The sequence below is a fragment of the Shewanella sp. T24-MNA-CIBAN-0130 genome, assembly GCF_040310185.1.
In the GTDB taxonomy this organism is placed as follows: Bacteria; Pseudomonadota; Gammaproteobacteria; order Enterobacterales; family Shewanellaceae; genus Shewanella; species Shewanella psychromarinicola.
In genome coordinates, this window is sequence record NZ_JBEOPP010000011.1 from 57,672 (window position 1) to 110,899 (window position 53,228).

At 42.0% G+C, this 53,228-nt stretch carries 51 protein-coding genes and 2 tRNA genes (1 of these 53 only partly in view); 35 read left to right on the forward strand and 18 right to left on the reverse strand.

Features of this window, described 5'->3' with window-relative positions; all coding sequences use genetic code 11:
• Nucleotides 1–1,293, reverse strand: the 5' portion of a protein-coding gene (locus tag AAEZ02_RS06785) for a M20/M25/M40 family metallo-hydrolase (protein WP_101034565.1). Its footprint begins 153 nt before the window's first position; the window shows 1,293 of its 1,446 coding nt (coding positions 1–1,293); the start codon lies at nt 1,291–1,293; its stop codon lies off the left edge, out of view.
• A gap of 132 nt (nt 1,294–1,425) precedes the next feature.
• Between AAEZ02_RS06785 and AAEZ02_RS06790 the strand changes: the two genes are divergently transcribed.
• Nucleotides 1,426–1,722, forward strand: a complete 297-nt coding sequence (locus tag AAEZ02_RS06790; RefSeq protein WP_101034566.1) for an ArsR/SmtB family transcription factor — start codon at nt 1,426–1,428, stop codon at nt 1,720–1,722.
• Nucleotides 1,723–2,028: 306 nt separating this feature from the next.
• Here the strand turns inward: AAEZ02_RS06790 and AAEZ02_RS06795 are convergent, their stop codons facing one another.
• Nucleotides 2,029–2,544 carry a hypothetical protein gene (locus AAEZ02_RS06795; protein ID WP_351122365.1) on the reverse strand — a complete coding sequence of 172 codons (516 nt, stop codon included), beginning with the start codon at nt 2,542–2,544 and terminating at the stop codon, nt 2,029–2,031.
• 106 nt (nt 2,545–2,650) lie between these two features.
• A complete protein-coding gene (rpsT, locus tag AAEZ02_RS06800) occupies nt 2,651–2,917 on the reverse strand; it encodes a 30S ribosomal protein S20 (protein ID WP_101034567.1) in 267 nt (88 codons plus the stop codon).
• Nucleotides 2,918–3,175: 258 nt separating this feature from the next.
• Here rpsT and murJ point away from each other — a divergent pair, with 258 nt between their 5' ends.
• The 12 genes from murJ to AAEZ02_RS06860 all read left to right on the forward strand — a co-directional run bounded on the left by murJ (nt 3,176) and on the right by AAEZ02_RS06860 (nt 17,136).
• Nucleotides 3,176–4,735 (forward strand): murein biosynthesis integral membrane protein MurJ, encoded by a 1,560-nt coding sequence (gene murJ / locus AAEZ02_RS06805; protein ID WP_351122368.1) that lies wholly within the window; start codon nt 3,176–3,178, stop codon nt 4,733–4,735.
• Between the two features lie 133 nt (nt 4,736–4,868).
• On the forward strand, nt 4,869–5,804 hold the full coding sequence (ribF, locus tag AAEZ02_RS06810) for a bifunctional riboflavin kinase/FAD synthetase (RefSeq protein ID WP_351075914.1): 936 nt from the start codon (nt 4,869–4,871) through the stop codon (nt 5,802–5,804).
• 32 nt (nt 5,805–5,836) lie between these two features.
• Nucleotides 5,837–8,659 carry an isoleucine--tRNA ligase gene (gene ileS / locus AAEZ02_RS06815; protein ID WP_351122371.1) on the forward strand — a complete coding sequence of 941 codons (2,823 nt, stop codon included), beginning with the start codon at nt 5,837–5,839 and terminating at the stop codon, nt 8,657–8,659.
• Between the two features lie 12 nt (nt 8,660–8,671).
• Nucleotides 8,672–9,184, forward strand: a complete 513-nt coding sequence (lspA, locus tag AAEZ02_RS06820) for a signal peptidase II (protein WP_124012214.1) — start codon at nt 8,672–8,674, stop codon at nt 9,182–9,184.
• A 2-nt stretch (nt 9,185–9,186) separates the two neighbouring features.
• Complete coding sequence (gene fkpB, locus AAEZ02_RS06825; RefSeq protein WP_124012213.1) at nt 9,187–9,630, forward strand: FKBP-type peptidyl-prolyl cis-trans isomerase; 444 nt, start codon at nt 9,187–9,189, stop codon at nt 9,628–9,630.
• A gap of 12 nt (nt 9,631–9,642) precedes the next feature.
• Nucleotides 9,643–10,602, forward strand: coding sequence for a 4-hydroxy-3-methylbut-2-enyl diphosphate reductase (gene ispH, locus AAEZ02_RS06830; RefSeq protein ID WP_124012212.1), 960 nt, complete (start codon nt 9,643–9,645; stop codon nt 10,600–10,602).
• A 308-nt stretch (nt 10,603–10,910) separates the two neighbouring features.
• Nucleotides 10,911–11,468 carry a type IV pilus modification protein PilV gene (gene pilV / locus AAEZ02_RS06835; RefSeq protein WP_124012211.1) on the forward strand — a complete coding sequence of 186 codons (558 nt, stop codon included), beginning with the start codon at nt 10,911–10,913 and terminating at the stop codon, nt 11,466–11,468.
• Nucleotides 11,465–12,430: a PilW family protein gene (locus tag AAEZ02_RS06840; protein ID WP_351122376.1), complete on the forward strand. Its 966-nt coding sequence runs from the start codon at nt 11,465–11,467 to the stop codon at nt 12,428–12,430. The genes pilV and AAEZ02_RS06840 overlap by 4 nt, the downstream gene beginning before the upstream one ends.
• 64 nt (nt 12,431–12,494) lie before the next feature.
• Nucleotides 12,495–12,914: a pilus assembly PilX family protein gene (locus AAEZ02_RS06845; protein WP_124012661.1), complete on the forward strand. Its 420-nt coding sequence runs from the start codon at nt 12,495–12,497 to the stop codon at nt 12,912–12,914.
• 11 nt (nt 12,915–12,925) lie between these two features.
• On the forward strand, nt 12,926–16,420 hold the full coding sequence (locus AAEZ02_RS06850) for a pilus assembly protein (protein ID WP_351122379.1): 3,495 nt from the start codon (nt 12,926–12,928) through the stop codon (nt 16,418–16,420).
• Between the two features lie 15 nt (nt 16,421–16,435).
• The gene (locus tag AAEZ02_RS06855) at nt 16,436–16,831 is read left to right on the forward strand and encodes a type IV pilin protein (RefSeq protein ID WP_124012208.1); all 396 of its coding nucleotides are present in this window, start codon (nt 16,436–16,438) and stop codon (nt 16,829–16,831) included.
• Complete coding sequence (locus tag AAEZ02_RS06860) at nt 16,828–17,136, forward strand: TapY2 family type IVa secretion system protein (RefSeq protein ID WP_124012207.1); 309 nt, start codon at nt 16,828–16,830, stop codon at nt 17,134–17,136. The genes AAEZ02_RS06855 and AAEZ02_RS06860 overlap by 4 nt, the downstream gene beginning before the upstream one ends.
• Before the next feature lie 259 nt (nt 17,137–17,395).
• On the opposite strand, the gene AAEZ02_RS06865 is transcribed toward AAEZ02_RS06860, so the two are convergent.
• Nucleotides 17,396–17,920, reverse strand: a complete 525-nt coding sequence (locus AAEZ02_RS06865; protein ID WP_124012206.1) for a GspH/FimT family pseudopilin — start codon at nt 17,918–17,920, stop codon at nt 17,396–17,398.
• 144 nt (nt 17,921–18,064) lie between these two features.
• Entirely contained in the window at nt 18,065–18,586 is a 522-nt protein-coding gene (locus AAEZ02_RS06870; RefSeq protein WP_124012205.1) for a GspH/FimT family pseudopilin, read from the reverse strand.
• Nucleotides 18,587–18,812: 226 nt separating this feature from the next.
• Between AAEZ02_RS06870 and glnB the strand changes: the two genes are divergently transcribed.
• From glnB to AAEZ02_RS06885, 3 genes are all read left to right on the forward strand, one after another.
• Complete coding sequence (gene glnB, locus AAEZ02_RS06875) at nt 18,813–19,151, forward strand: nitrogen regulatory protein P-II (protein ID WP_351122385.1); 339 nt, start codon at nt 18,813–18,815, stop codon at nt 19,149–19,151.
• A gap of 273 nt (nt 19,152–19,424) precedes the next feature.
• Nucleotides 19,425–20,711: an NAD(P)/FAD-dependent oxidoreductase gene (locus AAEZ02_RS06880; protein WP_124012203.1), complete on the forward strand. Its 1,287-nt coding sequence runs from the start codon at nt 19,425–19,427 to the stop codon at nt 20,709–20,711.
• Nucleotides 20,712–20,948: 237 nt separating this feature from the next.
• A complete protein-coding gene (locus tag AAEZ02_RS06885) occupies nt 20,949–21,650 on the forward strand; it encodes a SapC family protein (RefSeq protein ID WP_101034582.1) in 702 nt (233 codons plus the stop codon).
• A 141-nt stretch (nt 21,651–21,791) separates the two neighbouring features.
• Here the strand turns inward: AAEZ02_RS06885 and AAEZ02_RS06890 are convergent.
• Nucleotides 21,792–21,867: transfer RNA gene (locus AAEZ02_RS06890), tRNA-Thr, on the reverse strand.
• Nucleotides 21,868–21,874: 7 nt separating this feature from the next.
• Nucleotides 21,875–21,950: transfer RNA gene (locus AAEZ02_RS06895), tRNA-Phe, on the reverse strand.
• Between the two features lie 1,057 nt (nt 21,951–23,007).
• Here AAEZ02_RS06895 and AAEZ02_RS06900 point away from each other — a divergent pair.
• Both AAEZ02_RS06900 and AAEZ02_RS06905 read left to right on the forward strand, forming a co-directional pair.
• Nucleotides 23,008–23,562: a cytochrome b gene (locus AAEZ02_RS06900; RefSeq protein WP_351075882.1), complete on the forward strand. Its 555-nt coding sequence runs from the start codon at nt 23,008–23,010 to the stop codon at nt 23,560–23,562.
• A gap of 124 nt (nt 23,563–23,686) precedes the next feature.
• Complete coding sequence (locus AAEZ02_RS06905; RefSeq protein ID WP_351075879.1) at nt 23,687–24,262, forward strand: YceI family protein; 576 nt, start codon at nt 23,687–23,689, stop codon at nt 24,260–24,262.
• Nucleotides 24,263–24,426: 164 nt separating this feature from the next.
• On the opposite strand, the gene AAEZ02_RS06910 is transcribed toward AAEZ02_RS06905, so the two are convergent.
• Both AAEZ02_RS06910 and mutY read right to left on the reverse strand, forming a co-directional pair.
• The gene (locus AAEZ02_RS06910) at nt 24,427–24,705 is read right to left on the reverse strand and encodes an oxidative damage protection protein (protein ID WP_351122388.1); all 279 of its coding nucleotides are present in this window, start codon (nt 24,703–24,705) and stop codon (nt 24,427–24,429) included.
• Nucleotides 24,706–24,739: 34 nt separating this feature from the next.
• Nucleotides 24,740–25,813 carry an A/G-specific adenine glycosylase gene (gene mutY, locus AAEZ02_RS06915; RefSeq protein WP_124012199.1) on the reverse strand — a complete coding sequence of 358 codons (1,074 nt, stop codon included), beginning with the start codon at nt 25,811–25,813 and terminating at the stop codon, nt 24,740–24,742.
• A 250-nt stretch (nt 25,814–26,063) separates the two neighbouring features.
• On the opposite strand from mutY, the gene trmB reads away from it, so the two are divergent.
• The 5 genes from trmB to AAEZ02_RS06940 all read left to right on the forward strand — a co-directional run bounded on the left by trmB (nt 26,064) and on the right by AAEZ02_RS06940 (nt 30,461).
• Complete coding sequence (gene trmB / locus AAEZ02_RS06920) at nt 26,064–26,780, forward strand: tRNA (guanosine(46)-N7)-methyltransferase TrmB (protein ID WP_101034587.1); 717 nt, start codon at nt 26,064–26,066, stop codon at nt 26,778–26,780.
• Between the two features lie 36 nt (nt 26,781–26,816).
• Complete coding sequence (locus AAEZ02_RS06925) at nt 26,817–27,143, forward strand: YggL family protein (protein ID WP_124012198.1); 327 nt, start codon at nt 26,817–26,819, stop codon at nt 27,141–27,143.
• A gap of 6 nt (nt 27,144–27,149) precedes the next feature.
• Complete coding sequence (gene glsB / locus AAEZ02_RS06930) at nt 27,150–28,064, forward strand: glutaminase B (protein ID WP_101034589.1); 915 nt, start codon at nt 27,150–27,152, stop codon at nt 28,062–28,064.
• Between the two features lie 238 nt (nt 28,065–28,302).
• On the forward strand, nt 28,303–29,115 hold the full coding sequence (locus AAEZ02_RS06935) for a YggN family protein (protein ID WP_124012197.1): 813 nt from the start codon (nt 28,303–28,305) through the stop codon (nt 29,113–29,115).
• A gap of 404 nt (nt 29,116–29,519) precedes the next feature.
• Nucleotides 29,520–30,461, forward strand: coding sequence for a LysR family transcriptional regulator (locus AAEZ02_RS06940; protein WP_101034591.1), 942 nt, complete (start codon nt 29,520–29,522; stop codon nt 30,459–30,461).
• Nucleotides 30,462–31,173: 712 nt separating this feature from the next.
• Here the strand turns inward: AAEZ02_RS06940 and AAEZ02_RS06945 are convergent.
• From AAEZ02_RS06945 to AAEZ02_RS06980, 8 genes are all read right to left on the reverse strand, one after another.
• On the reverse strand, nt 31,174–33,030 hold the full coding sequence (locus tag AAEZ02_RS06945) for a DUF885 domain-containing protein (RefSeq protein WP_124012196.1): 1,857 nt from the start codon (nt 33,028–33,030) through the stop codon (nt 31,174–31,176).
• Between the two features lie 228 nt (nt 33,031–33,258).
• On the reverse strand, nt 33,259–34,398 hold the full coding sequence (hemW, locus tag AAEZ02_RS06950) for a radical SAM family heme chaperone HemW (protein WP_124012195.1): 1,140 nt from the start codon (nt 34,396–34,398) through the stop codon (nt 33,259–33,261).
• Nucleotides 34,399–35,076, reverse strand: coding sequence for an RdgB/HAM1 family non-canonical purine NTP pyrophosphatase (gene rdgB, locus AAEZ02_RS06955; RefSeq protein ID WP_124012194.1), 678 nt, complete (start codon nt 35,074–35,076; stop codon nt 34,399–34,401).
• Between the two features lie 390 nt (nt 35,077–35,466).
• On the reverse strand, nt 35,467–35,928 hold the full coding sequence (locus tag AAEZ02_RS06960) for a DUF4426 domain-containing protein (protein ID WP_124012193.1): 462 nt from the start codon (nt 35,926–35,928) through the stop codon (nt 35,467–35,469).
• Nucleotides 35,929–35,977: 49 nt separating this feature from the next.
• Nucleotides 35,978–36,277: a DUF167 family protein YggU gene (yggU, locus tag AAEZ02_RS06965; protein WP_124012192.1), complete on the reverse strand. Its 300-nt coding sequence runs from the start codon at nt 36,275–36,277 to the stop codon at nt 35,978–35,980.
• Between the two features lie 99 nt (nt 36,278–36,376).
• Nucleotides 36,377–36,925: a YggT family protein gene (locus AAEZ02_RS06970; RefSeq protein ID WP_101034842.1), complete on the reverse strand. Its 549-nt coding sequence runs from the start codon at nt 36,923–36,925 to the stop codon at nt 36,377–36,379.
• Between the two features lie 226 nt (nt 36,926–37,151).
• Entirely contained in the window at nt 37,152–37,970 is an 819-nt protein-coding gene (gene proC, locus AAEZ02_RS06975; protein ID WP_124012191.1) for a pyrroline-5-carboxylate reductase, read from the reverse strand.
• A 417-nt stretch (nt 37,971–38,387) separates the two neighbouring features.
• Entirely contained in the window at nt 38,388–39,083 is a 696-nt protein-coding gene (locus AAEZ02_RS06980; RefSeq protein WP_124012190.1) for a YggS family pyridoxal phosphate-dependent enzyme, read from the reverse strand.
• A gap of 27 nt (nt 39,084–39,110) precedes the next feature.
• On the opposite strand from AAEZ02_RS06980, the gene AAEZ02_RS06985 reads away from it, so the two are divergent.
• The 10 genes from AAEZ02_RS06985 (at nt 39,111) to AAEZ02_RS07030 (ending at nt 49,505) form a co-directional block, all read left to right on the forward strand.
• Complete coding sequence (locus AAEZ02_RS06985) at nt 39,111–40,148, forward strand: type IV pilus twitching motility protein PilT (protein WP_101034598.1); 1,038 nt, start codon at nt 39,111–39,113, stop codon at nt 40,146–40,148.
• Between the two features lie 11 nt (nt 40,149–40,159).
• On the forward strand, nt 40,160–41,272 hold the full coding sequence (locus AAEZ02_RS06990) for a PilT/PilU family type 4a pilus ATPase (RefSeq protein WP_101034599.1): 1,113 nt from the start codon (nt 40,160–40,162) through the stop codon (nt 41,270–41,272).
• Between the two features lie 227 nt (nt 41,273–41,499).
• Entirely contained in the window at nt 41,500–42,603 is a 1,104-nt protein-coding gene (locus tag AAEZ02_RS06995; RefSeq protein ID WP_101034600.1) for a hypothetical protein, read from the forward strand.
• 112 nt (nt 42,604–42,715) lie between these two features.
• A complete protein-coding gene (locus AAEZ02_RS07000) occupies nt 42,716–43,249 on the forward strand; it encodes a glutathione peroxidase (RefSeq protein ID WP_124012189.1) in 534 nt (177 codons plus the stop codon).
• A 236-nt stretch (nt 43,250–43,485) separates the two neighbouring features.
• Entirely contained in the window at nt 43,486–44,499 is a 1,014-nt protein-coding gene (gene hemH / locus AAEZ02_RS07005) for a ferrochelatase (protein WP_101034602.1), read from the forward strand.
• Nucleotides 44,500–44,764: 265 nt separating this feature from the next.
• Nucleotides 44,765–45,094: a stress response translation initiation inhibitor YciH gene (gene yciH, locus AAEZ02_RS07010; protein WP_351122395.1), complete on the forward strand. Its 330-nt coding sequence runs from the start codon at nt 44,765–44,767 to the stop codon at nt 45,092–45,094.
• Between the two features lie 33 nt (nt 45,095–45,127).
• Nucleotides 45,128–45,688, forward strand: a complete 561-nt coding sequence (locus tag AAEZ02_RS07015) for a YqgE/AlgH family protein (protein WP_351075852.1) — start codon at nt 45,128–45,130, stop codon at nt 45,686–45,688.
• Between the two features lie 385 nt (nt 45,689–46,073).
• Nucleotides 46,074–46,493, forward strand: a complete 420-nt coding sequence (gene ruvX, locus AAEZ02_RS07020) for a Holliday junction resolvase RuvX (protein WP_059744132.1) — start codon at nt 46,074–46,076, stop codon at nt 46,491–46,493.
• 929 nt (nt 46,494–47,422) lie between these two features.
• Nucleotides 47,423–48,283, forward strand: coding sequence for an HAD-IIB family hydrolase (locus tag AAEZ02_RS07025; protein ID WP_351122398.1), 861 nt, complete (start codon nt 47,423–47,425; stop codon nt 48,281–48,283).
• Nucleotide 48,284: 1 nt separating this feature from the next.
• Nucleotides 48,285–49,505 carry a glycosyltransferase family protein gene (locus AAEZ02_RS07030; RefSeq protein WP_124012184.1) on the forward strand — a complete coding sequence of 407 codons (1,221 nt, stop codon included), beginning with the start codon at nt 48,285–48,287 and terminating at the stop codon, nt 49,503–49,505.
• 12 nt (nt 49,506–49,517) lie between these two features.
• On the opposite strand, the gene AAEZ02_RS07035 is transcribed toward AAEZ02_RS07030, so the two are convergent.
• Nucleotides 49,518–49,697: a hypothetical protein gene (locus tag AAEZ02_RS07035; RefSeq protein WP_351122401.1), complete on the reverse strand. Its 180-nt coding sequence runs from the start codon at nt 49,695–49,697 to the stop codon at nt 49,518–49,520.
• A gap of 150 nt (nt 49,698–49,847) precedes the next feature.
• Here AAEZ02_RS07035 and AAEZ02_RS07040 point away from each other — a divergent pair, with 150 nt between their 5' ends.
• Nucleotides 49,848–51,584, forward strand: coding sequence for a sugar phosphorylase (locus tag AAEZ02_RS07040; protein WP_351122404.1), 1,737 nt, complete (start codon nt 49,848–49,850; stop codon nt 51,582–51,584).
• 529 nt (nt 51,585–52,113) lie between these two features.
• Nucleotides 52,114–52,671, forward strand: coding sequence for a DUF4136 domain-containing protein (locus AAEZ02_RS07045; RefSeq protein WP_124012181.1), 558 nt, complete (start codon nt 52,114–52,116; stop codon nt 52,669–52,671).
• Nucleotides 52,672–53,228: the final 557 nt, after the last annotated feature.

The following is a 53,228-nucleotide window of genomic DNA, read 5'->3' on the forward strand; positions in this document are numbered from 1 at the left end:
GTAATCAGTACCATCTTGATTTAACGACGCGACCGGAACGCCTAATGCTGGCAGCATAGACACATCTGGTCCGCCTGAGGCTTGGTTATTACCGAGTTCAACCCCGTTTAGCGTTATGGCTGAGTGTTGTTGTTTCACCTGTTCAAATGTGGCGGGGTTAACATTAAAATCAATTTTATAGACAGGTCCTGCGCCAAAATCAGATTCTGCAGCAATATAATGCTTGTCTAACTCATCAGCATGCTGCGCTGCATAGGCTTTACCACCGACCATACCGACTTCTTCTGCAGCGTATAATACCACTCGAATTGTGCGTGCTGGCTTTTGTGGTAAGTCTTGGATAAGTTTAGCTGCGGTGGTAACAATCGCGACACCTGCACCATCATCAATCGCACCTGTACCTTCATCCCATGAATCAAGATGAGCGCCAAGAAGGACTATTTCGTCTGGTTTACTGCTACCAGTGACTTCTGCGATAACATTATAAGAAGTGGCAATTCCTAAGTTTTCTGAGGTCATGTTCAAGGATAGCGTGATGTTAGGATCTCGCTTTAACATCGCATTAATTAAATCGGCATCGGGATTCGACATCGCCGCGGCGGGTATTTTAGGCGTCCCTTCTTCATAACGCATCATGCCAGTATGGGCCATTCTGTCATGATCGGTCCCAATAGAACGGATCACGATTGCCACTGCACCTTTTTGTGCGGCAACGATAGCACCACGGGAACGACCACCAACGGCTTCACCATAACCTTTCCCAGTAATATGGCGTTCAGTTTTGTGGTCGATAAACACAATCTTGCCTTCGATGCGCCCAGGCGAGGCATTGGTTAACTCTTCTAAGCTATCAAAACGTACTATGGAAGCTTTAAGACCGTTAATGGGCGTTGCGACACTGCCACCTAAGGCTGTGATCACCAACGGCTGTTCATAAGGAGATACTATGCTTGCGCGGGCGGTCCCTCTAGACCAAGCAGGCACTTGGACTGATTCTTTATAAACTCTATCAAATCCGAGTAACCACAGTTTTTCCATGGCCCAATCGACAGCGATAATATCTTTATCTGTTCCAGTCAATCGTGGACCCACTTCGACCGTCAGCGATTCAACAATGTCATAGCTCAAACTCGATGATAAGGCTTGTTTGGCTAACAGCAGACTGATTTGGGCATCATCTGACTGATTAATGATCAGATTATCGCCCACCGTTTTTGATGGTGAGGTTGCTTGGCAGCCAACAATAGCGACAAATACCGCTCCGACGAGAGTGGCTCTGTGATAGTTTTTCATGAGTTTCCTTTGATTATTATAGCTAAGTCTCATTTTTCACAACAATCTAGCAAAAAGTGTGCTTCATGTCCCGACTCTATTTGTAAGGGAACGCTATATTAGAGTGGGGATCGATGAGGAGAAGAGCGCGTGATGAATATAGAAAAAATGCAACATCAAGCAGATCATGCAGTCGTGTTGCTAAAAGCTTTAGCAAATGAACGTAGATTATTTATTTTGTGTCACCTTCTTAATGAAGGTGAAATGTGTGTTGGCGAAATGAATAAGAAGTTGGGCTTAAGCCAATCGGCTTTATCTCAACATTTGGCATGGCTTCGTAAAGACAATTTAGTCTGTACTAGGAAAGAAGCTCAAACTGTTTTCTATTCATTAAAAAGTGATGAGGTAAAAGAGTTAATTCAAGTATTGAACAATATGTACTGTTACTAAATTAACTCCGCAAACGTCTTAACTGATACATCTCATTAATGGTGTCTTAAGTTAAGGCGTTTAGTTTTATTAACGCTGTTATTAACCTTAATAATGTTGTGCGCGTTAATACCCAATAAATTCCAATACGTTTATACCTCATACTACCAATGTGTCAGTATGATAAATACTGTCAACGATCATCTCAAGCGCTTCATTTCAAATAGACATTGGCGAAAGTTTCCATTCTGTCTGCCGCCCACTCTGTACCCTTGCTTCTCTTGTTAAGTCGTTAGATCCTATAAAATCTTAGCCGCGAAGCTGTTCCTATCTCTGAGATGATAAGCGGTAGGGAACGATGACAAGCGATAACAAGCGATGGCAAGCGATGACAAGCGATGACAAGCGATGACAAGCGATGACAAGCGATGACAAGCGATGACAAGCGATAGCAAGCGATACAAGCGATAGCAAGCGATACAAGCGTTGGCAAGCGTTGGCAAGCGTTGGCAAGCGTTGGCAAGCGTTGGCAAGCGTTGGCAAGCGGTGATAAGCGATGGCAAGCGATGGCAAGCGATGACAAGCGATGACAAGCGATGGCAAGCGGTGACAAGCGATGACAAGCGGTGACAAGCGATGGCAAGCGATGGCAAGCGATGACAAGCGATGACAAGCGATGGCAAGCGGTGGTAAGCGATGGTAAGCGATGATAAGCGATGATAAGCGATGATAAGCGATGATAAGCGATGATAAGCGATGATAAGCGATGATAAGCGATGATAAGCGGTGATAAGCGATGGTAAGCGATGACAAACGATAGCAAGCGGTGGCAAGCGGTGGCAAGGACAAGATCCTAGCAGTGTAGCGACCTAGATCTTATAGAGAGGGTAAAACTTAGATATAAAAAAACCGGCCGAGGCCGGTTTTTTGGATCTTAATCTACAAAAAACTAAGCTGCAATAGCTTTGATTTTTGCGTTTAAGCGAGCCTTCTGACGAGCGGCTTTATTCTTGTGAATAATGCCTTTAGTCGCCATACGGTCAACAATTGGTTGTGCAGTAGCAAACGCTTCTGTAGCCGCTTTATGATCACCGCTTTTGATAGCAGCGATGACTCTTTTAACGTATGTACGTAACATAGAGCGACGACTAGCGTTATGCTGGCGACGCTTTTCAGACTGAAGCGCGCGCTTCTTTGCAGACTTGCTATTAGCCAAGGTGCAACTCCTAAAAACTGGATTTGATACTTTTAAGGCCGAGGAATATGCCTGCTTTTTGTCGTCTTGTCAACGACTATAGTTGAATAATAATCATAAAGATAAATTAATCCAACCTAGCATGCCAAACTTCAACCCAACTCGTGTAATATGTGGCGTAATTCTACCAGCTCTTCGGTCTGTGTGACAGCGTTAGAATAGAATATTTATTATAAATCCCATTAATTTCTTAGAAGTGACCGAGTGTCTGGGGGCTGTTTGAGCAAAAAATTATTTAAATCAGGTCTGATTGTCAGTGTTATGACGCTGATTTCCCGAGTATTAGGCTTAGTTCGCGATGTGGTAATTGCAAATTTAATGGGGGCGGGTAGTAGTGCGGATGTATTCTTTTTTGCCAATAAGATACCTAACTTTTTAAGACGTTTATTTGCTGAAGGGGCTTTTGCGCAAGCATTTGTGCCAGTACTGACTGAGTATCAGGAGAACATGACCCCAGAAGATACTCGTGAGTTAATCAGTAAGGTTGCTGGTACCTTAGGCGTACTAGTGACGATTGTGACTTTGTTTGGGGTCGTTTTTTCACCCGTATTAGCGGCCCTTTTTGGTGGAGGGTGGTTCGTCGATTGGCTCAATGACGGGCCTAATGCCGAAAAGTTCGAACTTGCTTCGGTTATGTTAAAAATTACTTTTCCCTATTTGTGGTTTATCACCTTTACGGCCTTAGCGGGCTCGATACTCAACACCCGTGGACGGTTTGCTGTATCAGCCTTTACGCCTGTATTTTTGAATGTTGCAATTATTGCGGTAGCTTTATGGTATGCGCACACCTTAGAAAATCCTGAAATTGGTTTAGCTTGGGGAGTCTTTTTTGGTGGTCTTATTCAGTTTTTGTTCCAAATCCCCTTTTTAATTCGTGAGAACGTGCTCGTAAAGCCAACGTGGGGATGGAATCATCCTGGTGTGGTAAAAATTAGAACCTTGATGATCCCAGCCTTATTTGGTGTGTCTGTTTCACAAATTAATTTATTGTTCGACACTTTTATAGCCAGTTTCCTGATGACGGGATCGATAAGTTGGTTATATTACGCTGACCGATTATTGGAGTTCCCTTTAGGATTATTTGGGATTGCCATCGCCACAGTTATCTTGCCTGCGTTATCGCAAAAACATGTTAATGCCCAAGGCAGTGGGTTTAATCAAACCATGGACTGGGGCGTTAAAGCCATTTTGCTATTAGGCACTCCGGCGATGTTAGGGTTAATTATTCTGGCCAAACCTATGCTGATGGTGCTGTTTATGCGCGGAGCCTTTAGTCTTAATGACGTTGAAATGGCGTCCTATAGCTTGGTTGCATACGGTTGTGGCTTATTGAGTTTTATGATGATTAAAGTGTTAGCGCCGGGATACTACTCGCGTCAAGACACTAAAACACCGGTTAAATATGGCATTATTGCCATGGTCAGCAATATGGTGTTTAACCTTATTTTTGCTATTCCATTTGGCTACGTGGGCTTAGCCATTGCGACATCAATGTCTGCACTATTAAATGCGAGTTTGTTATATCGCGGTTTACACAAAGCGGGCGTTTATCAAATGAGTCGACAAACGTTATTTTTCTCATTAAAAGTGATCATTTCTACAGCCTTAATGACCATTGCCATTATTTATTTTATGCCACAACAAAGCGTATGGCTTGAATGGCAAACCTTTGAACGTATGTTTATGTTGATTGAGCTTATTGTAGGCGGTGCAGTTATTTATTTGTTGAGTTTACTGGCATTGGGCGTTCGGCCTTGGAAAATTAAACGTCAGGGATAATTTCCAAGGTTAACGCCGACCGAGGATCGGCTGGTTATCCTAAATCCTGTGTAATAATCTGAGCCTGAAACTCGCATCTAACATTGGTTTGGGTATATAATCTGCCGATTTGCTATAGGCAGCATTGAGCGTAATGGAATTAATCCGCGGTATACACAATATTTTACCTTCTCATCATGGTTGCGTTTTGACCATAGGGAATTTTGATGGTGTCCATCGTGGTCATGCGCAGGTGATCAGCTGCTTGGTTAGTAAAGCGCATCATTTTCAACTACCTGCAACAGTAATGACCTTTGAGCCTCAGCCACAAGAACGCTTTCGTGGTGCAGATGCTCCCGCTCGTCTCAGTCTTCTGCGCGATAAAATTAGATTACTCGATGAGCTTAAAATTGACCAGCTACTCTGTATCAATTTTACTGCCGCTTTTGCTAATCAACCTGCTGAAGCGTTTATTGAAGAGTTATTAGTCAAAAAACTCGGGGTTAAATATCTCGTCGTGGGTGATGACTTTTGCTTTGGTAAAGGCCGCGAAGGTACTTTTGACATGCTCGTTGCTGCAGGTAAGCAATTTGGCTTTACGGTTGTCAGTACACAAAGCTTTGTGGTTGGGTCGTCGCGAGTAAGTTCTACGGCTGTAAGAGAACAACTGGCGTTAGGAAATTTAGAACAAGCAAGACGTTTATTGGGACATCCGTTCATTTTAAGTGGTAGGGTTGCTCACGGACAAAAATTAGGCCGTACAATCGGTTTTCCAACGGCAAATATAGCATTAAAGCGTAACGTTGTGCCTGTTCGAGGGGTATTTGCTGTGCGTTTGTATTGGGATGGCAGCGATATTTATGACGGTGTGGCTAATGTAGGGTTCAGGCCCACTGTAAATGGCCAAACCTGCAGATTAGAAGTCCATTTGTTTGATTTTAGCGGTGATTTATACGGCAAACGAGTGGAAGTAGAATTAATAGCAAAAATCCGTGATGAGCAACCCTTTGAGTCATTGGATGCGCTAAAAAAACAAATTTTAAATGATGCAAATGAAGCTCGCGCTTTATTTAGCAACGATGCTAGCTGAAATGAATCAGCTTTAATAATGGTATGGGATCAATGAGCGACTATAAATTTACTTTGAATTTGCCGGAAACAGAGTTTCCGATGCGCGGTAATTTGGCAAATCGCGAGCCAGAAATGTTAACTCGCTGGACGCAAGATGGACTGTATCAACAGATCCGTGAAAGCCGAATTGGCCGTAAACCTTTCATACTGCATGATGGCCCTCCATACGCTAATGGCAGCATTCATATTGGTCACTCTGTTAATAAAATTCTTAAAGACATTATTATTAAGTCAAAAACCATGTCTGGTTTTGACGCACCCTATATCCCTGGTTGGGACTGTCATGGATTACCGATTGAGCTGAAAGTTGAGCAAAAAGTCGGTAAGCCAGGTGTCAAGATTTCTGCAGCGGAATTCCGTGAAGAATGTCGTAAATATGCAGCTATCCAAGTTGACGGTCAACGTGATGACTTCATTCGTTTAGGGGTATTAGGCGATTGGCAAAATCCGTATTTAACCATGGATTTTTCAACTGAAGCGAATATTGTTCGTTCACTGGCAAAAGTGATTGATAGCGGTCATTTGCACAAAGGTGTTAAGCCAGTGCATTGGTGTACCGACTGTGGTTCGGCACTCGCTGAAGCGGAAGTGGAATACGAAGATAGAACATCTCCGGCTATTGATGTCGCTTTTGTGGCGGTTGATAGTCAAGCTGTTGCCGCTAAATTTGGCGTTGAAAATTATACTAAACCAGTAGCGATGGCAATTTGGACTACTACGCCGTGGACCATCCCTGCTAACCGTGCATTGTCGTTAAATGCCGAGTTAGATTACAGCTTGATTGAGTTTGTTAAAAACGGTGAAACCACAACATTGATTTTGGCTCAAGTGCTTGTTGAGTCATGTCTTGAACGTTACGGCGTTGAAAGCCATCAATTATTAGGCGAAGTTAAAGGGGCTGAGCTCGAGTTAATGCGCTTTAACCACCCATTCTATGCCTTTGATGTACCAGCTATTTTAGGTGACCATGTCACCACAGATGCGGGTACTGGTATTGTACATACCGCCCCAGGTCACGGTCAGGACGATTTTATTGTTGGCCTGAAATACGGTTTGGAAGTGGCCAACCCTGTTGGCGATAACGGTGTTTATAAAGCCGATACTGAGTTTTTTGCCGGTCAGCATGTCTTTAAAGCTAACGCCAATGTGGTTGAGCTGTTAAAAGAGAAAGGTGCGTTATTACTTCATGTTGCTTACCTTCACAGCTATCCACATTGCTGGCGCCATAAAACACCGATTATTTTCCGTGCGACACCACAGTGGTTTATCTCTATGGATAACCACGATCTGCGTTCGCAAGCATTACAAGAAATAAAGCAAACCAAATGGATCCCTGATTGGGGTCAAAGCCGTATTGAAAAAATGGTAGAAAACCGCCCAGACTGGTGTATTTCACGTCAGCGAACTTGGGGCGTACCGATCACATTATTTGTTCACCGCGAAACGGATGAGCTGCATCCCGACAGCGTGTCATTAATGGAACGAGTTGCGCATCGCATTGAACAGCAAGGTATTCAAGCTTGGTGGGATTTAGATGCAAGTGAATTGTTAGGTGATGAAGCAGATCAGTACCGTAAAGTCACTGATACATTGGACGTATGGTTTGACTCAGGCTCATCATTCTCTTCAGTTGTTGCTGCGCGTCCAGAGTTTCAAGGACATGAAATTGATTTGTATTTAGAAGGTAGCGATCAGCACCGCGGTTGGTTTATGTCATCATTAATGATTTCAACGGCGATGAATGGTAAAGCACCTTATAAGCAAGTATTGACTCATGGTTTTACCGTTGATGGTAAAGGCCGCAAGATGTCAAAATCTGTCGGTAATGTGATAGCCCCATTACAAGTGATCAATAAGCTCGGCGCTGACATTTTACGCTTATGGGTTGCTGCAACCGATTACAGTGGCGAAATGACAGTCTCTGACGAGATTTTAAATCGCAGCGCTGATGCGTACCGTCGTATTCGTAATACTGCCCGTTTCTTGTTAGCTAACTTAAATGGCTTTAACCCAGAAACTGACATGATCCCGTCTGAAGACATGGTCGCGTTAGACCGTTGGGTCGTGCGTCGTGCCGCTGCACTGCAACAAGAAATAATTGAAGCGTATGATCAATACAACTTCCATTTAGTGACTCAAAAGCTGATGCAGTTCTGTTCAGTAGAGTTAGGCAGTTTTTATCTTGATATTATTAAAGACCGCCAATACACAGCTAAGCAAGAAGGTCATGCTCGTCGGAGTTGCCAGTCAGCGCTTTATCATATTGCAGAAGCAATGGTACGTTGGATGACACCCATTTTAAGCTTTACTGCTGATGAACTATGGCAGTTGCTACCAGGTAAGCGTGAAAAGTATGTGTTTACCCAAGAATGGTACCAAGGTTTAGAAGCGGTGACACTTGACAGTGATTTAAGTGATGATTACTGGGAGAAACTATTAGCTGTCCGTAACGAAGTTAACAAAGTGCTTGAACAAGCTCGTCGTGATAAACGTATTGGTGGTTCATTAGAAGCGGAAGTGACATTGTTTGCTGATGCTGATTTAGCCGCTGAGTTAGCTAAAGTAGGTGATGAGTTACGTTTTGTACTGATCACCTCTAAAGCTGCTGTTGCCGATATGTCACAAGCGGGTAGTGACGCCATCGAAACTGAATTAAGCTCGCTTAAGTTAGTGGTTGCTAAAAGTGCGGCACACAAGTGCGAGCGTTGCTGGCACTATCGCGAAGAAGTTGGCACCATTGAAGATCACCCAACATTGTGTCAACGCTGTGTGACCAATATTGAAGGTGAAGGCGAACACCGCGACTTTGCTTAAGGAAGCATATACATGAGTTCTGTACCATTAACGTGGAAAGACAGTGGCTTGCGTTGGTATTGGGTAGCTGCATTGGTGTTTTTAGCCGATCAGCTCTCTAAACAATGGGTGCTTGCCAATTTTGATTTGTATGAGTCTATACAGCTTTTACCCTTTTTTAATTTCACTTATGTGCGAAACTACGGAGCGGCTTTCAGTTTTTTAAGTGACGCAGGGGGCTGGCAGCGGTGGTTGTTTACCGTTATTGCTCTCGGTTTTAGTACCTTGTTAACGATCTGGTTACGTAAGCAGTCTTATTCGCTATGGCGCAGCAACCTCGCTTTTACGTTAGTTATTGGCGGTGCATTAGGTAATTTGATTGATCGTTTAATGCATGGTTTCGTGGTTGATTTTATCGATTTTTACTGGAATACCAGTCATTATCCAGCGTTTAATATAGCCGATGCGGGGATCTTTATGGGTGCCGCATTGATCATTTGGGACTCATTTAGACCCGAGACAAAGCCATTGAAGGAGCAAGAGTAACTATGACAGATTTAACTAAACAAGATAGTCGTTCATTGTTGTGTCATATGAATATTGTACTGGAAGATGGATCTACAGCTGAAAGTACAAAATCATCAGGTAAACCTTCACGCTTAAACATTGGTGATGGTAGCTTAAGTCCGGCTTTTGAAGACCAGCTTAAAGACTTAAATGAAGGTGATAAGCACCAATTTACCTTAGCGGCAAAAGATGCATTTGGTGAATCCAATCCAGATGCGGTTCATTATATGGACAGAAGCCGCTTTCCTGCAGATATGGAGCTTGAAGAAGGCGTTATTGTCAGTTTTGGCGGTCCTGGTGGGAGTGAAATACCGGGTATTATTCGTGATACTGCTGGCGATTCAATTACCGTCGACTTAAACCATCCACTAGCAGGACGCACGATAACGTTTGAACTTGAAGTTGTCAGTGTCATCACTGAGTAAAAAAGGTATCACATGCTAAAAGTTGATCCAACGTCTCCTGAGCTTAATATTCTACTCGCCAACCCTCGCGGATTTTGCGCAGGGGTAGACCGCGCCATCAGTATTGTAGAACGTGCTTTAGAGTTATTTGAACCGCCAATTTATGTACGCCATGAAGTCGTACATAATCGTTATGTGGTCGAAAACCTAAAACAGCGAGGTGCTATTTTCGTTGATGAACTTGAGCAAGTACCAGACAATAGCATTGTTATTTTTAGCGCTCATGGTGTATCACAGACAGTAAGAAAAGAAGCAAAACACCGTGGTTTAAAAGTGTTTGATGCGACATGTCCTCTAGTGACCAAAGTACATTTACAAGTGACCCGTGCAAGTCGCAAGGGTGTTGAGTGCATTTTAATTGGTCATGAGGGACATCCAGAAGTTGAAGGCACCATGGGGCAATATGATAACCCTAACGGTGGTGTTTATCTTATTGAATCTCCTGAGGATGTGAATAATCTTCAGGTCAATAACCCAGATAACCTCTGTTTTGTCACTCAAACTACGCTTTCTGTCGATGACACCTTAGATATCATTACTGCACTAAAACAGCGTTTTCCTTCCATTGAAGGACCTCGTAAGGATGATATTTGCTACGCGACACAAAATCGCCAAGATGCGGTAAGAAGTATGTCTGCTGAAGTCGATTTATTGATTGTTGTCGGTTCCAAAAATAGTTCTAATTCAAATCGTTTACGTGAACTGGCTGAAAAGACCGGTACTCAATCTTATTTAGTTGATACCGCCGCCGATGTTGAAGCAATCTGGTTTAACGGGGTGAAGAAAGTGGCAGTAACAGCCGGGGCATCAGCGCCCGAAGTGCTAGTGCAACAAGTTGTTAACGCGATAGCGACACTTGCACCGAGTGTGATAACTGAAGTTGAAGGTCGTAAAGAAGACACTGTGTTTGCAGTTCCGGCGGAATTACGTTAATTAACGCCAATAAATGCTGTAAAACTTACCCGCATGCTATTCTAGTTTGCGGGTTTTTTGTACTAAAAAATAAACCGAGTATAGTGCTGATAAATCGATTAATCTATAAACTATAGTTAATATACAATATTGATACTATCTGATTACATTTAAGTCAGCTATGATAAGTTTGTTTTATAAAAGTTTGACTCATCTATGTTAAGTTTGTTTTATATAAATTTGTCTTGTAGTGTCAATCTAAATAAGAATAATAAAGATTTTAAAGGTAAAGATAGTTTGATTTTTATCTTTCGGGAGGTTTGAAGCTCATGTCGCCAAAAAGGAATGGATTTTCCTTAATCGAAGTTATGGTCTCACTGGTTATTCTAGTGATAGGCCTTATAGGTATTTTTAATCTTCATTTAGTTGCCAAGAAGGGCAGTTTCGAATCTTTTCAGCAAACTCAAGCGTCATATTATGTTAATGATATTATTAATCGTATGCGCATCAATAGCGGTCAACTTGCGACTTATGCTGGTACCTACACAGGTACAACGATTACATCAGCTACGTCTTGCGATGTTGCAGTTGGTGGTAATGTCAATTGTACTAATATTGAAACCAGAAACTGGGACCTGTACCAATGGGAACGGGCATTTTTAGGTGAAAATGAAAAATCCTCTGACAATAAAAATGTAGGTGGTTTAGATTCGCCTACGGCCTGTATTGATATCGACGCTAGCAATAATGTCACCGTAGTTATGACTTGGAAAGGCGTTAGATCTTCATCAGATGGTACTGCAGACAAAAGTGCTTTTATTAAAGGGTGTGGTTCTAGTAGCGATAGACGACGAGCATTGGTTGTCAATACGGCGATTATAATATGATAAAAGCATTTCATAGTCAGCGAGGCATGTCGCTAGTAGAGTTAATGGTCGCTATGTTAATCAGCTTATTTTTAACGGCTGGTCTTTTTACTATGTTTAATATGTCTTCCAGTAATGTAACAACAACTAGCCAATTTAATCAATTACAAGAAAATGGCCGAATCGCATTAGCGATTATGGAACGCGACTTAAGCCAGCTTGGTTTTATGGGTGACATTACGGGGACTGATTTTATTGTTGGCAGTAATACAACGTTATCTGGCACCGCAGTAACGGCTGATTGTGTGGGTGCAGGGTTAAATAATGCCAGTTTTCCTAATACACAACTTTCTCATTTCAGACGCTTGTGGGGATACGAGCAAGGCGTAAGTGCAGAATCATTAGCGTGTGTTTCACCTAATAACGCCACGGATGTCATCCAAATTAAACGCTTAATAGGGCCACCAGCAACAGTTCTCACCGCAACACGCTATTACGCAGCATCTGAGAAAAATGAAATCATATTTTTCAATGGCAGTGCCGCTGCCCCTGGGTTAGCGAATAGCCGCATTTGGGAATACCAGCATCATGTCTACTTTGTTCGTAATGACGGCACCACTCCCGTTTTAAGGCGTCGGACGTTATCAATAAATAACGGCATGAATAACGAAGAACAGCTCGTAGAAGGCATAGAAAATATGCGTATTTTATATGGTTTTGATATTAATGGTGATGGCACAGCAGACAGTTATATGCCTGCGCAAAACGTAACAACGTTAATGTGGGATAATGAACAGTTTCAGCGTTTAGTTGCCTTAAGGGTATTTTTATTGGTTCGTTCAAGCGAAGAAGACAGAAGTTATACAAATGATAATACTTATAAGCTAGGTGACAAGACCATTGGACCACTTAATGATAACTTTCGTCGAAAAATAGTTTCAAGCACTATTGTTTTAGAAAATCCAATTTTAATCAACCAATAATATCACAGCTCATTTCGTAATTTTTTTGAGTGGATGCAGGAAAGGTAGGTAAATGATCACATCAATAAAGACGCAGCAGGGAATTGTGTTGTTTTTTTCGTTAATCGTCCTAGTGTTAATGACCTTGATTGGTGTGGCATTGGCAGTCAATTCGACCCAGTCATTGAGAATGGCTGGTGCGGGTTCAGAAAGAATTGAAGCGATGGCTTCAGCTAAAGGCGGACAAGATAAAGTTATTTTGGCAAATACAGGCAACACTTTCACAAGTATGACAGCTATTTCTCAAATAGTTGATAATGACTTAGGTGTTACAAATACCATAACACCATTGATTGTAGGAGATGTAGGTTGTCAACGAAATGTAAAAGGCAATTCAGTTGCTATACTTTGTCGTCGATTTGAAATTTCGAGCGCTTCAACATTTGGCCGCAATAATATGGGGCTAGTGACAGTGGTTGTTGGTATTGAACAAGAAGTTAACTGAAGGAGTTGGTCATGTTTTTTAAACAATTATTTTATACATTGCTATTTGCAATTTTGGCTTACTCATCCATCAGCTTCGCCGATGATACTGAGTTGTATGTGCTTGAGTCTACCGCTCGTACGGGTTCTAAACCGCAAGTACTGATTATTTTTGATACCTCCGGTAGTATGGATACAAGCTTTAATACAGATGATCCTTACGAACGCGGAAATGAAAATGTCAATAGTAATGGGCGTTTAAGGACGAATACTAAATTATTTTTTACGCGTAATACTAGTAGCATACCATTGGCATCCAGTAATCAATATTTTTTAAATAGTAAAAATGGCTGTAATGTCGGAGAAGGTTACTTAGAAAAATATGGTTTGTTTACTGGGTATATACGTGAACATAAATATATAGGTGAAAATGGTGAATGGTCTGAATTACCTTTAACTGATGGAACGAGTATTCAATATACCGATTGTTATGAAGATATTGCGGAAAGAGATTATATTAATCGTTCAGTAACTAATGGTTTTCCAGTTGATGGATTAGGTACATCAACATCTCCCCAAAGACATACACCTATTAATGGTTCTTCCTCTACTGCGCAAGTTGATGCTGCAATAACTACAGCAAAACTAACCAATTTTGGTATTGGTCAGCCCATTACTCTGTTTACCGAAAAATATGTGAATTGGCATCACAGTACAAAATCCAAACATGATTATTCGCGATCACAAGTAGCGAAACGCGTTATAGAAGATACTATTGTCACAACTCCCAGTGTTGATTTTGGTTTGTCAGTATTTAACTTCGATGAAGGCGGCCGTATCGTTTATGGTATTACGCCCAATAATGAGACAAATAAACCCAGTTTACTTTCAACAATTAGTTCACTTCCCGCAAACACTTGGACACCATTATGTGAAAGTCTTTATGAGGCTTATCATTATTTTGCAGGTAAAAGTGTTTTATATGGCAATGTAGACCCCTCTAGAACGCCTCATAGAGATACTACAATAGAATCTAGTGGAAGTTATATATCTCCATTTGTGGGTAAGCAATGCCAAGACAAAGCTTATGTTATTTATATTACTGATGGTGCGCCCACTAGAGACAGTGGCGCTGATGATTTAGTTAAAGATCTTTCTGGTATTTCTGATTCAGATAAATACTCTGGTAGTTTCTTGCCTGCTCTTGCTGGTTGGTTAAATAAAAATGATGTCAATACCAGCCTTGATGGCACTCAAACTGTTTCAACTTACACCATCGGTTTTGGTTCTGATGCAAATTCAGTCGCGGCTATTTTAAAAGAAACGGCATCACGTGGTGGTGGAGCAACTTACACAGCAGCTAATGCTCAAAAGTTACAAGAAGCATTACAATCGATTTTCTCTAATATTTTAGAAACTAACTCTAGTTTTACTTCGCCATCGATTGCCAGTAATAATTTTGATAGAACCCAAACATTAGACTCGGTTTACTACGCAATGTTTTTACCTAATGAAGGTCCTCGTTGGGTGGGTAACTTGAAAAAGTTCAAAGTGACTGGGTCGGGTGATATTGTAGATAAAAATGGTAATGACGCCATTGGTGATGATGGTAATTTGGCCTCGTCTGCATGTTCTTATTGGACATCGGATGCTGTCTGCAGTGCCACAAGCGGCGGCGGTGATGGTAATAATGTTGAAATCGGTGGTGCATTAACTAAGCTTCAATCAACGCCGAGTCGCACTTTATACGGGAACTTTGGTACAGGTGGCGCTATTGAAGCTTTCACTAAGTCAAAAGCTGCAATCAGTCTTGGCAGTGAAACAGCGTTAGCAACCTTTATGGGTGTCGATAAAACTGAACTCACCAAATTATTTGATTGGACGATTGGCATCGATGTTGATGATGAAGATAAAGATGGTTCAACAACAGATAAGCGCTCAGATATTATGGGTGATCCACTGCACTCTAAACCGTTAGCAATTAACTATGGTACTGCGGGCTCACCCGATATACGTATTTTGCTTGGTACTAATGCAGGCTTTTTACACATGTTTAAAGACAATGGTGCGAGTGTTGAAGAGTCATGGGCATTTATGCCGCAAGAACTATTACCTAACCTTCGTGAGTTAAGGGCAAACGTACCAACAGGAGTTCATTCTGTTTACGGTATGGATAGCCCACCTGTTGCATATGTAAAAAGAAATGCATCAGGTGCAATTGATAAAGCTTGGCTATTTGTTGGTATGCGCCGCGGGGGAAAATCGTATTATGCCCTTAACATCACCAACCCTGATTCTCCACAATTTATGTGGAAAGTTGATCCGAGCTCAACAGGGATGAGTGATATGGGTCAGTCTTGGGCAGAACCTGTGGTCACGTTTATCCCTGGCGTACCTGCAGGCAATACCTCCGCAGATACTGCCTCTCCAGTGGTTATTATTGGCGGTGGATATAACCCTTCAACTAAAGATGGTGCAGGGGTTGGTACTGATGACACTACCGGCCGCAGTGTTTATATTTTAAATGCTGAAACTGGAGCCCTAGTGTATCGATTTGGTACAGGCTCTAGTGGCACACAGTTACCTGGTATTGTTGATAGCATCCCAAATAGTATTGCAATATTAGACAGTAACGGTGATAGATTGACTGACAGATTATATGCAACTGACACAGGGGCTAATATTTGGCGTATGGATTTACCCAGTGCTTCACCGACGAGTTCTACTAGTCCGTGGACTGCATTTAAGTTTGCGAGTTTAGGCGGATCTACACAAGCAACCGATAAACGCTTTTTTGCCGAACCTGCAGTGGCGCAAACGATATTTAATAATATTTCTCAAGTGTCGGTTACTGACTCGTCTAATAATACAACCACGAGCTTAACGTATCAAAATATCCCTTATGATGCCGTTACGGTGGGCAGTGGTCATAGACCGCACCCTTTAGATACTACGCGTTCAGATAAGTTTTTTGTGTTACAAGACCGTAATGTAGTGACTAAATCGTTTACTGGCGCTACAGGTAAAGAGATCCCGGCTGTGTTAGCGTTAGTAAATCTTTATGATGTGTCTTCTACACCTCCTACAACCGAAGCGCAGAATATAGAATTTGGTCAAAAACGAGGTTGGTATTATAACTTTGCTGCGAAAGGGGAAAAAAGTTTATCGGCCTCTACAATCATTAATGGAAGAGTGTTCTTTACCTCTTATGTTCCAGGAGATAATACATCTGCGAACCAATGTTTAGCCATTGGTCAAGGGAGATTGTATGGCTTTGATTTACATAAAGGTACCCGTTCGTATACTCAAGAATATTTAGAAATGGGCGCACGAGTACCTGATACGCCTCAGTTAGTCATACCACCAAATGGTACATCAGATAGTTATATGTATTTAATTGGTATTGGCTCTGCTGGTGATGATATGGATAAAGTGGATGATGATGATGATGGCTGTGCTGCTGGTGATAATAAATGTATCCGTGGTGGGCCAGGCGTGAATAAAATTTATTATCATATTGATGAGTAGAAAAGAGTATAAATAATGAAGCAGTTACAGTCCGGATTTACATTAATTGAAGTGATGATCACTGTCGTGATAGTGGGCATTTTAGCTTCAATTGCTTATCCAAGTTATACTCAATTTGTCGCTAAAGGAGCTCGAGGTGATGGCTTGGCAGGTGTTATGCGTGTTGCTAATTTACAGGAACAATTTTATTTAGATCGTCGTAGCTTCACTACTGATATGACAGAACTTGGTTTGTCTGTAGATCCTTGGGTTGTTGAAAATACTTATTATAACGTCGATACAACCTTGAGTGGAGATGATTACACAGTGACAGCCACTGCCGTTGGTGTACAAGCGACTCGTGATAGTGCTTGTGCGACAATATCGTTAACCTCAACGGGTGCTAAGTCACCTACGGAGTGTTGGAAATGAGAACAGTAATACCTTTTGTTCTATTATCAATATTTATATCTGCTAATGCTTCATCTGCGGATGATGCAGTAACGACATTAACACCTTATAAGTGCCATATAGAAACGGCTAATGGTGCTAACATAGCATTGTTTGAGTGGGATAAAGCGCTCGTTATACAAGAACAGAGCGCTTTGCTTGCAGAGTATGTTCCAACTATCTCAGATGAGCGGCTTATGGTTAAAAGAGTGGTTGAGTGCATAGCGGAAGATAAAGTTTTTAAAGATGTATTAGTGCGTGAGCTTGATGCACAAAGAACGTATTAGTATCCTATTGAGAAGATAGTGCAAAAAGGCTTACTTATTTACATAAGTATGCCTTTTTTGTTAGCTAACTTGAACTTGGGAGAAGGGATGCATATGCTATTAAAAATCAATATGTTAAGCAGAATCCACTTTCAAGTTTGTTATTTTTTATACTAACAAGGCGAATTGACGCGTCAATAGTTAGTCTATTGTAAGTCGGTTCAACGCAGTTAGTAGGGCAAAGGGCTGCTTGAAAGGCGTTTATTATCCTTAACTCAGGTTAGCTACACGCCACTGTTGTAGTTACTTTTGAAATTCGCCCTGAGGAATTGATATTTAATGCTTCAGAAGAACTGCTCGTTACTTTGCCAGGGCAATATCTAAATACGCTACTGCCGCCATTAGTGCCCATACCATCAGGGTTAAAGCTATATCTTGAAAGATCTGATTTAATAAAGTCATTACTATTAAACGCATCCACTTTACGTAGAACCACATCAGCAATACCATTGGTTGTATCCATTGAGCCAAGAGTACCATTATCAATAAATACACTAAATCCTTTTGTCCAGTCACTCCCACACGACGTTGTTGTCATAGGACAGATAGAAACTCTGCTTCCGTAACTAACGGCTTGACTACGGGCAAATACAAACGAGGATTCAATGGTGCTGATAACACTTCTTGCTCTTATACCTTCATAAAGGCTGGTTAACGACGGCACGCCAATAGCTAACAGTATTGCAGCAACGGTAATGGTCACCATCAATTCTATTAGAGTAAAACCAGATTGTATTTTTTTCATGCGCAATTCCTCTGCTATATAAAACAGAGTATAACCAAGCGCAACATGAATGACAGTGTTTAATTGACTATTTGCAGACATCACTGCTAATCAATTCTTTATCAATAATCTTTATTATTTTATATTTTGTCATTTTACATTTTGTTAAAATTTACATTCTATATTTTTCTTGTTTGATACTCTTACCCTACCAGCTTGATTAACAATTACCGCTTTTGAATAAGGACTGTCAACAGAGCCTGGGCAATACGTTAATGTTCCATTAGTGCCTGAAGCTAATCCATCGGGTTGAAATCTAATCGCGGGACGATTGTAGTCAATGTAATCATTTTCATGAAAAGGAGATGTTTGTTGGAGTAAGCTATCACTGGCATCAAGTTGGTTTTTTTGCCCACGGTCAATAAATACACTTAACCCAATACTCCAATCCGATGAACACAAGTTGTCGACTAAAGGGCAAATTGTTACCCTCGAGCCATAACTGATTGCCATATTTCGGCCTAATTGAATGGTCTGTTGGATCACTTTAATATTACTACTTGCCCTGACTTGTTCAATTAATGCAGTAAATGAGGGAATTGCGATGAGTGAAATTAGTGTGGCAATCAGCATAGTTACTATTAACTCAATCAGACTAAAGCCTTTTATGTGATTAAAATGAGGCATACTGGTTCATCCTTAAACGTTGTCGGCTGCGTCCTGCAGTAAAACTTAATCTAGTATAGAAAATGAACAGCAAGTTTGCTGCGAAATATCTTTTCATAAATACGTAAAATAGCCGCGACAATTGGCTGCGCTTTCAAGTAAGATATTTGAATGATATTAGTAAGCATATAAACTGTAATCAGGACAAATGCTTAATCAACAACTTAGCCGATGACAGGAGTATTTAATGAAAAAAGTCGAAGCGATTATTAAGCCATTTAAACTTGATGATGTGCGTGAGTCACTTGCTGAAATTGGCATTACGGGTATGACAGTGTCTGAAGTCAAAGGTTTTGGCCGTCAAAAAGGTCATACCGAGCTTTATCGTGGCGCAGAATACATGGTGGATTTTTTACCAAAAGTAAAAATCGAACTGGTGATCCAAGATGACCTTCTTGAGCGAGCGATTGATGCTATTGTTGATATCGCCAGAACAGGAAAGATTGGTGATGGAAAAATATTTGTAACCGACGTTGAACGAGTCATTCGAATTCGTACCGGTGAAGAAAACGAAGAAGCAGTATAAGGCCTACAGGGCCTTTTTTTTCAATTGTACATTTTGTTTAGTTAACCTCAACTCTGGATAAGAGATGGGATAAATTGTTAAAAACGGCTTTATTTCAAGTCTACAACATCAAAATCGCCATGCGTTTGCTAGTAAGGCGTATTGACGTGTCAATAGCGGGCCCATTTTAAGTAGGTGCAACTTTGGCCGCGCAGCAAAGGGCTGTTTGATAACCGTTTATTATCCACAGTTAGGTTACATAGTCGCTGGCATAAGGTATCTCTGAGGTAATGTATGGTTCAACGAATTGTTATTGTGGGTGGCGGAGCTGCAGGGTTAGCATTGGCCTCCAAATTGGGACGGAAGTTTGGTAAAAGTCCGTTAATCGATATTAGTCTGATTGATAAAAATACCATCCATATTTGGAAACCCAAGTTACATGAAGTTGCCGTTGGTGTGATTGATCAATCAATTGAAGGCCTGCAATATCGAGATCACGGATTAAAGAATGGCTATCGATATATTCGAGGTGCCATTGAACAATGCGACCCAAGCACTAAGCAAATTCAACTTGCTCCAGTGTATAACGATGAAGGCGAGATGATCATTGCCGCGCGCAGTATTGAATACGATACTCTTGTGCTTGCATTAGGCGGGGTTTCAAATAGCTTTAATACACCGGGTGCTGAAAAACATTGTATTTTCTTAGACAGTTTAGACAGTGCAAATCTTTTTCACCATAAGCTTATGGATGCACTCTTACAGCTTAATGAAACACAAGACCAATTAGGTATCGGTATCGTAGGTGCCGGTGCAACAGGCGTCGAGCTGGCCGCTGAACTCCATCATGTTATTGAGTCTGTAAGGGAGTACGGTTATCAAAATATCTCCAAAGATCATTTAGATATAAACCTAATTGAAGCATCCACTAAAATCCTTCCCCAATTACCTGAACAAGTCAGTTCGAGGGCACAAACTGTACTGTCAAAATTAGGGGTAAAATTGCACTTAGGTGTGCAGGTTAAAGAAGTGACTAAAGAAGGCTTTGTTACTGCGACAGGTGAGACGATTAAAGCCAATATAAAAGTATGGGCAGCAGGTGTTAAAGGTCCAAAGGTCTTTGAAAATTTCACCCAATTACCTATTACGCCACGTAATCAAATCGATGTAGATGAGTGTATGCATGTTAAAGGCCTTAATGATATTTACGCCTTAGGTGACTGTGCTCAATTAATTTTACCATCAGGTAAACCCGTACCACCCAGAGCCCAAGCAGCTGCCCAAATGGCCGATCGCCTATATGACAATATTTGTTTAAAGATGAAGCTTCAACCAGAAAAACCTTTCGTTTATAAAGACTATGGTTCATTGGTATCGCTCAGTCGTTTTTCTGCGGTTGGAAATTTAATGGGTAACCTTCGTTCGGGAGACTTTTTTGTTGAAGGTCACGTTGCACGTTTGATGTATATCTCGCTTTACCAACGTCATTTAGCCAGTTTATATGGCTGGTTCTCCGCTTCTGTATACCGTATTGCGCAAAAGCTACTTCGCTGGCAACGTCCTAAACTGAAATTGCATTAGGTGATTACCCGGCTAATAAATCGATAATCAGCGCCCATTGTATTCTTTTTTATTGAATACAAAGCTTTTTTGGACAAGAATTGGTCACTTGGTGATTATTGACGCAATTTAGCCTAAATGTACTTGAATTTAAGATTTAACTTGGTAGTTTCAGTTATTAATTATTTGTTAACCTAAGGTATGACAATGATGTTGTACTTAAATCAGAGAAGATAATCAGTGCTTCAAGGAGCCAAGATGCCCAACGAAATTACATTATTAGAACAAACCAAACATGGTGATTTAAAACTGACTCCAAGTGATTTTTCACACGTGGCAGAACAGCACATTGTGCCTGTAACCTTACATGAAATTAATCGCGCTGCCACTGAATATCCTATCGTATTCGTTAAAAATAGTGACACAAACGAGTTTCAATCAGTTGCTATGCTAGGGTTAAAGCCTGGTCAGAATCTAAGTGTAAAAGACGGCAAATGGCAAGGCTTGTATATTCCTGCGGTTGTACGAGATTATCCTCTTGGCTTAGTCGTTAACCCAGACGTTAAAGATAAAGTGTGGATTGGCATTCGTGAAAATGCTAAAGAAGTGACTAAAGAAGACGGCCAAGCATTATTTGAAGAGGGTAAAGAAACCCCATTTTTAGAAGCGCGTAAGCAAGCATTGATTAGTCACTATGAACAAGATCAAGCTACACGGGGTATTTTGAGCTTTTTAGATGAAAAAGGCTTGTTGATTAATCAGACTCTAACTGTTGATGTCGCCGGTGAAAAACGTAATATTAATGGTTTATATCTTATTGATGAAGCTAAATTAAATGCACTAACCGATGAAGAGTTCATTGAGCTTAAAAAGCGTGGTTTACTCGGTCCTATATACGGTCATTTAGGCTCACTTAACCAAGTTAATCGCTTAGCTCGAATTGAAGCGCTGGGTCGATAGTGTCGTAAGGTTATATTAAAACAGGCACTCAATTGAGTGCCTGTTTAGTTTTAAGAAGCTAAAATGCAATAAATAGAGCGCTTAAATCGAATACATTTCAGATACAAAAAAGCCACTCATTGAGTGGCTTTTTTGTTTTTATGGTGCCGGCACCAAGAGTCGAACTCGGGACCTACTGATTACAAGTCAGTTGCTCTACCAGCTGAGCTATGCCGGCTAAATTGTGGTGCCCGAACCCGGAATCGAACCAGGGACACGAGGATTTTCAATCCTCTGCTCTACCGACTGAGCTATTCGGGCAACTAACTAAGTGTCAGTTAACTACTACAGACTAAGTATTAACTTGGTAATCAATACCTGTCTCGTCTGGAGTGCGCACATAGTATAGTGATGGTTTTTATCGTGCAAGTGGTTTTTCAAATGTTTTCACTCGTTCGGCTAGTTAATGTGCAAACGGGTGGTTTTTTATAAGTAATTGATGATTTTTAACGCGAAGGGGGGAATTAATATACTAAGGCCTGTTGATCTTTCAATGTTGTTTTTGCAGCGAATTGTAGCTCATTACTTAACATGAGCTACAAGGCAGGGGCTTTGTGGTGTAGTTATGCTACATAAAAAGCCGATAACGCAGTAGAAATGACCAACAAACGCTGCCCGAAGGGGTCGGCTAAAAACGTTTTACCCTTTGTTGAGTGAGTCTTTGATAAGCGAGTGTTGCTTAGATTGCTAGGCAGCAATCCACTCGCCTCGATTAAAACGTTTTTATCTCGAACAAAATTATCTCGAACAAAATTTAACCAGCGAAGATCAACAGGCCCTAGTCATGCAGTATATCGGTGAGCGTAACTGTGTCAGTTTCCTATAAAGAAAGGCAAAACCCAGCTAATAGCAGGCATAATCCATTTACTGATTTTCTTTAAGCCATTTTGAGGTTAACCATAGTCGTTAATAGCATTAAGAGGGGGGAGCGATATAAGACATCCTAAGTAAGATGCGTTTAAGCGCTGACTTTGCTTGGCTCTATAAGCTAAAAAGACAACTGTTATTACCTCATACTTAACGTTGAGTACTCGCTATTAACCTTGTATACCCCATATATAGAGTGTTCAATTCCCATTGTGGGTTCGTTTTCTATCCTAGTTAACCGGACTCGAACCAGTAACGGACAAGTGTATGCGTTGTTTCTTACTATAATGGGTATTTACCGCTCTTGTACCGACTTAAACGGTTAATCATCCTCACAGATAATATTGGTTAACAATTCATTTCTATTTTATCGAATGAATACTCCTATATTTAGCAGTTTTCTTTACTAAAAATGACGTTAATATGTTGTGAGTTTATTGAGGAAGGTAACATGTTAAAAAACACTTCAGCTGGCTATGGATTAATAACCATTTTGACCCATTGGTTGTCCGCCATCGCAGTTATTAGCCTTTTTAGTGTAGGTTATTGGATGGTTGATCTTACGTACTACAGTAGTTGGTACCAAACTGCGCCACATGTTCATAAAAGTATTGGTCTGCTGTTACTCGGATTAACCTTGTTAAGATTAGTGTGGCGAGCTATGTCACTAACGCCTAGTGCATTACCTAACCATCAGCCATGGGAAAAACGTATGGCAACCTGGGCACATGCTAGTCTTTATACGTTAATGCTGCTGATTATGTTTTCAGGAATTATGATTTCTACAGCAGATGGTAGGGATATTTGGATTTTTGACTGGTTTGCCGTGCCGTTTCCTAATGCTTTTATTGACGAACAAGCTGATATTGCCGGTGTTATACATCAATACCTTGCTTATAGCTTAATTGGCCTAGTTGTGTTGCATAGCGCAGGTGCGATTAAGCATCATATTATAGATAAAGATAATACTCTGAAAAGAATGCTTATTCCCAACCGTGTTCGTTAACAGTTGTATTGGTTAACAATCTAATTAATCGTCGGTTCAGCTAACGGTTATGTTCGATGATGATGACTCTATTTATTAACTCTACCTATTTACCATTAACGCTTAATTTAAAGGAATAAAAATCATGAAAAAACACCTTATTGCAGCCATAATCGGTTCAACGCTTATGTTACCCGTTGCAGCTAATGCGGCCGACTATGTTATCGACACCCAAGGTGCACATGCATCGATTCAATTTAGTGTTAACCATTTAGGTTATAGTTTTGTGGTAGGACGTTTTAATGAGTTTTCAGGTGACTTTAGCTTTGATGCTAACAAATTGGCTGATGCCAAACTGAACGTCAAAATTAACACTAACAGTGTTGATTCAAATCACGCCGAACGTGACAAGCATTTGCGCAGTGAAGACTTTTTAAATACCAGTAAATTCCCTCAAGCCACTTTTACGTCGACATCCATAGTGGATAAAGGTAATAACCAGTTTGTGATTAATGGTGATTTTACCTTAAATGGCGTGACCAAACCCCTAACCATAGATGCCGTTGCCATTGGTGAAGGTAAAGATCCATGGGGAGGTTACCGTGCAGGCTTTAGTGGTACAACGACATTTGCGATGAAAGACTTCGATGTCAAAATGGATTTAGGTCCTGCTTCTGCTAACGTTGAATTAGCATTAGTAGTGGAAGGCATTAAGCAATAATGAACACTATGAGTTCACTAACTGGCATCAGGTAGAGTAATAAATGAGCGCCCACCGACGCCACTTCGTGTCGAACAACGAGGTTTTTCGATGAAGGTGATATAATAAAGCCGCTTAGTAAAGCGGCTTTATTTTTAGGTAAAACAATTGATTATATTGACTGGTTACTCGTCTTCAGCTGGCGGAACATAGCCTTCAATTTCAACGTCTTTACCTTCAAATAAAAAATTAGTCATTTGCTCTTCAAGAAATTTACGGTCATCAACATTCATCATATTGAGTTTTTTCTCATTAATGAGCATGGTTTGCTTCTGTTGCCATAAGCCCCAAGCTTCTTTACTGATATTATCAAAAATGCGCTTACCCAATTCGCCAGGGTATAGCTGAAAATCTAAGCCGTCAGCGGATTTGTTTAAATGTTGACAGTGAACGGTGCTAGCCATGATGATCCCTTACTAACTTTAATTACGATAAAAATTAATGTGTCGCGAAAAGTACGGCTAAATTAGCCAAAATACGTTCTGTGGCAGCTGCCAACCCGACTTTCGCAGGTTGTTCTATGTTATACCAGAGTGCCGAGGTTTGTTCCATGATACCGCTAGCGAGATCTGGAGATAGTTCAACTAATACCGGGTGAATATCCAGATGAAAGTGACTGAATGTATGCCTAAATCCTGCAAGCCCTTGCTCTGACTCTGTCAAATTATGCAGGCTTAAATAATCATTTATTTCTGCTTGGTGCTCAAATTGCGGAAAACACCATAATCCCCCCCATATCCCCGCGGGTGGACGTTGAATAAGCTGAACTTTTACTGAATCTTCGCTGCTATCGACTAAAACCAGCATAAAAGCAGATTTTTCTGGAGTGATTTTTTTAGGTTTTTTACCTGGATATTGACTTTGAAGACCGCTTTGTTGAGCCACACAATCAATTGCCACAGGGCAAGCTGCGCAATTGGGTTTACTGCGGGTGCAAACACTTGAACCAATATCCATCATTGCTTGGTTAAATTTTTCAACATCTTTGACTGGCGTTAATGTGTCGGTTAATTGCCATAATTGCTGCTCAACGTTTTTTTGTCCAGGCCAGCCTTCAATAGCACCATGTCTGGCCAATACCCGTTTTACATTACCATCTAAAATAGGGTGGTGTTGTCCGAGCGATAAGGATAAGACTGCGCCAGCAGTCGATTTACCTATTCCAGATAAAGCCACTACATCATCAAACTGAGTAGGGAACTCGCCGTTAAAGGCATCGCGAATATGCTGAGCTGCTTTATGTAAATTACGTGCTCTGGCGTAATAGCCTAAGCCCGTCCACAAATGCAGCACCTCATCTTGATGAGCATTAGCAAGATCTATAACGCTAGGGAAACGCGCTATAAATTTTTGGAAATAGGGAATCACAGTTGCGACTTGAGTTTGCTGGAGCATGATCTCCGACACCCAAACACGGTAAGGCGTTTTATTGATCTGCCAAGGCAGTGATTTACGACCATGTAGGTCATACCAAGCGATGATACGCTCAGAAAATGGAGTCAGATTTTTCATGGGCGCAGTGTAGCCATAGGCATTTTATTACACAAGTAGCCAGGCTATTTTAAATCACTCGTTTACACCAAATTAGCGTAAACATGTGCAATCAGTTTAGGTATAATGGCCCACTGACTTTAAAAATGATCTGTTACAGATAACAATTGCGTAATGTGCAGCTAAAAAGTGGCTACCATGGCATTTAGCCACTAACCCATTTAATCACTCGCTATAACAGCACAAGAAGTACGCAGACAATGAGGCAAAGATGAGCGACGTTACCACAGCTGAATTTAACGAAGACGGTAAATACATTCGTAAAATCAGAAGTTTTGTTTTACGTGAAGGCCGTTTAACCAAAGGCCAATCTCAAGCAATTGAAGCACATTGGCCAGCAATGGGACTTGATTACACTCCACAACCGTTGGATTTAAACCAAGTGTTTGGTCGCGATGCTGATACCGTTCTAGAAATAGGTTTTGGTATGGGTGCATCATTAGTGCAAATGGCAAAAGCAGCCCCAGAACAAAATTTTATTGGCATAGAAGTCCATAAGCCTGGCATTGGTACGTGTCTTTCTGAGGCCGGTGCTGCTGAAGTTACTAACTTACGTGTATATCACCATGATGCAATGGAAGTGCTAGAGCACAGTATTCTTGATGGTTCACTTGCGCGGGTACAATTGTTTTTCCCCGATCCATGGCATAAAAAACGTCATAACAAGCGTCGGATTGTACAAGCTGAGTTTGTACAGCTAGTCCGTCGTAAGCTTAAAATTGGTGGTGTGTTTCACATGGCAACCGATTGGGAAAATTACAGCGAGCATATGTTAGACATAATGAATGCTGCTGAAGGTTATAATAATCAATCAACAACTGGTACAGTTGTCGAACGTCCAGACCACCGTCCGCTTACAAAGTTTGAAGCAAGAGGCCACAGACTTGGTCACGGCGTATGGGATATCATGTTTGAGCGTATCGCTTAATCACTACTACACTTTTTAGCAATCGGAGAATACACCATGGCGCAAAATCGCAGTCGACGTTTACGTAAAAAATTACGAGTTGATGAATTTCAAGAATTAGGTTTCGAAATGAACTGGACATTTAATGAGTCAGTTTCTGAACAAGATATCGATAGTTTGGTTGATCAGTTTATTGCTCAAGTGATTGAACCACGTCAATTAGGTTTCCACGGTGGTGGACACAAGCAATGGGAAGGCATTATGGCTACCCAAACTATCGGTAAATGTACTGATGAAGATATTGCAGCAGTCAATGCATTCTGGAAAGACAAGCCAGTTTCTGACCTTGAAGTCAGTGATTTATATGATATTTGGTGGGGTTAAGCTAAATTGCCAGAGCAATTATTACTTCAAGACGCTGTCGATAAAGTAAGATCGCTATTGGGTAAAGGTAAGGTGGCAGGATATATTCCTGCTCTTGCCTGCGTTGACCCCAACAAAATAGGTATTGCAGTTACCACCATTGACGGTCAAACAATTGGTGCGGGTGATTATCTTGAACCTTTTTCCATTCAAAGTATTTCTAAAGTCTTTAGCCTGACTCAGGCACTTAATTTATATACAGAAGAAGAAATCTGGAGTCGAGTGGGTAAAGAACCTTCTGGGCATTCATTTAACTCGCTTGTACAGGTTGAATTAGAGCGTGGCAAACCACGGAATCCATTTATTAATGCTGGCGCGTTAGTCATTGCGGACTTGTTGCAAGCACGCTTGGGTGCACCTAAACATCATATGCTTGAGGTGGTGCGTCAGTTGAGCCAAAATACCACATTAGCCTTCGACAAAGTGGTAGCAGATTCTGAGTATCAATTTAGTGCACGTAATGCTTCTATTGCCTATTTAATGAAGTCATTTGGTAATTTTAATGGCGACGTGAATACCGTACTTAAAAGCTATTTTCATTATTGTGCGTTAAGGATGAATTGTGCAGATTTGTCCCGGGCGATGTTTTATTTGGCCAATCGTGGTAAGACACTCGATGGCGATAGCTTAGTCTCACCAGTGCAAACTCGGCAGCTTAATGCATTACTCGCAACGTCTGGATTATACGATGGCGCAGGCGAGTTTGCTTACCGAGTGGGTATGCCGGGTAAAAGTGGCGTAGGCGGCGGTATTATTGCGATTATTCCTGGTGACATGTCTATCTGTGTGTGGTCGCCTGAACTCGACAATAATGGCAATTCATTGGCAGGTACAGCCTTACTTGAGCATTTAAGCCAGCAGTTAGGTCGTTCAATTTTTTAATTCCACATCACTTTTTTTAATTTCACATCACTACTCGTAAAATAGACTACTTTTTGGTTTATTTTACGAAGAGGGTGGTGTTTTTTGTTCATTTAGTAGATGTTAAATTTTAAATTTTATAAAAACCACTTATAAATCAAGCGACTATACTTGTTGGCATGACTAGTGCTTTATTGTGCTATAACTAATTATATTGAATAGATTTTATCGATATTCGTTTAACAAAAGGATTTTTATCATGACCAAACAGAAGTTAATTTGTGGTTTAGCGTTAACTAGCATGTTATTCACTGCAGGGGCATTGACTCCAGCCATGGCAAAAATGTCAATTAATGATGAAAAGTGTAACGTGACATTAAACTATGACGTGACCGTTGAACCGAAAAGTTTACAGGTCAGTGATAATGGCAGCGAGAAATATCGCGTTCAACTGGGTCAATTGTATGTCGACGGTAAAGAAGTCGCATTAAATGACAAGCAACGGCTGTTATTAACTCAATATTCTGATGAGCTATCTCGCCAAGTTCCTGAAGTGATTGATTTAGTCACCGACGTTGTGTCGATGGCATCTCAGGCTGTCAATATGGCGCTAACACCAATATTTGGCGATGCCACAGGCGTTCAGATTGATAAGATGATGACAGGTATTCAACAACGCATTGATACTATGGCTTATCAACAAGGTGATAAATTTTATTTAGGCTCAACTGAATCTTCAATGGAACATGCCTTTAATGAAGAGTTTGAGCAAGAAATAGAGCAAATGGTAACGAACTCAATGGGCTCATTAATGATGACATTAGGTAGCCAGATCATGTCTTCTGAAGGTGGTTCGTTTGAAGAGAAAATGAATACTTTTTCACAAAAAATGGACAACGTCGGTAAAGACATCGAGCAACAACTTGAGTCGCAATCTCAAGGTCTGGAGCAACGCGCGACTGAGGTTTGTGATAATTTTGAAGGATTATTAGTGTTAGAAAGTCGAGTGCGTAAAGCCATCCCAGAACTTGCACCTTACACCTTAGCTACGCTAGGCGATATAAAAGAGTAACCTTGTTCAAGCTGTCTTCCCGGACACCTGACCTTCCCCTGTGCTTTTTTAAAGACACAGGGGCTTTTTTTTTCCGCCTATTTTAGCTATTTTGCCGCTATAGCTAGTGTTGCTTTGTTCTGATAAAAAAATTGTCAATTATAAATATACAGCCCGACAGGCTTTTTTTGTTATACTAATAAAAACTATAACAAAATTGCACTCTATTTTTGGATGTGGTTATATTTCGGAGTAGTCATTTGTTTGTGTTGATTTACAGTATTGGTTTGTTTCGGTGCTCATTGAGCATCAACACTATTAATAACTGAATGTTGATATTGTGCTTAGCAAGGTTTAGTTACCAGCAATGGCAAACAGACATCTGAAATTTTTATTAATGTCGTAACCAGCTTAAGGCGACTTTCATGTTAGAACTGTTAGAACCTATCGCAATTTTTACTCATGTTGCACGTGCAGGAAGTTTTAGTGCTGCAGCCAGACGTCTTGGCATTTCTAAATCTAAAGTGAGCACTCAAGTTGCAGATCTTGAACATAAACTTGGCGTTCAACTTATTCAGCGTACAACACGCAGTTTAAGTCTTACCGAAGCCGGCAATCTATTATATCTTCAAGGCGAAGAACTACTTCGAGATGCAGAACAGGCAGTATCAAGTGTTCACAACTTAAATGATGCCACTCGTGGTGTATTGAAAGTCGGGATTTCGCAATCATTTGGTACTATGCATATTATTCCTGCTTTACCAGAATTTATGGCGAGACACCCAGATCTTGAACTACAAATCAGTTTGCTTGACCACAAAGTTGACGTTGTCAGCGAAGGTTTAGATCTGTTGTTAACCATGTCTGAGCAATTACCGCTGGGTATGGTGGCAAGGCCGTTAATGAAATGTCAGTTTTTGTTAGTCGCATCACCAGGCTATGTTGCCCAGCACGGAAACATTAGCCGGCCTGAACAATTGGTTGAACACAATTGTTTGGTGTATCAAGGCGAGTGGCATGAGCACAGTATGTGGCAATTTAAAAAGGGCGATGATTATTGTGAAATTGGCGTATCAGGCAATTTCCGTGTTGATAATGCGCCGGCATTAAAATCGGCCGCAGTGAGTGGTTTAGGTATTGTTTACTTAGCCAGTTATTTGCTGGAAGATGAAATTGCTGAAGGAACATTGGTTCCTTTGTTACCTGATTGGCAGTTGACCCATAATCTTCCATTACAAGCGGTGTATCCGCGTCGTAAACACCTGGCTCCAAAGGTGAGTGCGTTTATTGATTTTATTAAAACGCACATTAGTAGCCCACCTTATTGGGACGCTAAGTTTGAAAATTTGTACAAACAGCGTAAATAGCCTCAACTCTGGATAATAAACGGTTATCAAACAGCCCTGTGTTGTGCTAGCTGCATTGTATCGACTTACATTGGCTGGCACATAGTTATTGAGGCAGCGCTTAACGCGGCTCTTAACATAGCGATTAATACGTCAATCCGCCTTGTTAGCAAAACACATGGCAAGTTTGATACTGCAAACTTAAAAGACATCCGTTGTTAACTATATATTCCCACGCCTGTTTAGAGTCGATGCTAGGTAAAAGCGGAAACACTGTTTCCTTTTTAAAACAAAGCCAAAAATTATCTTGCAGTTTAATATTAAAGTTATATTTATCAGTTTATTAAGATTTTAATTTATTAGTTATTCATTAGGTAGCTAATCAAGGGGGCAGCGAAATACCAGAGTTAAGTTGTTGAAGTCTGTTCTGATATCAATACAATAGTTATTAGTTGATTCGAAATGATTTGAAGCATGCGTTTTCTGAGAAATGACCCCTTTTCAGTTAAGCGTACAAATCGGCAAGGTAGCAAATTTTGAATCAGTACTGGCAGTAGTTTTGAACTAATATAATGCCAGTCTTGAAACCATCATCCTAGTTTATTTGGTTACCCCAGACGTTGAGCTGGGGTTATTTTTTTGTGGCATGATGAAAGTAAAACCATAACCATAATCATAATCATAATCCAAGCTTGGTGCTTTACTTTATCCTGTACCAATAACCAACGCTAAATTACTGCGACTGAACCCGTTTAATCCACTTATTTACCTGCTCTGCAAGAATGTCTAATGGCAATGGCCCATTTTTCAAGATTGAGGTGTGAAATTCACGAAGATCAAACTTGGTGCCTAATTCTTTTTTGGCATGTTCACGTAGCTGAAGTATGTTAATCATTCCCACTTTATACGCGGTTGCTTGTGATGGCATAACAATATGGCGCTCGACCATTTTAATGGCATCAGATTGCGCATTTGGTGTGTTATCGACGTAATAGGCAATAGCTTGCTCACGAGTCCACTTTTTAGCGTGTATTCCAGTGTCAACGACTAAACGACATGCGCGCCACAGTTCCATTGATAGACGGCCAAAGTCTGAATAAGGATCTGCATATAAGCCCATTTCTTTAGGAAAATATTCAGAGTAAAGTCCCCAGCCTTCAGTATAAGCAGTGTAACTGCCAAATTTACGGAATTTTGGAATGCCTTGCAGTTCTTGTGCAATAGCAATTTGCATGTGATGACCAGGGATCCCTTCATGGTAGGCCAGAGCCTCCATTTGATATTTTGGCATCGCTTCCATTTTATATAAATTAGCGTAATAGGTGCCTGGACGAGATCCGTCTGGTGCTGGTTGATCGTAAAATGCTTTACCTGCCGACTTCTCTCTAAAAGCCTCCACCTTTCGTACCACTAAAGCGGCTTTAGGCTTAATGGTAAATACTTCATCTAAACGAGACTCCATAGTATCGATCAGAGACTTGGCTTGGGTGAGATATGCTGTTTTACCTTCATGAGTGTCAGGGTAATAAAACTGTTGGTCATCGCGCATGAAAACAAAAAACGCTGCTAAGTTGCCGTCAAAATGCACCTTTTTCATAATGACACGCATTTCATCATGAATACGCTTAACCTCGTTCAAGCCGAGTTCATGTATGGTGTCTGCTGTCATGTCAGTGGTGGTGGTGCGGGCGAGGGCATTATTGTAAAACGCTTCCCCGTCAGGCAGTTTCCAAACACCATCTTGAGTATCAGCAAGTGCTTCAAGTGACTTTGTATAGTTGATTAATTGCTCATAAGCAGGCTTTACCTTAGTAAGCAGAGCCTGTTTTACTTCGGCTAATAAGGCTTGTTTGTTGTCATCACTTATATCGAGTTTATTTATCTTACGGTTCGCGTCAGCCCATAACGCGCTGTCCTTTCCCGTATTGGCAAATGGGGCACCAGTAATAATATTTTTGCTATCAGAAATCACATATGAGAATACAAATTTTGGCGCGATAATATACTTTTCGGCACGAATTTCTAATGAGGTTTGTAATTGTGATAACAGTGTCGGTATGGCGTTTAAACGACTGATATACGCTTTTGCATCACTCTCATCTGTTATTTGATGTTGATTAATCAGCAACGAGGCCACCATTGAGTGAACACCGTTCATTTGGTTAATCGGATAGGTGTGATAACGCCATTTATCATCGCTAATACTGTGTTCTAAACTGGCTTTTAATAGTTCAAAACTGAGTGAGGCCTGTTCATCGAGCTTAGTCGCATCAAGGCGGTTTAATCTTGTCAGTTGCTGTTTACTGCGGGCTAAATTTGCATCGGCAGCGGCTTCTGATAAGTCATTCCACTTGCCATAATCTTGTTTGATCCCAAGGTAAGTTTGGTTAACTGGACTTGCCATAACATTTTCCATAAAAATGGCTTCAAACAATGCATTGGCTTTTGCTGATTCGGTTTGCTGGTTTGTTGTTGCTGTACTTTCTTGTGAGCTTAATTGCGGCATGTTATGCAGCTGTGCAATAGCTGATGTAGCGAATAAACTTGATAACGCAACAGCAATCAGAGTTGTTTTTGTTTTAATAGACATTGATATCATCCCAAAGTTATAAGGGCACATCCTAATCAAGCTTTAGCTAAAGGTGTAAATATAAATGTTAGAAAATGTGTATGTAAGGCAGAGGTAATGGCGCGGTTATGTCGCTATTTGGGTTTGCGACTCGCAGCATCTGGGTATAACAGTAAGCTGCGAGCCATATTTTTCTATTAAATCCAGTAATTAAATCTAGTGATTAAATCTAGTGATTAAATCTAGTGATTAAATAAACTGGGATAGCAAATCATTGACAAACATGTGGCCTTTTTGCGTTAAGTGCCAATGTGTTGTGGTCTCGGTCAATAATCCGCGTTCAATTGATTTTTGCATCCCTTGCTTGACCACATCTGCCGATTGCCCTGTTCGCTGCTCAAATTCAGTTTTAGGGATTGGCGTCATCAATCTAAGACGATTCATTAAATACTCTAATGGGCGATCGTCTTCAATCACCTCTGTGGTTTCAAAGGTATATTTATCTGCTGCGAGGTAGCCTTTGGGGTGCTTTATTTTAACGGTACGGACAATCCGATTTGAGTCGGGCAGGGTGATTTTACCGTGGGCCCCGCAACCGATGCCAAGGTAATCGCCAAATTGCCAATAGTTAAGATTATGGCGACATTGGAATCCAGGTTTTGCATAGGCTGATATTTCGTATTGCTCATAACCTAATGCGGCTAAACGTTGCTGACCTTGCTCGTAAATTTGCCACAGGTTCTCATCGTCTGGTAATTGTGGCGGTTTTGAATGAAACAAGGTGTTGGGTTCAATGGTGAGTTGATACCAAGAAAGATGCGGTGGGGCTAAGGCTGTTGCCGTGTCGATATCATGCATGGCTTCATCAAAGCTTTGGTTCGGTAAACCATGCATTAAATCGAGATTGAAACTTAAATAATCAGCTTGCTTGGCTTTTTCAGCCGCCACTTTCGCTTCATCTTCGTTGTGGATACGTCCGAGTAAATTAAGTTTTTCTTTTGAGAAACTTTGCACTCCAATAGATAAGCGCGTGACACCCGCAGCACGGTAAGCACTAAAGTCATCGTGCTCTAATGTACCTGGGTTGGCTTCCATAGTGATTTCAATATTATCTTCAAAAGGGATCAATGCTTGCGCCCCTTCTAGTATGCGTTGAATTTGGCTCGCATCAAATAACGATGGCGTGCCACCGCCGATAAAGATGGTATGCACCTTTCTACCTTGAACATAAGCCAAGTCTTGTTTTAAATCGTCTAATAACGCATCGACATATTGTTGCTGTGGTAACTCACCATTTTGGCCGTGAGAGTTAAAATCGCAATAAGGGCATTTTTGTACACACCATGGGATATGGATATACAAGCTAAGGGGGGGCAATTGCAATGTCATTTATTGATTATCATCCGTAGTATTGTTCGATGAAATGATACCTTGCGCTTTCATTGCACTCACTAAAAGTTCAAGTGCTTTGCCTCGATGACTGTGGGCATTTTTCTGCTCACGAGTTAACTCTGCTGCCGAGCAATCAAAACCTTGCGGGATAAATATCGGGTCATAACCATGGCCTTGCTCGCCTTGTGGGGCATGGTTTATGGTTCCTTCCCATGAGGCTTGGCAAATAATGGGCGTTGGATCTTTTGCATGGCGCAAGTACACCAGCACACATTGAAAGCGGGCATTACGAAGCGTTTCACCTTGCAGTGCATCAAGTAATTTAAGGTAATTGCTGGTTTCAGTGGCACCGGGGCCAGAATAGCGTGCTGAATATATGCCTGGTTGGCCTTGTAATGCATCAACTTCAATACCCGAATCATCTGCAATAGCCGCTTTACCGGTAATTTGTGCGGCATGACGAGCTTTTATTATAGCGTTTTCAACAAACGTGGTGCCTGTCTCTGCAACCTCAGTCACGTTAAATTTATTCTGTGGTAATACTTCAATATTAAATGTTGTCAGCATTTGATCAAATTCGGCAAGTTTGCCTTTGTTGCCACTGGCAAGAACAATTTGTTGTTTCACTGGGGTATGCATAAGTTTTTTTTGAGATGAGGATAAATTTGCGGTCATTATACGCTAACAAGGTTGCGATGCGCTACGCTGCTAAGATCCTAGGCCGCTACGCGGATAGTGCGCTTCGCTTCTAGGGCGTGACTTCGTCACTGCTAGGGACAGCTTTCGCTGCTAAGATCCTAGGCCGCTACGCGGATAGTGCGCTTCGCTTCTAGGACGTGACTGCGTCACTGCTAAGGACAGCTTCGCTGCTAAGATTCTAGGCCGCTAGGCGGATAGTGCGCTTCTAGGACGGACTGCGTGACTGCTAAGGACAGCTTCGCTGCTAAGATTGAGTCGCTGGGCGACTAGGCTGTTGATTTTATAGCCTCTAGCCGCGTAGCGTCCTAGCAGCGCAGCGCTCTAGGCTCTTTCGCTCGATATCGCTCGTTATCGAGATTTTAGGCCTTAATCTACATAGAACTTCTGTTTGAATTTCACCGAGGTATTTAATTGATTTTTGTACTTAATGGCAATGGTGAAATTGACATCTTGATCGTCGCGGTAAGGCACTTCTGCGATGTAATAGATGGATTCGCCTTCACGGATTTCTTTAAAATCAAGCGTCATGCGTGCATCAATTAAGTTATTGGCGATGCCTGAAATTTCGACCGAGACTGCGGGATGTCCTTCTTGGCTGGTATTTAGCACGGTAATATTGACTAATCCATTGTAACTGCTGCGTTCTATGCCGTAGGTTTTAGCTATTTCTGGGGTAATAAAGGTGCTACTAAGCGCCATGTAATGAATATCAAAATTACCCACTTGTTGCTTTTGTTCTGCGTGAGCATTGCCAATATTGCTGATTGCGATGACTGACAACAACAATATTTGTAACAGTGAGCGAGATAAACGCAATGATTGAAACATAATCTGTCCTTAGTGTGCTTGAGCAATAACGTTATTATAGATGAGTCGGCTATAAAAGCGCGGCTATTTCCGCTGGGATAACTTTGGGTTGGCATATTTTAATTTGCTTATGACGACCTTGTTCACCTTTGAGAATATGTACCTGACTTTTAGGGACTTTACAGGCTTTTGCGAGGTACTTAGACAAATAAGCATTTGCTTTACCGTCAATGGGTGGCGCTGTTATGGCTATTTTTAATTCGTTACCGTGTAAGCCGACAATTTGATCGCGGCTTGCTTTGGGTTGTACATAGACAAAAAGCAGCAAGTCTCCTTGCTGCTCATCGTTAATATAGCTTACTGGGTTCATTTTTTAACCTCAGCTCGAGATATTAAATTGTTGAAATGGGCTAATTTTAGTTTATTTACCCCAACTCTTAACCCGAGTTGAGGTTGTTTAATTCGACAACTAAATAATTGACCAAAAAGGAATATATTGTGCACACAGCATGTTAATGAAGTTCATTGCAATAAACACCACCAATACCGATAAATCCAAGCCACCCATTGCAGGTATTATTCTACGCACTGGCGCTAAAACCGGTTCTGTTAATTGCGCAATAACCATAACAATAGGGTTATTGTTTTGATTGAACCAGCTTAATACTGCACGAATAAGTAACATCCAAAAAAACAATACGCCCGCTTGTTTTATCACAGAGATAAATGAGAACAATAACAAGGTAAGAATGTCTACAGCAGCACCTGCAATCAAAGTAAGTACTAACATTTTAACTAACACGACAATCAGTGCCAGTAAGATTGATGAAGTATCGATACGTCCTATCGAAGGTAATAGTCGACGCATTGGTGCGATAATAGGCTGTGTCGCTTTAATCACAAATTGACTAAATGGATTGTAAAAATCCGCTCTTGCAAGCTGCAGCATAAAACGAAGAATGACGATCATTAGGTATAAGTCAAACACGGTGTTGACTAAAAAACTCATTGCATTCATGGATATTGCCTTACGTTTATGTAAATTAGTGCCTAAGTTAGTACCTAAATTAGTGCTTAAATAAATGCTTAAATTAACTGATCGCATATTTAACAGTTCAGTTAACTCAGCTGCAATATACCCGATTTTCACTCAGATTTCGTGCGTTTAAGCTGAGTTTTTACTAAAAACTATTTTAGCACTAAAGAGGTTAACGTTAAGTTAAATAATCATTCATCCCATAGCGTTAAAATGTTTTAGCCATCTCTTGGGCTCTGGCAACGCAGTTTGTCATGGCTTGGTCTACCAATTCAACTAAACCGCCTTGCTGGAGCGTTTCAACCGCTCTGGCTGTGGTGCCACCTTTTGACATAACATTCTGACGTAATTCTGTCACCGATAATTGTTGGTTTTGGATCACCATTTGCGCGGCACCTAAAGCGGCCTGTTCAGCAAGGAGTCTTGCTTTGTCCTCAGCCATGCCCATATTGACGCCAGAAGCGATCATTGACTCGATAAACAAGTAGAAATAAGCAGGAGAACTGCCCGCAAGCGCAATCACTTGATCTAATTCTGCTTCTTTATCAACCCAAACTACTTTGCCACCACTTTGCATTAATGTTTCGCAAATGGCCTTATGTTCGGCAGAAATACTGTCATCGGCATAAATACCCGTCATACCATAGCCAATTTGAGTTGGGGTATTAGGCATAGTGCGGATAAGCTTGATAGGTTGATTAAAATAGACCGGATAACGAGACGCCGGAATACCTGCAGCGATAGTGATGATTAACTTATCCGCTAAATCCAGTGAACTTAAGTCTTCACAAACAGATGCCATTAATTGAGGTTTTACGCTTAACACGATCACCTCTGCTGCTTTGGCTGCTGCGTGGTTATCATGGGAAACCTCAATAGCAAAATCTTGCTGCAACGCATCCAATTTACCTTTGCTTGGATTGGTAGCATGAATAAGATCACTAGGATAGCCATGTGTAACTAAGCCACTGATAATGCTACGAGTCATATTGCCCGCACCGATAAAACATACTTTTGCTTGAGTCATTAAGTCTGTATCCAATAAAAGAGTGAATTTATGTCCAATTGCTGTGTATGTTACCTAATTCAGCTCTAGGACGCTACGCTTCCAGGTTCTAGGGTCGCTACGCTGCTCGGTTCTAGTGTCGCTACGCTGCTAGGGCGGACTACGTCCTGCTAGGATCTAGGGCGTGACTTCGTCACTGCTAGGGTCGCTGCGCTGCTAGAACGGACTACGTCCTGCTAGGCCGCTGCGCGGATAGAGCGCTTCGCTTCTAGGGACAGCTTCGCTGCTAAGATTGAGTCGCTGCGCGACTAGGCTATTGATTGTATAGAATCTAGCCGCGTAGCGACCTAGCAGCGCAGCGTTCTAGGCTGTTGCTATAGATTGTATAGAATCTAGCCGCGTAGCGTCCTAGCAGCGCAGCGCTCTAGGCTGTTGATTTTATCTTTGACCAAAGATAGCACTGCCGATGCGCACCATGGTTGATCCGTTGGCGATGGCGATATCCATGTCACCGCTCATGCCCATAGACAGAGTGTCGACGCTAGGATATTGCTGTTTAAGCTGGTCAAAAAGTTGCTTTAATTGGCTAAATTCTTGTTGCTGAAGTTGTACATCATCAGTGGCGGTTGGGATCGCCATTAATCCGCGCAGTTTAAGGTGGGGTAAGGATGCGATAGTAAGTGCTAACGTGGCGACATCTGCAAAACTTGCAGAATTGATACCCGACTTAGACTCTTCCTGGCTAATATTGACTTGAATACACACGTTTAATGGCGACTTGTCGCTCGGCCGCTGTTCATGCAAACGTTGGGCTATTTTGCCGCGACTTAAGGTGTGCATCCAATCAAAATGCTCGGCGACAATTTTTGTTTTATTCGATTGCAGCGGGCCTATAAAATGCCATTCTATATCCGGGTAATCTGCCTGTAAGGCGTTAATCTTAGTTTCGCCTTCTTGGACATAGTTTTCACCAAATAAACGTTGCCCCGCTTGATAAGCTGCAATAATGTCACTTATGGGTTTGGTTTTGCTCACCGCCAGTAGGTTTATCTCATCTGGAGAACGTGAACAATTTTGCGCCGCTTGATTAATTCTGCTCTGGGCGATTGATATTCTGTCTGCTATTGTTGTCATAATGTTGGTTTAATGGATGTCTCTACAATGGAAATCACTGAATTACTGGCCTTTAGTGTCAAACACAAAGCATCAGATCTACATCTTTCAGCAGGCGTATCCCCCATGATCCGTGTTGACGGTGAAGTGAGGAAAATTAATTTACCTGCGTTAGATCATCAAGGCGTTCATAGTCTTGTTTATGACATCATGAATGATAAACAACGTAAAGACTATGAAGAACACTTAGAAATCGATTTTTCATTCGAAGTCCCCAATCTAGCTCGCTTTCGTGTTAACGCATTTAATCAGTCTCGTGGTGCAGGCGCGGTATTTCGTACCATTCCTTCTGAAATTTTATCTCTTGAGCAACTTGGTGCACCAGAAATTTTTAAGAAAATTGCCAGTTACCCACGTGGATTGGTATTAGTGACAGGGCCAACGGGGTCGGGTAAATCGACCACATTGGCAGCGATGGTCGACTACGTTAATGAAAATCGACATGAACATATTTTAACCATTGAAGACCCGATAGAATTTGTCCATCAAAACAAACAATGCTTAATCAATCAGCGCGAAGTTCACAAACATACACATAGCTTTAATGCGGCGCTGAGAAGTGCATTGCGTGAAGACCCTGATGTTATTCTTGTGGGTGAAATGCGCGACCTTGAAACCATTCGTTTAGCCATGACGGCCGCAGAAACGGGTCACTTAGTGTTTGGTACTTTGCATACCACCTCGGCAGCCAAAACCATTGACCGTGTGGTCGATGTATTTCCTGAAGGTGAAAAAAGCATGGTACGCACCATGTTGTCAGAGTCACTTCAAGCCGTTATTTCGCAAACATTGATTAAGAAAATTGGTGGTGGCCGAGTGGCCGCACATGAAATTATGATGGGTACACCCGCGATCCGAAATCTTATTCGTGAAGACAAGGTCGCGCAAATGTATTCAGCCATTCAAACGGGTATGTCTCACGGCATGCAAACCCTTGATCAATGCCTGCAAAATTTGGTCAATCGTGGCTTAATTACCCGCGAAGATGCGATGCAGAAAAGTTCGAATAAACAAGCTAATTTCTAAGGAACTGGATCATGGATGTTCGTCCGTTTTTAAATATGATGGTTGAGAAAAAGGCGTCTGACTTATTTATCACCGCCGGTTTTCCACCGAGTGCCAAAATTGACGGTGAGTTACGTCAGCTATCTGAAGACCGATTAACACCAGAGCAATCGCTGATGTTTGTTGAGTCGTTAATGAGTGATATACAAAAGAAAGAGTTTCACGACAGCAGCGAATGCAACTTTGCTTTTGCGGCAAAAGATTTAGGCCGTTTTCGTGTCAGTGCCTTTTGGCAACGAGAATCAGCCGGTTGTGTTATGCGCCGTATCGAAACCCAAATTCCAGAAGTGGATGACTTAAAGCTTCCCGCCATTTTAAAAGATTTGGTCATGAGTAAACGTGGTCTTATCATCATGGTCGGCGGAACAGGTACCGGTAAGTCAACCTCGCTAGCTGCGCTGGTGGGCTACCGAAACGCTCATTCTCGGGGGCATATTCTGACCATTGAAGACCCGGTTGAATTTGTGCATAACCATCGTAAAAGTATTGTTACTCAACGAGAAGTGGGTATTGATACCGACTCATTTGATGCCGCGCTTAAAAGCTCACTGCGCCAAGCGCCAGATGTGATCTTAATTGGTGAAATTCGTACTCAAGAAACCATGGAATTTGCACTGTCGTTTGCCGAAACCGGTCATTTATGTATGGCGACTTTACATGCAAACAACGCCAACCAAGCACTCGATCGTATTATGCATTTGGTGCCAGAAAGTAAGCACAATCAGCTGCTATTTGATTTGTCATTAAATTTACGCGGTATTGTGGCGCAACAGCTTATTCCTAAATCAGACGGAACCGGACGTCGAGCCGCCATTGAGGTGTTAATTAATACTCCACGTGTGGCCAGTTTGATTGCTAAAAACGAGTTGCATTTACTGAAAGAAACCATGGCTAAGTCTCGCGAGCAAGGCATGCAAACGTTTGACCAGGCATTGCTTGATTTATATCTAGAAGGTGAGATCAGTTACGCCGATGCATTACATCATGCCGACTCACCTAATGATTTGCGTTTAATGATTAAATTGCAAAACAACGAAGCGGCTTCATCGGGCGCCATGGAAGGCATTACACTCGATATGGATTAGGCGTGATATGAACAAAATGTTCAGATAGTAAGCCAGTTGGTGGTTTTTTAGAGGTCGAGCGTCACATAATGTGTGTTTTTTTGTTATAATCAACGTTGGATTGTCATTACGGATGCTGTAATGATAAAAGAGGGTTAAATTTTCAGCGATTAATCCACTTCGTGTAATTACATTATACGTTACTAATTTTTATCACGTTTTATAACAATATGTATCAAGGATGTATTATGCAGTTATGGCAAAAAGTCACTGTTTTATCTTCGCTAATCTTGTTTCCATTTTCGGCTTCGGCTGTAAAAGTTACTGATGAAGTCGATATTGGCGGCGCAGTAAGAATCAACTACGGTTGGAAAGATTACGATAATAACTCCAAACTTAAATTTGAACTGTTCCGTGCCGATGTCAACTATAAGAGTAAAGATGGCTTGTTCGCCTCAGCTCAGTACCGTTGGTACGAAAGCATGGATGTAGTGCATCATGCCTACATGGGTTATCAATTTGACGAAGCACAATCAGTACAAGTGGGTGTAACCCAAGTACCATTTGGCTTATTACCTTACGCAGCACATTCATTTTGGTTTGGTGCAACGTATTATCTTGGTTTTGAAGATGATTACGATGCAGGTATCCATTACAAAAATGAAAAAGATGGTTGGCGCTACGACCTAGCTTACTTTAGTAATGATGAATACGGTAATGGTGCGCGTGTCGATCGCTACTCATTTGACGTTGCTACAACGGATCAATCTCCATATGAAGAGTCAGGCCAAATAAACGCCCGAGTTGAGCGTGAATTTACTTCTGGTGACGTCACTCATAAGTTAGGTGGCTCATTACAGTTAAGCCAATTAGATTATATGGCTGATATCTCTAGCGTAGATGGTGAAGATGTCGATAGCCTTGCAGCTGCAGCTCATTGGCAACTTGACTGGAAAAAATGGCAATTACAGTTACAGTATATTCATTACGACTATGACGTAAAAGACAGTGAACGTATTACTCTTAGTGCGTTTCAGTTTCCATTCGAAATTGCTGCTGAAGCAGATGTTGCGACAGTTAACTTAGCTAAATCGTTTGATGTCGACTGGGGTCCAATCACTAATGTAAATTGTTACAACGATTACAGCCAAGTGATGGCATCAGGCGACGGGCTAGATGATTCTGTCCAAAACGTGACGGGTTGTGCCATCACTGCTGGTAAGTTTTATTCTTATGTCGACTGGATTGCCGGTAAAAATATGTGGTTTGTTAAAGGCCCAGGTGTGGGTATCGATAATGGCGACACAGCATGGCATTCTCGTTTGAACATCAATGTTGGTTTCTATTTCTAAACATTTTTGATCTCAATAAAAAAGTATTACGTACAATAGTGTGATATTTCATTAGGCACCGATAAAGTCATTTATCGGTGCCTTTTAACTTTGAGTCAAGGACAAACTAAAAATGATTAAATACCTAACAGCCATTGGCTTATTCACATTAAGTTCTGCTGCTTTTGCCACCAATTGTCCTGACTACCTCAATGTTGAAGCGCGAAAATTACACTCAACAGAAAACGTTAATTTATGTGAACTCACTCAAGGCAAAGCGGTGTTAATTGTTAACACGGCTTCCCATTGTGGCTTTACACCTCAATTTGAAGCACTTGAAACATTACATAAAGAGTATGCTGATAAAGGATTAGTGGTCATTGGCTTTCCTTCAGATGATTTTTTCCAAGAAGAAAAAGATGAAGCCAAAACCGCCGATGTTTGTTTTATTAATTATGGTGTCACCTTCACCATGGTGGCAACATCAGCCGTTAAAGGCAGCAGTGCTAACTCAGTATTTAAATACCTAGGCGACAACAGTGCTGAACCAAAATGGAATTTCTACAAATATGTTATCTCAGGTGATGGTCAAACCGTACAGCAATTTAATTCGCGGGTTAAACCTGATAGCGATGAACTGAAAAAAGCGATTGAATCAGTTTTGTAATCATTAACTCAAGTGAGTTATTTTATCGCATTCTTTAACTGAGCTCTTTCACTGAGCCCTTTCAATCAGCCGTCTAGCTTAAATAAATATTTACAGAGTGCGGGGTATTTTGATATAAAATCGATACCCAGCACTCTTTATGTTTTAAATGAATGCGATACAATTTTAATTTAAGCTCATGAGTTATTCAGCATGAGATATATTTGTCGATCAAAATCAATAACGGAGAAGATACTTTGGCTAGATTTTCAGGGCTAGATAAAGACACCGGCCATAAAGCACGTGGCAAAACTGGCGTATTACTATTAAATCTAGGTACACCAGATGCGCCAACGGCATCTGCTGTTCGCATTTATTTGGCTGAGTTTTTGGCAGACCCTCGAGTGGTGGAAATTCCAAAACTAATATGGATGATTATTCTTCACGGCATTATTTTGCGTATTCGTCCGGCTAAATCAGCAGCGTTATATCAAAAAGTATGGACCGATGCGGGTTCGCCTTTACTCGATATCAGCCAGCGTCAACAAGCAAAACTAGCTAAACAATTACAAGCACAAGGCTACGATGCCAGTGTGCATTTGGCGATGCGTTATGGATCGCCATCAACGTCGAGCACCTTGCAAGCTATGCACAAACAAGGGGTAGACAACTTAGTGGTTTTGCCTTTGTATCCGCAGTATGCAGCGCCAACAACAGGGTCTGCGTTTGATGCTTTGGCTAAAGAACTGATGAAATGGCGTTATATTCCGGCACTGCATTTTATTAATACCTATCATGACAACAGTGATCTTATCGATGCCCTTGCCGCATCCATTCAAAAAGACTTTGATGAACACGGTAAACCACAAAAATTGGTGATGTCATATCATGGTATGCCAGAGCGAAATCTACATTTAGGCGATCCCTATTATTGCTTCTGTTTGAAAACGACTCGTTTAGTGGTCGAAAAATTAGGCTTAAGTGAAGACGATTACGTCGCAACATTCCAGTCTCGCTTTGGCAAGGCTAAATGGTTACAACCTTATACCGACGCAACAATAGCCAGCCTACCAGCCAAAGGTATCACCGATATCGCCGTTATTTGCCCAGCATTTAGTGCCGATTGCCTAGAAACCTTAGAAGAAATCAAAGGCGAAAATCGTCACGTATTTGAAGATGCCGGCGGCAAAAACTTCAGATACATCGAATGTTTAAATGATAACGATGACCACATCAACATGATGGCCAATCTGGTAAAACCTTTCTTGTAATTATAGGGCGCTGCGCTGCTAGAACGGACTTCGTCCTGCTAGAACGGACTTCGTCCTGCTAGAACGGACTTCGTCCTGCTAGAACGGACTTCGTCCTGCTAAAGTCGCTTCGCTATGCTGTTTGCTTTTATAGCCTCTAGCCGCGTAGCGTCCTAGCAGCGCAGCGCTCTAGGCTGTTGCGTACCTAGGCTTTTAGCTTTATATCCTCGCCTCTGCTTTTATGATTTGTTAAACTCAAATAATGTTTCGTCGTTAAAGAAATAATATGAGAATAGATCCCAATATCGCATTAGTTTATAGCACTGATAAAGGTCGTATTGATCAACCTAAACCACAAGCTGAAATTCCAACTGGTGACGGCATAGTGCGGATCCACAAAGATACTAAAGGTCGTAAAGGTAAGGGCGTGAGTGTGATAAAAGGGCTCGCATTAGATGAAAAAACCTTAAAAGATCTTGCGCAAAAACTGAAGAAACAATGTGGCTGCGGTGGTACAGTAAAAGACTTATGCATTGAAGTACAAACCGACAATCGCGAACAAATAAAATCCATATTAGAAAAGTTGAATTTCACAGTGAAATTAGCGGGTGGATGATACATATCGCTGAGACACGATTTGGGAGAGTATATGGATAGCTTCAAAGACCACTTTTTAATTGCCATGCCATCACTAGATGAGACATTTTTTGAACGTGCGGTGATCTACATTTGTGAGCATGATCAAAAGGGTGCCATGGGAATAATGGTTAACCGACCCATTGGCGTTGAAGTTGAAGATCTGCTTGAACAAATGGAATTATATTTATCGCCAGAGTTTTCATTCTCCTTAGACAATCAAGTACTCATTGGCGGCCCTGTGGCGCCCGAACGTGGTTTTGTGCTGCATACGCCTCAAAAACATTGGATCAATAGCACTGAGATCAGTGAAGAGATAATGTTAACTTCTTCACGGGATATATTAGCCGCGATTGGTTCAGATAAATCTCCCGAGCAATTTATTGTTGCCCTTGGCTACGCTGGCTGGAGTAAAGATCAGCTTGAACAAGAAATTGTAGACAATACTTGGTTAACGATTAAAGCCACGCCAGAGTTACTTTTCAACATTGATCATGAACACCTGTGGCAAATGGCGACTCAACAACTGGGTTTTGATATTTGGCAAATGTCTAGTCAAATAGGGCATGCTTAAAAATAGCTCGCTACGCTTCTAAGATTTTAGGCTGCTTCGCTACTAGGGCGGACTACGTCCTGCTAGGATCTAGGGCGTGACTTCGTCACTGCTAGTGTCGCTACGCTTCTAGGGCGGACTACGTCCTGCTAGGATCTAGGGCGTGACTTCGTCACTGCTAGGCCGCTGCGCTGCTAGAACGGACTACGTCCTGCTAGGATCGCTACGCTTCTAGGGACAGCTTCGCTGCTAAGATTGAGTCGCTACGCGACTCGGCTGTTGATTTTATAGCCTCTAGCCGCGAAGCGTCCTAGCAGCGAAGCGCTCTAGGCTGTTGATTTTATAGGCTCTGGCCGCGTAGCGTCCTAGGCTGTTGCTTTTAAAGCGATTAAACAAAGAGATAAACATGCAACCACAAACCGTTTTAGGGTTCGACTACGGCACCAAAAGTATTGGTGTCGCTATAGGTCAAGCCATTACTGCGAGTGCCACGCCTTTACTATCAATTAAAGCGGTTGATGGGATCCCTAATTGGGATGATATCGATAAATTATTAAAAGAATGGCAACCAGACCTTGTCGTCGTCGGCCTACCGTTAAATATGGATGGCACCGAACAAGAAATGACTCAACGAGCACGAAAATTTGCTAACCGAATTAACGGTCGTTTTGGGGTTAAAATTGCCACCCAAGATGAACGCTTAACCACTGCCGATGCTAAAGCTCGCTTATTCGAACTCGGTGGCTTTAAAGCGTTAACCAAAGGTCAAATTGATGCGGTTTCAGCGGTATTAATTATCGAAAGTTATTTTGAAAATCAATTTTAATCTAGATCCTAGGCCGCTAGGCGGATAGTGCGCTGCGCTTCTAGAGCGGACTTCGTCCTGCTAGGGACAGCTTCGCTGCTAAAATTCTAGGCCGCTACGCGGATAGTGCGCTGCGCTTATAGAGCGGACTTCGTCCTGCTAGGGACAGCTTCGCTGCTAAGATCCTAGGCCGCTACGCGGATAGTGCGCTGCGCTTCTAGAGCGGACTTCGTCCTGCTAGGGACAGCTTCGCTGCTAAGATTGAGCCGCTACGCGGCTAGGCTGTTGATTTTATAGAATCTAGCCGCGTAGCGTCTTAGCAGCGCAGCGTTCTAGGCTTTTTTCGCTCGCTACCGCTCTAGGCTTTTGGCTCGCTACCGCTCTAGGTTTTTTTGCTCGCTACCGCTTAATTCGCACCAACATGGTGCAACCGTTTGTCTTTGTTGCACAATTATCAGGCTTATTCTCCGCACTACTTTTCATATCATCACTTGACGTGTTTTAAATACGTTATATATATCAAAGGCTAAAGTCTATTTGTGCCATTAAGGTGCAAAGTCATTATGCTTGGCACATATCCTGAATCAATCCATAACTAAATCAATAACTAAATCGAATAAGTGTGAGGTCGCTTAGTTACTAGGGCGGACTTCGTCCTGCTAGGTCGCTACGCGGATAGAGCGCTGCGCTTCTAGGGACAGCTTCGCTGCTAAGATTAAGTCGCTGCGCGACTAGGCTGTTGATTTTATAGCCTCTAGCCGCGAAGCGTCCTAGCAGCGTAGCGTTCTCGGCTGTAGCTAAGATTGAGTGACTAGATTCTAGGCCGCTTCGCTACTATGCTTTAGTTTTTATAGAGTCTAGCCGCGAAGCGTCCTAGCAGCGCTCTAGGCTGTTGATTTTATAGCGTCCTAGGCTTTAGCGAAGCGTTCATTGGTTAAAAGGGAGATGATATGACAACACGACCACTTATCTTTACTGACATAGATGGCACTTTACTTGATCATTATGACTATAGCTTTAGTCATGCAATAGACGTGATTGAAGCATTAAATGAACGGCATATTCCTATTATTGCCAATACCAGTAAAACCTTTGCCGAAATGGAAAAGCTCCAACAAACTATCGGTTTTAATTCACCGTTTATTTCAGAAAATGGTGCGGTAATTTATATCCCTATTGGTTACTTTGACCAACAGCCACAAGATACGTTTACCCAAGGATATTATTGGGTAAAAGAGTTTTGTCAGCCGCGAACATATTGGCTCGAATTGTTAACAGAGCATGCACCAGCCTTTGACGATGACTTTATTGGTTTTTCAACGTTGTCGGTTGAAGCGTTATGTGAAGTCACCGATCTGTCACCAGACAATGCCAAGCTGGCATTAATCAGGCACTACGGCGAACCACTACTTTGGCAGGGTGATGAAGCCAGTAAACAAGCCTTTATAGCGTTGATGACCGGTGTTGGTGCTCAAATGCTCCAGGGCGGACGATTTCTACATGTTGGCGGTGATACCGATAAAGGCAAGGCCATGAAATGGTTAGCCGATGTGTATGTCAAGCAATATCACGCACCTGTTATTACCATTGCACTGGGTGACAGTGGTAATGACACGGCCATGCTCGAAGCTGCCGATATTGCCATACAAATTAAGTCACCTGTTCATGACTTTCCTACCTTAACGACAAAAAAACAAAGTATTAAAAGCAGTCTATACGGTCCTAAAGGGTGGGCTGAATGTATAACCCAAACGCTATTGTCGTCATCGGATGAATCACAGAAAAACCAACTAACATTTGGAGGGGCGTAATATGGCCGATTTTTATCAAAATGGCATTGTCACCACAATGCACAATTTAACCCGACGTACCCATGAAGAGCTTGAAACAGAGTTAATTAAGTTTTCAAAAACACGGCCATTAGGATTAATACTGCCCTCTCTTTATTCTGAGTTAGAAGGTGACGCGCTTAAAGATATTGTTAGTAAATTGAAAGAGGTACCCTACTTAAACGAAATTGTGATTGGATTAGACCGAGCCGATCTCAAGCAATATAAACATGCACTGCGCTTTTTTGGCGATTTACCCCAACATCACCGCATTTTGTGGAATGACGGCCCACGTTTACAAGCACTGGATGCAAAACTGCAAACCTTAGGTTTAGCGCCTAAAGAATTGGGTAAAGGCCGTAATGTTTGGTATTGCATGGGCTATATTCTGGCCTCTGGAAAAACCGAATCGGTTGCCTTGCACGACTGCGATATTGTCACCTATGAAAAGTCATTGCTGGCACGTTTACTTTATCCTGTGGCCAACCCGAAGTTTAATTACGAGTTTAGTAAAGGCTATTATGCGCGTATTTCCAATGGGCAAATTAATGGCCGAGTGTCACGGCTGTTAGTCACTCCGTTGATTAAAGCGCTTAAAAAAGTGGTCGGTTATAACGAATATTTAGACTACATGGACAGTTTTCGTTATCCATTAGCGGGCGAATTTTCATTTAGACGCGATGTACTCAACGACCTACGGATCCCAAGTGACTGGGGATTAGAAATTGGTGTGTTATCAGAAATGCAGCGCAATTATGCCCATAATCGTATTTGTCAGGTCGATATCGCCGACAATTACGATCATAAACATCAAGACCTATCATTAGATAACGAAGAAGAGGGTCTGTCTAAAATGTCGATTGATATCACCAAAGCCTTCTTTCGTAAACTTGCCACTCAAGGCAATACTTTTAGCACCGAATCGTTCCGAACCCTTAAGGCGACTTATTACCGTATCGCCCTAGATTATGTCGAAACCTATCATAACGATGCGATAATGAACGGCTTAACCACGGATATTCATTTAGAAGAAAAAGCCGTTGAAATGTTTGCCCAAAATATTGTAACGGCAGGGCAGCGCTTTTTAGATAACCCAATGGAAACCCCCTTTATGCCAACATGGAGTCGAGTAGTCAGTGCCATGCCAGATGTACTTGAGCAACTAAAAGCCGCCGTTGAAGCCGATCACGCCGAGTTTAGTTAACCGGATCACGACTTAATCGTTGGGATAATAATAGCCGGGATAATCGTTGGGGGTAATCGTCGAGTTAACCGTTGGGTTAACCGTTGGGTTAACCGTTGGGTTAACCGTTGGGTTAACCGTTGGGATAATAGCCGGGATAATAATCCACGAGTTAATCGTCGAGTTAATCGTTGGGTTAATAGCAGCGTTCATAACTGAATCAAGATCTGGCCTATTGTAAGTCAATGCAATCAAACCTAACGAAGATGGCGGGGAGGATTGCTGAATAAGCAGCTGTTTAATGACGCTTTATCACCATAAGTCGAGGCTGGAACCTCGAACCTCGAACAACAAGGACACCTTATGTCAGTAATGGAAGTATTACAGCAAAAGCTGCAGCAACAACTTAGCTGCATTTACAATGATATCGACCTCGACATGAGCACCTCAGAGTTGGCGGTTCAACTCATCGACATCATGCGCATAACTGAGTATTGCCAAGTACCAGCACCTTTTGTTAATCATTGGTCCGAAAAAGACATCATTATGATCACTTATGCTGACAGTGTGCTCCAACAAGGTGAGCGTCCACTCACAACCTTGGCGCAATTTATCGACAGCTATTTAAGTTGCATCAATGCGGTGCATATATTACCGTTTTTTCCCTACAGCTCAGACGATGGTTTTTCCGTTATCGACTACTCAAGCATTAACGAAGGTCTAGGCTCGTGGGCAGACATTAGTGCCATTGCCAGCAAGCGACGATTAATGTCAGATCTAGTCATCAATCATTGTTCCAGCCGCAGTTTATGGTTTGAACATTTTTGTAAAGGTGAGGGCGTGGGCCATGACTACTTCTTTACCGCCGATCCGGAGGATGATTTAAGCGCGGTGGTTCGGCCCAGAACCTCAGCCCTACTCAGGCCAACTGAGACACCTAACGGCACTCAACATGTATGGTGTACGTTTAGCCACGACCAAGTCGATTTTGATTTTCGTAATCCACAAGTGTTAATCGAGTTTGTACGAATAATTCGGCAATATTTAGATGCTGGGATCAGTATTTTTCGCCTAGATGCGGTGGCTTTTTTATGGAAAATAGTGGGCAGTAAATCAATTAACTTACCGCAAACCCATGAAATAGTCCGTTTGTTGCGTACATTAATCGAGCACGCCCAACAAGACGCCATTATTATTACCGAAACCAATATCCCTAACCCTCAAAACTTGACCTATTTTGGTAATGCTAACGAAGCCCACAGCATTTATAACTTTTCACTGCCACCATTGTTGATCAACAGCCTTATTACCGGTAGTTGCTTGTACTTAAAGCGTTGGCTTATGAGCATGCCGCCCGCACAAGATGGCACAACCTACTTTAATTTTATTGCCTCCCACGATGGCATCGGCCTTCGTCCAGCAGAGGGGTTACTCGACGACGATGAGATAGATACACTCGTCGACACCATGCAACAATTCGGTGGCCAAATATCATCACGAACCACAGAAGATGGTCAGCAAAAGCCATACGAAATGAACATAGCCCTGTTTGATGCGCTGCAAGGTACCACGAAAGGCAAAGACGCTTGGGGCATGCAACGTTTTGTGTGTGCCCATACCATTATGTTAGCGCTAGAAGGTATTCCAGGTATTTATATTCACAGTTTACTGGGAACCCGCAACGACTATGAAAAGCTGGCAAACACGTCACATAATCGCGCTATTAACCGTCATCGTTGGGATCTCAATCAATTAACTGAGCAGCTAAGTGATACCAACAGCGACCATAGCCAAGTGTTAACCGCGCTGACTCATTTAATTAATATTCGCACCCAGCAAAGTGCTTTTCATCCCAATGCCACCCAGTTCACCCTGCACTTAGGCTTACAATTATTTGGTTTCTGGCGTCAAAGTCGTAACCGTAAACAGAGCATCTTCTGCGTCAGTAACGTATCTGATCAAGTCACCACGCTACCCATTAATGAACTTAATCTTACTATTGCCGACTACTGGATAGATCTATTAACTGGCCAACAGATTGAAGACATCACCCAACCCATGCAACTGCAACCCTACCAAACAGTGTGGATCAGTAACTAGTGTCGCTGCGCTACTAGGTGCTAGGGCGGACTTCGTCCTGCCAGGCCGCTACGCTGCTAGAGCGTGACTACGTCACTGCTAGGATCGCTACGCTGCTAGGGCGTGACTTCGTCACTGCTAGGATCGCTACGCTGCTAGGGCGTGACTTCGTCACTGCTAGGGCGTGACTTCGTCACTGCTAGAACAGCTTCGCTGCTAGGGCGGACTACGTCCTGCTAGGACAGCTTCGCTGCTAGGGCGGACTACGTCCTGCTAGGCCGCTACGCTGCTAGAGCGTGACTTCGTCACTGCTAGGATCGCTACGCTGCTAGGGCGTGACTTCGTCACTGCTAGGGACAGCTTCGCTGTTAAGATTTTATAGCATCTAGCCGCGAAGCGTCCTAGCAGCGAAGCGCTCTAGGCTGTTGCTTTTAATGCGTCCTAGCAGCGCAGCGCTCTAGGCTCTTGGCTATTAGCAGGCTTTTGCTTTTTACAATGTCTTAGCTCATTATAAGCTTATAAGCATATACACATTGTTATTGGAGCCTGTATGAAAAAACTATTTATAGCCGTTGCGGTATTAGCGTTGAGCGCATGTAGTACCTTAAAATCGACTTCAGACTTCGATCCATCGGTATCATTTGATCAATACAAAACCTACTCATGGGTAGTGAAGAAAAATAACGATGCGGGTTATCATTTAGACGGACTCATGGATCAACGTATCCGCGCCGCTATTGAAAGCCAATTAAACCAAAAAGGTATCAGTAAAACAGACAAGCAAACCGCAGATTTATTGGTTAACTACATCACTAAAGTCGATAAAAAAATTAATATCGACACCTTTAACAGTCATTATGGCTATAACCCATATTACGGTCCTCGTTGGGGGTTAGGTGGTAGCATACAAACTGAAACCACAGTGCGCGAATATGAAGTTGGCACCTTAATGGTTGATTTAGTGGATAATAAAACCGGTAAATTGATTTGGCGTGGCACTGTGGCCGATACAGTACGAGAACAGAATACTCCAGAACAACGGATTCAAATCATCAACAAAGCTATTGATGCTGTAATGATGAATTATCCACCCAAGCCAACTCAGTAACCTCTAGGTCCTAGATTTTAGGTCCTAGGCCGCTACGCGGATAGTGCGCTTCGCTTCTAAGATCCTAGGCAGCTTCGCTGCTAAGATCCTAGGCAGCTTCGCTGCTAAGATCCTAGGCCGCTACGCGGATAGTACGCTTCGCTTCTAGGACGGACTTCGTCCTGCTAGGGACAGCTTCGCTGCTAAGATCCTAGGCCGCTACGCGGATAGTGCGCTTCGCTTCTAGGGCGTGACTTCGTCACTGCTAGGGACAGCTTCGCTGCTAAGATCCTAGGCCGCTATGCGGATAGGCTCTGTGCTTTCAGCTTTTATAGCATCTAGCAGCGAAGCGTCCTCGAAGACCGCAGGTCGTCCTAGCAGCCGCAGGCGCTCTATTCCTAGCATCCTAGCAGCTCGGCGCTCTAGGCTTTTGCTAAGATTGTATAGCATCTAGCAGCGAAGCGTCCTCGAAGACCGCAGGTCGTCCTAGCAGCCGCAGGCCTCTATTCCTAGCATCCTAGCAGCTCGGCGCTCTAGGCTTTTGCTAAGATTGTATAGCATCTAGCAGCGAAGCGTCC

Coding starts and splice junctions, on each gene's coding strand:
- AAEZ02_RS06790 (WP_101034566.1), top strand. CDS start 1,426: ATGAATATAGAAAAAATGCAACATCAAGCAGATCATGCAGTCGTGTTG.
- ribF (WP_351075914.1), top strand. CDS start 4,869: ATGGAATTAATCCGCGGTATACACAATATTTTACCTTCTCATCATGGT.
- ileS (WP_351122371.1), top strand. CDS start 5,837: ATGAGCGACTATAAATTTACTTTGAATTTGCCGGAAACAGAGTTTCCG.
- lspA (WP_124012214.1), top strand. CDS start 8,672: ATGAGTTCTGTACCATTAACGTGGAAAGACAGTGGCTTGCGTTGGTAT.
- fkpB (WP_124012213.1), top strand. CDS start 9,187: ATGACAGATTTAACTAAACAAGATAGTCGTTCATTGTTGTGTCATATG.
- ispH (WP_124012212.1), top strand. CDS start 9,643: ATGCTAAAAGTTGATCCAACGTCTCCTGAGCTTAATATTCTACTCGCC.
- pilV (WP_124012211.1), top strand. CDS start 10,911: ATGTCGCCAAAAAGGAATGGATTTTCCTTAATCGAAGTTATGGTCTCA.
- AAEZ02_RS06840 (WP_351122376.1), top strand. CDS start 11,465: ATGATAAAAGCATTTCATAGTCAGCGAGGCATGTCGCTAGTAGAGTTA.
- AAEZ02_RS06850 (WP_351122379.1), top strand. CDS start 12,926: ATGTTTTTTAAACAATTATTTTATACATTGCTATTTGCAATTTTGGCT.
- AAEZ02_RS06855 (WP_124012208.1), top strand. CDS start 16,436: ATGAAGCAGTTACAGTCCGGATTTACATTAATTGAAGTGATGATCACT.
- AAEZ02_RS06860 (WP_124012207.1), top strand. CDS start 16,828: ATGAGAACAGTAATACCTTTTGTTCTATTATCAATATTTATATCTGCT.
- AAEZ02_RS06865 (WP_124012206.1), bottom strand. CDS start 17,920: ATGAAAAAAATACAATCTGGTTTTACTCTAATAGAATTGATGGTGACC.
- AAEZ02_RS06870 (WP_124012205.1), bottom strand. CDS start 18,586: ATGCCTCATTTTAATCACATAAAAGGCTTTAGTCTGATTGAGTTAATA.
- glnB (WP_351122385.1), top strand. CDS start 18,813: ATGAAAAAAGTCGAAGCGATTATTAAGCCATTTAAACTTGATGATGTG.
- AAEZ02_RS06880 (WP_124012203.1), top strand. CDS start 19,425: ATGGTTCAACGAATTGTTATTGTGGGTGGCGGAGCTGCAGGGTTAGCA.
- AAEZ02_RS06885 (WP_101034582.1), top strand. CDS start 20,949: ATGCCCAACGAAATTACATTATTAGAACAAACCAAACATGGTGATTTA.
- AAEZ02_RS06900 (WP_351075882.1), top strand. CDS start 23,008: ATGTTAAAAAACACTTCAGCTGGCTATGGATTAATAACCATTTTGACC.
- AAEZ02_RS06905 (WP_351075879.1), top strand. CDS start 23,687: ATGAAAAAACACCTTATTGCAGCCATAATCGGTTCAACGCTTATGTTA.
- AAEZ02_RS06910 (WP_351122388.1), bottom strand. CDS start 24,705: ATGGCTAGCACCGTTCACTGTCAACATTTAAACAAATCCGCTGACGGC.
- mutY (WP_124012199.1), bottom strand. CDS start 25,813: ATGAAAAATCTGACTCCATTTTCTGAGCGTATCATCGCTTGGTATGAC.
- trmB (WP_101034587.1), top strand. CDS start 26,064: ATGAGCGACGTTACCACAGCTGAATTTAACGAAGACGGTAAATACATT.
- AAEZ02_RS06925 (WP_124012198.1), top strand. CDS start 26,817: ATGGCGCAAAATCGCAGTCGACGTTTACGTAAAAAATTACGAGTTGAT.
- AAEZ02_RS06935 (WP_124012197.1), top strand. CDS start 28,303: ATGACCAAACAGAAGTTAATTTGTGGTTTAGCGTTAACTAGCATGTTA.
- AAEZ02_RS06940 (WP_101034591.1), top strand. CDS start 29,520: ATGTTAGAACTGTTAGAACCTATCGCAATTTTTACTCATGTTGCACGT.
- AAEZ02_RS06945 (WP_124012196.1), bottom strand. CDS start 33,030: ATGTCTATTAAAACAAAAACAACTCTGATTGCTGTTGCGTTATCAAGT.
- hemW (WP_124012195.1), bottom strand. CDS start 34,398: ATGACATTGCAATTGCCCCCCCTTAGCTTGTATATCCATATCCCATGG.
- rdgB (WP_124012194.1), bottom strand. CDS start 35,076: ATGACCGCAAATTTATCCTCATCTCAAAAAAAACTTATGCATACCCCA.
- AAEZ02_RS06960 (WP_124012193.1), bottom strand. CDS start 35,928: ATGTTTCAATCATTGCGTTTATCTCGCTCACTGTTACAAATATTGTTG.
- yggU (WP_124012192.1), bottom strand. CDS start 36,277: ATGAACCCAGTAAGCTATATTAACGATGAGCAGCAAGGAGACTTGCTG.
- AAEZ02_RS06970 (WP_101034842.1), bottom strand. CDS start 36,925: ATGAATGCAATGAGTTTTTTAGTCAACACCGTGTTTGACTTATACCTA.
- proC (WP_124012191.1), bottom strand. CDS start 37,970: ATGACTCAAGCAAAAGTATGTTTTATCGGTGCGGGCAATATGACTCGT.
- AAEZ02_RS06980 (WP_124012190.1), bottom strand. CDS start 39,083: ATGACAACAATAGCAGACAGAATATCAATCGCCCAGAGCAGAATTAAT.
- AAEZ02_RS06985 (WP_101034598.1), top strand. CDS start 39,111: ATGGAAATCACTGAATTACTGGCCTTTAGTGTCAAACACAAAGCATCA.
- AAEZ02_RS06990 (WP_101034599.1), top strand. CDS start 40,160: ATGGATGTTCGTCCGTTTTTAAATATGATGGTTGAGAAAAAGGCGTCT.
- AAEZ02_RS06995 (WP_101034600.1), top strand. CDS start 41,500: ATGCAGTTATGGCAAAAAGTCACTGTTTTATCTTCGCTAATCTTGTTT.
- AAEZ02_RS07000 (WP_124012189.1), top strand. CDS start 42,716: ATGATTAAATACCTAACAGCCATTGGCTTATTCACATTAAGTTCTGCT.
- yciH (WP_351122395.1), top strand. CDS start 44,765: ATGAGAATAGATCCCAATATCGCATTAGTTTATAGCACTGATAAAGGT.
- AAEZ02_RS07015 (WP_351075852.1), top strand. CDS start 45,128: ATGGATAGCTTCAAAGACCACTTTTTAATTGCCATGCCATCACTAGAT.
- ruvX (WP_059744132.1), top strand. CDS start 46,074: ATGCAACCACAAACCGTTTTAGGGTTCGACTACGGCACCAAAAGTATT.
- AAEZ02_RS07025 (WP_351122398.1), top strand. CDS start 47,423: ATGACAACACGACCACTTATCTTTACTGACATAGATGGCACTTTACTT.
- AAEZ02_RS07030 (WP_124012184.1), top strand. CDS start 48,285: ATGGCCGATTTTTATCAAAATGGCATTGTCACCACAATGCACAATTTA.
- AAEZ02_RS07035 (WP_351122401.1), bottom strand. CDS start 49,697: ATGAACGCTGCTATTAACCCAACGATTAACTCGACGATTAACTCGTGG.
- AAEZ02_RS07040 (WP_351122404.1), top strand. CDS start 49,848: ATGTCAGTAATGGAAGTATTACAGCAAAAGCTGCAGCAACAACTTAGC.
- AAEZ02_RS07045 (WP_124012181.1), top strand. CDS start 52,114: ATGAAAAAACTATTTATAGCCGTTGCGGTATTAGCGTTGAGCGCATGT.